We start from the raw sequence: 55,101 nt of genomic DNA on the forward strand, positions 1-55,101 counted from the left end.
GAAGGCGACGCGGCTGGCGACACTGACCGGCTCCGTCATGAAGGTCGAGGTGGTGTGCGCGATGTGATGGTTCAGGATCGCCGCCAGCGCAGGGGCGTCGCGTTCGGCGCCGGGGCGGATCAGGAAGCTGGGCAGGGCAGGGCGCATGGCATGGTGGGAACGAGTCAGGGGCGATGATGGGCCCGCCCGGCGTGACAGTGTGTGCCGCAGCCGCATCAAGCCGCCCGTCAGGCTGGGCCCGCAGCCTGTGTCCGAGGCCTGTTCTGCGGGTAAACCACATGTGGAATATCGCTTGCTAACTGGCTCCACGATGCCAAGCAGTCTCCCCAACCATCCAGACCTCATGACCGGCGTGCGCACCGTCGAGGTGGAAGCGCCTGCGCGCCTGCACCTGGGCTTCCTCGATCCTGCCGGCACGCTCGGTCGGCCCTTCGGCAGCCTGGGCCTGACGGTCGATGCGCCGCAGACGCGGCTGAGCCTGCGGGCCTCCAGCCGTGCTGATGCGGGCCCTGTCAGTGCCGACCCGGGCGTGCCCGCCGCCGAGGTCGAGAGGGCCGCGCGTCACCTGTTGACGATGCAGCAGCGCACCGGCCTGGCCGACAAGGCCCTGCACCTGAGGCTGCACGAGACCTTGCCGGCGCACGCCGGGCTGGGCTCGGGCACCCAGCTGGCGCTGGCGGTGGGCCGGGCCTTTTGTGGCTGGCATGGCCTGGACCTGCCCACGGCGACGCTGGCGGCCTGGCTGGGCCGCGGTCTGCGGTCGGGCGTCGGCATCGCCGGCTTCGATGCCGGCGGGCTGCTGCTGGACGGTGGACCGCTGGCCCATGGCGCGCCCGCGCCGCTGCTGGCGCGCATCGAGGTGCCGGCCGACTGGCGTGTGCTGGTCGTGACCGATCCGGCCACACGCGGCCTGTCGGGCGATGCCGAAAGGGCCGCGCTGGCGCAGTTGCCGCCGCTGTCGCGCGAGCAGGCCGCCGCGATCTGCCACGAGACCCTGATGCGCCTGTTGCCGGGCTGTGCCGGCGCCGGCTTCGCGGTCGCCGCCGCCGGCTTGAGCGCCATCCAGGACGTGCTGGGCCAGCATTTCGCGCCGGCCCAGGACGGCGAGCCCTACACCAGCCCGGCGGTTGGCCGCCTGATGCGCTGGCTGCGGCAGGCCGCTGCCACCGGCGCCGGTCCGGACGAGCAGGGTGCGGGCATCGGCCAGAGCTCCTGGGGCCCGACCGGCTTTGCCTTGCTGCCATCGGCCGCGCGGGCCCAGGCGCTGATGGGCGCCGCGCAGGCCGCCGGTGTCGTCGCACCCGGCCTTCAGTGGCGCGTCGCGACGCCCTTGAACCGGGGCGCCCGGCTGAGCGATCGCATCGCTGCTGCGCAACCCGGTGATGCGGCGCGCTGCCTGGCCTGAACCTTCTTCCCACGACTTCCGAGCAGGCACCGCCATGGAACGCCCCTACGTCCTCCACATGTTCACGCCGGGCTCGCAGATGAGCCCCTTCGACATCAACATGGCCGCCGACGCCGGCTGGCAGGTCATCACGCCTTATTGCGGCGTGGCGCTGGCGGGCATCCGGGGGCTGACGCAGGACGCCATCTTTTCGCGCAGCCCCAAGGGCCTGGCGCGCACCGGCATCTTCATTGGCGGGCGCGACGCCCTGCTGGCCGCCGACATGCTGGACGCGGCGCGGGCCGCGCTGGTCGGCCCGTTCGCGGTCTCGCTCATGGCCGACCCCAGCGGCGCCTACACAACCGCCGCCGCGATGGTGGCGTGTGTCGAGCAGGGCCTGCAGCGCCAAGGCCTGGTCGACGGCTTGGCCGGCCGGCGCGTGGTGGTGCTGGGCGGCACCGGGCCAGTCGGGCGCATCGCCGGCGTGCTTGCGGCCACGGCAGGGGCTTCGGTGGCGCTGTCCAGCCGCAACGGCATCGACGCGGCCGACGAGGCCGCACAGGACACCGCCAAGCGCTTTGGCGTGACGCTTGAAGGCATCAGCGGTGGCGACCGGGCCGCCGTGCGGTCCTCGATCGCCGACGCCGACGTGATCCTGGCCTGCGCCGCCGCTGGCGTGCAGGTGGTGTCGGCCGAGGACCTGGCGCTGGCCCGTGCGCTGCGCGTGGCCGCCGACGTCAACGCGGTGCCGCCGGCCGGTGTCGCCGGGGTCGACGTGATGGCCAGCCACGCGCCGATCGCCGGCCATGTGGCCACCGGCATCGGCGCGCTCGCGATCGGCAACGTCAAGTACCAGACCCAGCAGCAACTGATGCGGCGCATGCACGAGGCCGGCAGCCCGCAGGTGCTGGGCCATGCCCAGGCCTTCGAGACGGCGCGGGCCCATCTCGCGTCCGTCCAGGGATGACGGCCCCCGCGTCCGGCCTGCTGGTGGTCGCCGGCCTGTCGGTGCGTGCGCTGGCGCAGGCGGCCCGGCGCGACGGCTACGACGTCATCGGCCTGGACCTGTTCGGCGATGCCGACACCCGCAGCGCCTGCCGCCACTGGTTGCCGCTGGCGCTGGCCGAGGGCACGGCGCCGGGCGTCTGGCAGGTTGACGCAGCCAGCCTGCGCGCGGCCTGGCAACAGGCCTGTCGCTGGGCCGCCGCACAAGGTCTCGGCGCGCCGCTGGGCCTGTGGCTGGCCAGCGGCTTTGCCCGCGAAGGTGCCGAGCTGGGCGACCTGCCGCTGCTGGGCACCGCCGCGTCCGACATCGCGGTGCTGCGCGACCCGGCCCGCTTCTTCGGCGCCCTGAAGGCGCTGGGCGTTGAACACCCGCCGGTCTCGTTGCGGCCGGTGACGGCGCCCGGCTGGCTGCGCAAGGACCTGGCGGCCTGCGGCGGCGCGCATGTGATGCCGGCCGAACAGGCGGGTGTCGACGCCAAACCGGCCGCTGCCTCGGTCTACTGGCAGCAGCGGCTGCTGGGCGAGTCGATGTCCTTGACGCTGATCGGCTGCGCGAGCGACCACGCCGAGGACGGCGGCCACGCGGCCCTGCTCGGACTCAACCGCCTGCTGACCCATGCCGACGCGGTCGACCGCCGCAGCGGCGCTGCCCATGCCCACGGCCACGGCGGCGTGATCGGCCCGCTGCCCTGGGTCGGCGGCCAACAGGCCCCGTTGCAGGCGCTGGCTGACCGGCTGGTGCGACGGTTCCGGTTGCGCGGCCTGGTCGGGATCGACCTGCTGCTGGTGGCCGGCCGCTGGCAGGTGCTCGAGGTCAACCCACGTCCGACCGCCAGCCTGGTGCTCTACGGCGCACTGCAGGCCGACCTGGCCGGCGGCACCTGGGACGGACCGGGCGCCGGCCTGGTCCGGGCGCACCTGCAGGCCGTGCGCGACGACCGCTCGCCCGACGCCCGCATGCTGGCCGACTGGCGCGGCAGCAACAGCCTTCGCCTGCGTGGCTGCGAGCTGGTGCGTAGCCCGCGCAGCGGCACCTTGAGCGCCGCTGGCGTCGCCCGCCTGCAGGCCCAGGCCGCGACACTCGGCCTACATGACCTGCCCGCCTTGCCGCAAGATCTGCAGGCCGGTGCGCCTGTCTGCAGCGTGCAGGTCGTGGCAGCCTCGGCCCAGGCCGACGTGGCGCTGGTGCGGCGTCTGCTCGAACGCCGCGTCGCCGCCGCGCAGGCCCTGCTGTTTGACGCGCCCGAGCCGACCCGCCCATCCGAATCCCCCGAATCCTCGACCGAGATCGCCGCATGACGAGCCCCGCCACCCCTCCGAACGCCAGCCCGCTGGCCGGCTCGCCGCTGTCGGTCAACCGGCTGGCCGCGCCCATCGTGCGTGAGCTGATCGAGCGGGCCGACGCGTTGGGCGTCGCCGTCAGCCGCAGCGCCGATGGGGTCTGCCTGGTCGACGCCGGCATCGCGGTGCCCGGCAGCGTCGAGGCCGGCTTGCGCATCGCCGAGATCTGCCTGGGCGGGCTCGGCCGAGTCACGCAACGCCTCGCGCCGCAGGCCGGCTGGCCGCACTGGCTGGACGTCGCCAGCGCCCAGCCGGTGCTGGCCTGCCTGGGCAGCCAGTACGCCGGCTGGAGCCTGGCCGCGAGCGCCGAGGAAACCGGCGCGAAGAAGTTCTTCGCGCTCGGCTCCGGCCCGGCCCGGGCGCTCGCGCGGCGGGAGCCGCTGTACGCCGAGCTGGGCTATGTCGATGGCGGTGACCTGGGCGTGATCGTGCTGGAGGTCGACCGCGTGCCGCCGCCGGTGGTGCTGGCCAAGGTACTGCGCGACTGCCACCTGCCGCCCGAGGGCCTGACGGTGATCCTGACGCCCACGCGCAGCCTCGCCGGACTGACCCAGGTGGTGGCCCGGGTGCTGGAGGTGGCGCTGCACAAGGCCCATGCGCTGCACTTTGAGCTGGCCCACATCGTCGACGGCAGTGCCAGCGCGCCACTGCCCGCGCCGGTCACCGACGGCGTCGCCGCGATGGGGCGCAGCAACGACGCCATCCTCTATGGCGGTCAGGTGCGCCTGGCCGTGCGGGGTTCGGTCGACGCCGCCTGCGCGCTGGCCCGCCAGCTGCCCGCGCTCAACTCGCCCGACCATGGCAAGCCCTTTGCCGAGCTGTTCAAGGCCGCCGGCCACGACTTCTACAAGATCGATCCGATGCTGTTTGCGCCGGCCGAGGTCTGGGTCAGCCACCTCGACAGCGGCCTGACCTTCCACGCCGGCCGCACCGACCTGTCGCTGCTGCTGCCGGACTGGTTGCAAGAGGCGACCTCTGGCGCTGCGGTCGTGCCGGCCTGAGGGGCTCACGCGATGAGCCTGCCCGAGCCGCGTCGCCTGCGCGTCGCGATCATGAGCGACGAGATCGGCTGGCACACGCGCCAGCTGCAACGCGCCTTGCGCGCACGCGGGGGGATCGGCCGCTGCATCGACCTGGCCGACTGCGAGGTCGACACCTCGACCGGCCCGCATGGCCTGTTGCTGCCAGGTTTCGGCCGGACCCTGCCCGACGCGGTGATCGTGCGCGGCATCGCCGCCGGCAGCTTCGAGCAGGTCACCCAGCGACTGGGCGTGCTGCATGCGCTGCAGGCGTTGGGCGTGCCGGTCTGGAACGAGGCGCGTGCGATCGAACGCAGCGTCGACAAGGGCATGACCAGCCTGCTGCTGCACGCCGCTGGCATCGCCACGCCGCCGACCTGGGCCACCGAGTCGATGGCGCGGGCCCGCCGCGTGCTCGTGCGCGAGGCGGCGTCCGGCCATGCGGTCGTGCGCAAGCCGCTGTTCGGCTCGCAGGGCAAGGGCCTGATGCTGGTTGGCGCGACGCCCGATGGCTGGGTCGACCTGCCCGAGGCGCCGAACGGCCACCACTACCTGCAGCGCTTCCTGCCGCCGCTGGCCCAGCCGGGTCATGACTGGCGGGTGCTGGTGATCGGCGGGCGCGCCGTGGCCGCGATGCGGCGCGTCAGCGCGCACTGGGTCCACAACGTCGCCCAGGGCGCACGCTGCGAGGCCGCCGCGCTGACGCCCGAACTGGGCTGCATTGCCGAGGCCGCCAGCGCCGCGCTGGGCCTGGACTACGCGGGCGTGGACGTCATGCCCAGCGCCGGTCCGCAGCCGCTGCAGGTGCTGGAGGTCAATGGCGTCGCCGCCTGGCGCGGCCTGCAGCAGGTCACGTCCTTCAACATCGCCCAGGCGCTGGTCGATGACCTGGTCGACCGCAAGATGGCCGGCCTGGCGCCCTGGCGGCCGAGCGAACGCGAAGCCGCTCACCTGCAGGTCGTGCCGACCCGGCGGGCCTGAGGGCGTGCACCCCCAAACGCCCAAGGACACACCCGAGGACACGCCCGTGGATGCCGCCGTGCCCGACCCCACCCCCGGCCGCGCCTTCCTGCGCGCCTGCGCCTGGGACGTTGCCGTCCGCAAGCCCGGCAACGTCAGCCGGGCCTCGGACGGCCATGGCATGCAGGCGCAGACCTTTCTGGACAGCGCGGCCGCGTCGGTCGACGGACTCTGCATGCCCGGCGCGCGGGTGGGGGCGCGCATCGAGTCGGCCACAGCCGCGAGCTGGGCCCGGGTGGGCTGCAACACCAACCTCGGGATCGTGCTGCTGTGTGCGCCGATCGCCGCAGCGGCCGAACGGGTCGATGCGCCCAGCGACTGGCGAGGGGCCGTTGTCGAGGTGATCAGGCACCTCGACGTGGCCGACGCAGAGGCGGCCTTTCGCGCCATCGTGCAGGCCAATCCGGGCGGTCTCGGTGATGCGGCTGAGCAGGACGTGCGCAGCGCGCCGAGCCTGAGCTTGCGGGCCGCCATGACGCTGGCCGCCGACCGCGACCGCATCGCCCGCCAGTACCGCGATGGCCTGGCCGAGCTGTTCGACCGGGGCCTGCCCGCGCTGGCCGGTGCGATCGGCCCGCTGGCCCCGGGCGATGAGGCCTGGGCGGTGCCCGAGGATGCCGTGTCCACCGCGGCGGTCCAGCGGCTCTACCTGGGCTGGTTGGCCAGCGATCTCGATTCACACATTGTTCGCAAGCACGGCGAGGCGGTGGCACACAGTGTCCTCAACGACGGCAGGGTCTGGCTGCGTCGCGCCGAGGCCGGCGAGCCGCTCGATGCCGATCCGGCCTGGGCTGCTTGGGACCACACGCTGAAGTCGCGCCGGATCAACCCCGGCACCAGCGCCGACCTCACCGTGGCCACGCTGATGTTGGCCTTGCTGGGCGCCTGATCGCCCTTGCCGCGTCCGGCATCGGGACCGTCCCCAGGTGACACCCGATGTGGCACGGAACGTGATTAGGTAGAGGCTGGGGACGCCGTCCAGGGGGCGGGCCGTCACACCACAGAACCTTCAATTGGAGACGGAAACATCATGGCAAAGATCGATCGCATGCTGGTGGGTGAGTCGCTCGTCGGCGACGGCAACGAGGTGGCCCACATCGACCTCATCATCGGCCCGCGCGGCAGTGCCGCTGAGACTGCCTTCGCGAACTGCCTGACCAACAACAAGGACGGCTTCACCTCGCTGCTGGCGGTGGTGGCGCCCAACCTGCTGTGCAAGCCCGCGACCGTGATGTTCAACAAGGTCACCATCAAGGGTGCCAAGCAGGCCGTGCAGATGTTCGGCCCGGCCCAGCGCGGCGTGGCCATGGCCGTGGCCGACTCGGTCGAGGACGGCACCATCCCGGCCGATGAAGCCGACAACGTCTTCATCTCGGTGGGCGTGTTCATCCACTGGGCCGCTGAAGACGACCGCAAGATCCAGGACTACAACTACGCCGCGACCAAGGAAGCCCTGGCACGCGCCGTGGCCAACTCGCCGACCGCTGCGGAAGTTGTCGCTCGCAAGGGCAGCGCCTCGCACCCGTTCGCCGCCCATTGAGGTGGCGACAGAGGCGGCCCGTGTGGCTGCCTCTGGCCTGGGCATCGGCTGGCTCAAAGGCTGAGCCAGCGACAGAACCCTTCGACGAATCGGGCCGGCCAGACCGGCCCGAAGTCGTTTGTTCAGCGGCGTTTTTAGCGGCGCTTCAGGGAGGTCGATCTCAGCGGGCCGCCCCGCTGTCGGGTGAGTGGCCCGCTGTCGTGTCAGTGACGGTCAGTGACCTTGTGGCACCGTGCCCGCGCCGATCCAGCGCAGCACCTGGGCGCCCGTCTGCGTGCCGGCGCTGGCCGTGCCCTGTGGACGGCTGGTGTGGCGGCGCCGCTCGATCATCACGCCCACCGCCTGCACGTTGTCGAACTTGCGCGGCTTGACCACCTTGACGCGCACCCAGGCCGCGCCGAAGTCGACCAGCAGCATCTGCGCGATGCGTTCGGCCAGCGCTTCGAGCAGGGTCACGCCGTGGTCCAGCATCAAGGCATCGAGGCGGTCGCGGACCACGCCGTAGTCGATGGTGTCGACGATCTGGTCGCTGTCGCAGGCATCGGCATGAGGCACGCCGGCATGCACGTCGATCACCAGCGGCTGGGTGCGGTGGAACTCCGAGGGATGGATGCCGATGACGGTCTCGCCGGTGTAGCCCTCGATGAAGATCAGGTCGAGCGCATCGGTGCCGGTGTCGGCGGTCGGTGAAGGGTGGGTCGTCATGGACGGGGCGGCTTGCAGCAAGGGAAGGTCTCCTCGGGATCGCGGTCGGCGTGTGTTCGATGTGTCACCAGGGCGCGGCCATGCAGCAACCATGCCCGCGAACGCTGCGGTCAAGGTGTCGTGCCGGTTTCGTCAGGCTCGGGACAAACACCGCTTCCTTTCCCGGGGTGACGGGAAAAAATCCCGATCCTGTCTTGATGGCGGTTCGATCCGGACCGCCTGGGAAGACCCTGCATCAACGCGGCCATCCAGGGCCGCAGGAGTCCCCGATGGCCATCACCGTTCTCAACACTGGCCGACACGCCGAGCGTGTCTTTGACGTCGTTCGCAGCGGCTTCGGCGAGGAGAACAACGACGTCGTCGCACGGTCCTGGCGGCGTTGCCTTGACGAGTACCTGCTGCATCCGGACCGCCCGCGCGAGCTGCGGGCGCTGGAAGCCCCGGCGCTGCACGAGCGGCTCGGTCGCATGGCCACCCTGGTCGACTGCGCCCGCCACGAAATGGCCACGCTGTTCCAGCAGCTCGCGGACCAGGAGGCGGCAGTCGTGTTGACCGACACCGACGGCGTCATCCTGCACATGGTCGCCTCGCCGGAGTTCGCCGAAGAGGTCGCGCCGCTGGGCCTGCGCCCGGGCGTGTTCTGGAGCGAGACCGAGGCCGGCACCAATGGCATGGGCACCTGCCTGGCGGCGGCCGCGCCGGTCGCGGTGCGACGCGAGGACCACTTCTACACCCAGTACACCGGCCTGACCTGCTCGGCCGTGCCGGTCTACAACCCCGCTGGCGAAATGGCCGCGGTGCTCGACGTCTCCAGCCGCTCCTCGCTGATGCAGCAGCACCTGCTGGTGCTGCTGGGCATGACGGCCCGCATGATCGAGAACCGCCTGATCGACCAGTGCTTCCGCCATGCCCACCCGGTCCACTTCCACAGCCGGCCGGAGTTCGTCTACACGCTGCATGAAGGCCGGCTGGCGGTCTCCGATGACGGCCACATCCTGGCGGCCAACCGCAGCGCGCTGTTCCAGCTCGGCCTGCAGTCGGTGGCCGACATCCGCTCGCGCCGCATCGAGGACATCTTCCAGACCTCGCAGGAAGACCTGCTGCATCGCAGCACGCTGTCGTCCTTCCACCCGGTCGTGACCTACCGTGCCCACGCCTCGCACCGCTTCTTTGCGGTCATGCGGCGCCCGGCGGTGGAGGCCAGTGCGCTGCAGGTCGGCGCGCTCGCCGGCCAGGCCGCCATGCCCGGCCGTGTCTTGACGCCCACCCGCACGCCGCTGCCGCGTCCGCTGACCCAGCCGGCCGCGCCGGTCGGGCCGACCCTGACCGATCCGACGCTGGCCCGTCAGCTCGACGTCGCCCGGCGCGTCATCGCCCGCCAGACGCCGGTGCTGCTGTGCGGCGAGACGGGTTCGGGCAAGGAGGTCTTTGCCCGTGCCGTGCACGAGGGCAGCCCGCGCAGCAGCGGGGCCTTTGTGGCCGTCAACTGCGCCAGCCTGCCCGAGAGCCTGATCGAGTCCGAGCTGTTCGGCTATCGGGCCGGCGCCTTCACCGGCGCACAGCGCAATGGCCGGCGCGGCAAGATCCTGCAGGCCGACGGCGGCACGCTCTTCCTCGACGAGATCGGCGACATGCCGCTCGAACTGCAGGCCCGGCTGCTGCGCGTGCTGGAAGAGCGGCAGGTCACGCCGCTGGGCTCCGAGGAGACCGTCTCGGTCGACTTCCAGCTGCTCAGTGCCAGCCACCGCAACCTGATGGAGCTGGTCGAGGCCGGCCGCTTCCGCGAAGACCTGTACTACCGCCTCGCCGGTGTCGAAGTGCGCCTGCCCGCCTTGCGCGAGCGCAGCGACCGCGCCGAGCTGATCCGCAGCCTGCTGCAGGCCGAAGGCGGCGGCGATGCCCGCCTGTCCAGCGAGGCCGATCACCTGTTGATGGCCTATGCCTGGCCCGGCAACGTGCGCCAGCTGCGCCACGCGCTGCGCTCGGCCTGCGCGCTGGCCGACGGCGCGCCGGTGCGCCTGGAGCACCTGCCGCTGGCGCTGCAACGCGCCTCGATCGAGGCGGGCAGTCCGATGGTCACCTTGCCGATGGCCGACGCGCCACGCGACCTGCCCGTCGATGAGCCGGCATCGAACTTGCCTGTCTCGCCCATCGACGAGGCCGCCGACGACGAGGCGGTCCAGAAGCTCAACCCGATCCAAGCCAACGAGCGGCAAATGCTGCTCAAGATGCTCGAACAGCACCGCTGGAACGTCAGCAGCGTGGCCAAGGCCTTCGATGTCAGCCGCAACACCCTGTACCGACGACTGCACAAGTTGCACATCCGGCTCTCCCACCCCGAGTGAGCCCACGCCCGTCTCGCCCCCTGCAGCCCGCCTGCCGGGCGATGACGACGACGGGTCCACGCTGGGCCCGGTCCGGTCCCGTTTCGCCTGGTGCCTGACCGGCTCGGGCCACGGCCTGCATGAATCGCTCGAACTCGCGGCCCGCCTGCCGCAGGTCGACCTGTTCCTGTCGGCCGCTGGCGAGGAGGTGCTGGGCATCTACGAGATCACCCTCGAATCGCTGCGCCAGCGCTTTCGCGTGCTGCGTGACAAGACCGCCAGTTCGGTGCCGGTCGGGCGGCTCTACACCGACGTGTATCACACGGTGATCGTCGCGCCGGCCACCAGCAACACGGTGGCCAAGTGCGCCTACGGCTTCAGCGACACGCTGCCGACCAACATGTTTGCGCAGGCCGGCAAGCTGGGCATCCCGGGCATCGTGTTCGCGTGCGACACCGAGCCGGTGGTCGTCACGCAGGCACCGCATGGCTGGGTGACGCTGCGACCGCGCCGCATCGAGCTGGACAACGTCGAGCGTCTGCGCGCCATCGACCACGCCCGCGTCGTCGCCTCGGTCGACGAGCTGGAACAGGCGCTGACGCTGCGCCTGCATGAACTGTCGCTGTCGTGGATCACCTCGTCTTCCTGACCGGCCGTCTGGCCGAACCGGCGCTGCGGCGCGTGCTCGGCGACATGGCCGAGGGCGGCGCGCTGCCCTTCAGCTGGGAGGTCCGCGAGATCGGCGTGCAGGTCGCTGCGCTGATGACGCCCACGCTGATCCAGCGACGTGTGCCGCGCCCGCTGGCTGCCACCAAGCTCATCGTGCCGGGCCGTTGCCGGGGCGACCTGAGCGAACTGAGCGCCCACTACGGCCTGCCGGTCGAGCGCGGCCCGGAGGAGCTCAAGGACCTGCCGCAGCACTTCAAGCTGGCCGCCCGTGCGGTCGACCTGAGCCGCTGGCGCACCCGCATCTTTGCGGAGATCGTCGACGCGCCGCAGCTGACCGTCGAGGCCACGCTCGCACGCGCTGCCGCCTTGCGGGCCGAGGGCGCCGACGTCATCGACCTGGGCTGCCTGCCGGGCACGGCCTACCCGCAGCTCGACGACAGCGTGCGCGCCTTGAAGGACGCCGGTTTCCAGGTCAGCGTGGACTCGCTCCAGCCCGAAGAACTGCTACGCGGCGGCCGGGCCGGCGCCGACTACCTGCTGAGCCTGCCGCCGTCCCTGCTGTGGATCGCCGACGAGGTGCCGTCCACCCCGGTGCTGATCGGCCGCGAGCCGGCCGACGAGGAAGGCCTGGCCAGCAGCATCGAGGCCTTGCAGCGCCGCGGCCGGGCCTTCCTGGCCGACGCCATCCTCGACCCGATTCCCTTCGGCCTGACCCGCTCCATCGTGCGCTACCAGCGCCTGCGCGACCGCTTTCCCGAGGCGCCCATCCTGATGGGCGTGGGCAACCTGACCGAGCTGACCGAGGCCGACACCAGCGGCATCCACGCGCTGCTGCTGGGCATCTGCGCCGAGCTGGATGTGGCCGCCATCCTGACCACGCAAGTCAGCGCCCACGCCCGCCGCGCCGTGCGCGAGGCCGACGTCGCCCGGCGTGTCATGCATGTGGCTCAGACCCTGCGCACCTTGCCCAAGGGCCTGGGCGATGCGCTGCTGACGACCCATTCCAAGCAGCCCTGGCCCGACACGCCCGACGAGATCGCCGCCACCGCCGTCCAGGTGCGCGATCCGAACTTCCGCATCCAGGTCTCCGAACGCGGCCTGCACGTCTACAACCGCGACGGCCTGCGCCTGGCTCAGGACCCGTACACGCTGTGGCCGCAGCTGGGCCTGCAGGGCGATGCCGGCCATGCGTTCTACATGGGCGTCGAACTGGCCCGCGCGCAGATCGCCTGGCAGCTCGGCAAGCGCTATGTGCAGGACCAGCCGCTGCGCTGGGGCGTGGCGGCCGACACGCCTGACGATGTTTCCGGGCTGACCCAGGACAACGCCGCCGCCTGCGGACCCGCTCAGGCCGTGTCTGCCGCTGCGGCGACCGGCTCGCCCGCATCGACACCCTCAAGACCCGCGACATCGCCATGAGCCCCAGCCCCGCCAACGACGTCATCTACGAGGTCGTGCTGACCACCCGCTCGGCGCTGGGTGCGCTGCACATCGCGCCGATGGGCGTGCGCTACCGCCGCGAGGCGGGCGTCGACCAGGTCGTCGTCATGCCCTTCAAGCCCTCGACCACGCTGGACAACATCCGCGCCCGACGTGGCGCGGTGCTCAACGTCGTCACCGACACGCGGGTCTTCGCCGGCTGCGTCACCGGCCGGCGCGACTGGGCTTGCGAGCCTGTGCCCGCCAACGACGGCCTGCGCCTGGCCTGCGGTCTGCGCCATCTGGCGCTCGAACTGGTCGATGACCATGACGACGTTCAGCGACCGGTGCTGACGCTGCGCGTGACCGAGCAGGTCGAGCACGCGCCCTTCCTCGGCTTCAACCGCGCCCAGGCGGCCGTCATCGAAGGGGCGGTGCTGATCAGCCGGCTGAAGCTGCTGCCGCTCGCGCGCATCGAGCGGGAACTGGCGCCGCTGCAGGTCGCCATCGACAAGACCGCCAGCGCCTGTGAACACGAGGCCTGGGGCTGGTTGCTGGAGGCCGTCGAGCGCCATCGGCAGACCTTGACGCCGACCGAGGCTGCTGCGCCGGAGGGCCGATGAACACGGGGCTTGCGGCCATCGACCCGCTGCCGCTGGCCACCCGCCTGCATGCGCTGGTCAGCGTGCGCGACGTCGCCGAGGCCCTGCAGGCGGCGGCGGCCGGCGTCGACACCATCGACCTGAAGGACCCGTCCGACGGCGCCCTCGGCGGCTTGCCGCTGCCGGTGATCGCGGCCATCGTCGCGGCCTTGCGGGGCTGGGCGGGCGACATGTCTGTCAATGCCATCTCCATCAGCGCGACGGTCGGCGACTGGCCGGCAGCGGCCCGCGCGGCGATCCTGCGCCGGGTTGACCGTGTCGCGGCCTGCGGCGTCGACCAGGTCAAGGTCGGCACATCGATGCACGACGTCGATGCCGCCGTCGCGCTGATCGACGCGCTGGCCGCGCATGCGAGGTCCACCGGCATCGCGATCGTTCCGGTCCTGATCGCCGACGACGGCATCGCATCGGCCTGCATCGCGGCGGTGCGGCGCGGCGGCTTTGCGGCCGTGATGCTCGACACCGCCGACAAGCGCGGTGGCTCGTTGCTGCAGCGCCGCCCGGCGGCCGAACTGGCGGCGTGGGTCGAGGCCTTGCGCGGCCCCGGCATGCGGGTCGGCCTGGCCGGCGCGCTGATGCCGGCCGACATCCCCGCCTTGCGTGCCCTGTCGCCCGACTACGCCGGCTTCCGCTCGGCGGTCTGTGCCGGCGATCGGCGGCTGGGGCTGGATGCGGGCAGGCTGGCGGCCTTGCTGGTCGCGCTGGGGTGAAGGAGACCGGCGTTCAGCCGTGATCCGCGCCCGCCGTGCGCTGCCCGAACAGCAGCAGTTCGCGCAGGCCTTCGCCCTGGTCGCGGCTGAGGATGTCGATGGGCAGGCCGGCCTGGCGGGCCAGAGGGCCGAAGCCGTCGTCGAGCACGGCGGCCTGGACCAGCTGGTCGACATCGAGGCTGGCGTCGATGGTGCAGCTCTTGACCAGCACCAGGCGTTCGGCGTTCAGGCGCCGCGCCAGGGCCAGCGCGATGCTGTCGGAGGTGTGCCGCCAGTTGGTCAGCGGATCGGGCTGGTGGCGCAGCAGCTCCAGCGGCTGCCACAGGGCGACGCCGCCACGGCGCAAGGTCGGGGTGATGTCGGCCTCGCGGCTGACCAGGCGCAGGGCCGGGTTCAGGCTGTTGAGCAGGTAGGCGTTCTGGACCATGGTCAGCACCGCCATGTTGTGGGCGCTGAGGTCGTCGGTGTCCCAGCGTTCCTGCAGCTGGCGGACCTCATCGGCCAGCGTGCCACCGCCGCAGACCAGCGCGATGCGGCCACCGCCGAGCTGGCCCAGCAGCGTCAACCAGGCGGGCAGCAGCGGGTCGCCGCACAGGCTGCCCCCGATCTTGACCACCCACATCAGCGGCCTCCCACGCAGGTGCGCTGGTCCCACAGCGCAGCCACCGCGACGCAGGGCGCGCAGACCCGCGCCCAGGCCGCATGGGCGTCGTGCGCGCGCGGTGCGGCGGTGATGTCGATCAGCCCGTGGCTGCCTTCCGGATCGGCCGGGCAGGCGATGTCGCGGCCGTAGTCGAGCAGGCGTGGCGGGGCGCCCGGACGCTGCGCCAGATCACGCAGACGCGTCAGCACGTCGGGCAAGAGGAAGGCGCCACAACCGGCGGCCACCACGACCATGGCCGCCAGGTCCAGGTTGTGCGCACGACCGACCCGCAGGGCCTGGCCGGCGATCTCGCGCACCTGGGCCTCGCGCCAGGCCAGGGCGAGGTCCAGCCAGTCGGCGTCGCTGCCGTCGCGCACGTCGCAGCCGATCATGCGGGCCAGGCGGGCGCGGCTGGCCGGCACCGTCTTGGCGGCGCCGTCGGCGCTGGGCTGCTGGTCGTGCGCAGGGTCGAGTTCGCCGGTCAGCCGGTAGACGTCGGCGGTGGTGGCGAAGAACTCGTGCATCACGTTGAGGGTCTGGCCCTGGAAGGTGATGCGCGGGGCCAGCGCGCACAGCGGCGTGCGGACGACACCGTGGTAGACCAGCTCACCGGTCGCCAGCCGGTCGCGGTCGCTCAGGCTGCGGCCCTGGGGCCGGCCATCGGCCAGCGCGATGAGGTCGGTGGTGGTGCTGCCGATGTCGACCAGCAGGCCTTCGGCCTCGCGGCCCCAGCCGCGTCGCAAGGCCTGAGCCGCATGCCAGGCCGTGGCGCGCCAGTTGGCCGAGGCGATGCGCGGCCAGTGCAAGGCGGCCTCGTGCGCGGCGACCCAGTGCGCACCGTCGCCCCCGTCGTCCCCGTCATCCCCGTTGTCCCAGCCCCGCGCGTACAGCGCCACCGGGCCGGGCAGGGCGGCCGCCAGACGGGCGGCGATGCGCTGCACGCCGTCGGCCCGGTCGGCATAGAGGTCGACCATCTCGCCGGTCATCGTCACGGCATGGTGCGCGGCCAGGCCGTCGCCCCAGCGTTGGATGGCCAGGTCCAGCACGCGGTCGAGGTGGTGTTCGCCCTGCCAGAGCGGGCAGGGCCACTGGGCGACGTCCTCCAGCGCGCCATCGGACCAGCGGCAGGCCTTGACGTGGGCGCCGCCAATGTCCCAGCCGAAGACGTGACGCCGATCAACCATGGGTGTTCTCCGTTGACTGACCCATCCTCAGACCCAGAACCTCGTCCGCCAGCGAGCGCCCCAGCCAGTGCGACAGGCCGATGTAGGCGCAGGAGGTGCGCGCGTTCAGCTCGATCGCCACCGGACCGGCCTGCGGGTGCCAGACCAGGTCCAGCCCGACCAGTCCGCGCAGCCCTGGCGCGGCCCTGTGCAACTGCTCGACCAGGGCCAGCAAGGCGGGCCAGCGCGCATCGCCGTCGCCCGGCCGGGCGACGGCCGTGACGCCGTCGAAGCGCACCTCGCCGGCGTCATCGACCACGATGTGCTGGCGGTTCAGGCTGAGCGCTTCCAGTTGCTCGGCATGGCCCAGCAGCGTCAGGCTCAGCGGCTCGCCGTCGATCCACGGTTGCAGCGTGACCGGACCGCTGCGCCCGGCGGCATCGGCCTGCGCGGCCACCAGGTCCTTGTGGCGGCGGGTGTCGGTCGCGCCAGCGCCGTCGTCCGGCTTGACGACCCAGTGGCTCACCGAGCGAGCCAGTGCCGGATCGAAGGGCGTGCGGGCACCGGCTTCGGCCAGGGCGGCGAGCGTGCGGGTCTTGCTGGCGCTCAAGCGCAGCGTGCGGGCGTCGCTGCCCAGCCAGCGGGCCGGGCCGACCCGTTCGAGGCAGGCCTGCATCAGGCCGTCGGTCTCGGGCGCGATCGCCCAGACGTGGTCGTGCGATCTGGCCAGCCGCGCCAGGGCGTCCAGCGCCGATTCGCCGGCTCGCGGCCGCACGGTCTGGCGGCGCGCCGGTCCGTCCGGCTCGGTGGCGTCTGCCCGCGCGTCGATCACGGTGACGGCGGCCACCCGATCGGCCGGCAGGGCCAGCAGGTCGGCGGCGACAGCCTCGCGCATCGCCGCGCCCATGGGCCACAACTCGGCCTCGGTGGCGGCCGGCGCCCAGCCGTGCAGGCCACCGGCGGTGACGTGTTCGTGAACCAGAATCCGGGCGGCGCGACGGCTCATCCTTCGCCCCCCCGAACCTGCCGAGGACCCGACCGATGCGCTGTGAGCTGATCCCTGTTCTGGACCTGCTGGGCGGCCAGGTTGTGCATGCCGTGCGGGGCGAGCGGGCGAACTACCGGCCGATCCGCACGCCGCTGTGCGAGGGCGCCGCGCCCGAGCAGGTCGGTCCGGCCTTGCTGCGGGCGGCAGACAGCAACGTGCTCTACGTCGCCGACCTCGATGCCCTGATGGGCGGCACGGTCCAGGTCGATGCGCTGGCAGGCCTGCTGCGCGCGCTGCGCCGCGAGCGCCCGAACGCCAGGCTGTGGCTGGACGGCGGTTGGTGCGATGTCGGGGCGATGCGCGCCACGCTCGCCGCGCTGGGCCCTGAGCTGGCCGTGGCGGTCGACCCGGTGCTGGCCAGCGAGGCCTTGCGGCCACATGCGCTGGATGGCCTGGGCGACCAGGGTGTGCTGAGCGACCAGGTCGGCCCGGGCGGGGACACGATCGGCGCGCGCACCCTGCTGTCGCTGGACCGCCGCGACGGCCGGCGGCTCGATCCGGCCGGCTGCTGGGACCGCCCGGCGCAGTGGCCGGCGCGGGTCATCGTGATGACGCTGGAGCGGGTCGGCGCCGATGCCGGGCCGGACCTCGACACGCTGGCCGAGGTGGCGGCCCGGGCGGCGGCCGGCACCGTGTTGATCGGGGCTGGCGGCGTGCGCAATGACGCCGATCTGCAGGCGGCGGGCCGGGCCGGTGCGTCCGGCTGGCTGGTGGCCAGCGCCCTGCACGCGGGTCGCCTGCGCAGCGCGGCCGCGTCGGCGTCGACGGGTGACGGGCAGGTCAGCGCAGGTTGACATCAGCATGAGGACGCGACAAACAGGAACCGTGCCACCCGCCGGCGGGTGGTTCTGCCGGCCTTGGCTGCTGCGGCGACGGCACACAGTGTTGCGTGGCGCCGGGCTGGCGGGGCTGTCGCTGGGGACAGCCTGTCTCCGTAGGGACGCAAAGGGTGCACGAAGGGTGCGCGAAGGGGGCGACAAACACGCGTCTGGACGACCTGTGCGTGGTGGCATGGGCTTTGCCTCCCGACCCGGGGTTCCGGTGGGCGACGCCTGAAAGCCCGTAGATGAGCCAGCACATGAGTCAAATTCTGCCGAGCGACGGTTTCGTCGACGCATCAGTTTCAACCTGGACCTGTCCCTTCTGTCCGCTGCTGTGCGACGACGGCCCGACCTGCGCGGTGTCGCGCCAGCGGCTGGCGCTGCTCGATGCGGTGGCCGACCGGCCCGAGGCCGCCACGCCACGCGTCGCCGGCCAGCCGGTGACGCTGGCCGAGGCGCTGGCGGCCGCGACCACGCTGTTGCGCGACGCAGGCCAGCCGCTGATCGCCGGCTGGGGCACCGACGTGGCCGGCGCCCGCGCGCTCTACCGGCTGGCCTGTGCGAGCGGCGCCATCAGCGATGCCGGCCCGGACGCCGCCGCCAGCGATGCCCAGAGCGAGGCCCTGCGAGCGCTTCAGGACCGTGGCGGCTACACCACCACGCTGGCCGAGCTGCGCGAGCGCGCCGAGCTGATCGTCTTCATCGGCAGCTGGGCACCCGATCGTGCGCCGCGCCTGCTCGAACGTGCCTTGCAAGGCCGCGCCGACCGGCCGCCCCGGCTGGTCCACCTGGGACTGGCGGGTGGCGACGACGCGGTGCCCGCTGAGGTCGCGGGCGACGGCTTTTGTGTGCCGGTCGAACGGCGGGTCTTTGCCGTGCCAGACGCCCAGCCAGCCCATCCCGCCAATCTGGCCGATCTGGCCGATCTGGCCGATCTGGCCCTGTCGCTCAAGCTCGCCATCGACCGCCGCCCCGGTGCCGATCCGATGCTGGCGACGCTGGCCGGCGAGCTGCTGGCCTCGCCCTATGCGGTGCTGGTCTGGGAGCCCGGCCGGCTCGGGCCCCATGCGGCGCTGGTGATCGAGCGCCTGCAGCAGGTCATCGCCCGCCTGAACGCGACGACCCGCGCCGCCGCGCTGCCGATCGGCGGGGCGCAGGGCATGTTGACGGCGCAACAGGTCCACGCCTGGCTCAGCGGCCTTCCGCTGCGCAGCCGGGTCGGGCCGCGTGGCCTTGAACATGACCCGCTGCGCTACGGGCTGGGTCGCTTGCTGGACGACGGCAGCGTCGATGCGCTGGTCTGGACCGGTGCCTTCCCGGCCATGCCCGCGCCAGACACAGTCTTGCCGCGCCTGCTGCTGGTCTCGGCCGACGTCGCCGCGACGCCCGGTGCCTGCGGTGATGAAGCGGCCGCCATCGTCATCCCGGTGGCCAGCCCGGGCGTCCAGCACGGCGGCCACCTGTTCCGCACCGACACCGTCGTGCTGATGCCCTTGCACCCGTCACCGACCGCGCCGATCGGGCTCGCCGGCCTGCCGTCGGTGGCGCGGGTCGTCGGCGACCTGCTGGCCTTGCTGGAGCACGCCCGATGAACGGCGCCACGACACCGCTGCAGACCCTGATCCGCAACGTCCGCGTGCACGACCCGGTGCATGGGCTGGACGGCGAGGTGCGCGACCTCGCCATCCGCGACGGCCGCTGCGTGACCCCTCAGCCCGGTGAGCCGGCCGGCGAGACGATCGACGCCAGCGGCTGCATCGCCATGGCCGGCGGCATCGACCTGCACACCCACATCGGCGGCGGCAAGGTCAACCTGGCGCGGCTGCTGCTGCCCGAGGACCACCGAGACGCGCGTGGTCAACCCTGCGCGCGCAGCGACAACCCGCTGGAGCTGGACGCGTGCGGCCATGTCACGCCGGGCACGCTGGCCACCGGCTACCGCTACGTCCAGATGGGCTACACGGCGGCCTTCGAGCCGGCCATGGTGGCGGCCAATGCGCGCCACGCCCACATGGAGATGGGCGACACACCCATCCTCGACCACGGCGCCTACGTGATGCTGGGCAATGACGAGCTGTTCCTGCAGCGGCTCGCCGAAGGCGCCCACCCGGACGAGCTGCGCGACCTGATCGGCTGGACCCTGCACGCCACCAAGGCCATGGGCGTGAAGGTCGTCAACCCGGCGGGCATCTCGGCCTTCAAGTTCAACCAGCGCAAGCTCGATGTCGACGAGGGCCACACCCACTGGGGCGTCACCCCGCGCCAGGTCGTGCATGCGCTGGCGCAGGGCCTGCACACGCTGGGGGTGCCGCACCCGCTGCACATCCATGGCAGCAACCTGGGCGTGGCCGGCAACATCGGCTCGACGCTGGCCATCATCGACGCGCTCGAAGGCCTGCCGGCGCACCTGACCCATGTCCAGTTCCATGCCTACGGCAACGAAGGTCCGCGCAAGTTCTCGTCGGCCGCGCTGCAACTGGCCGAGGCGGTCAACGCCCACCCGGAAATCAGCATCGACGTCGGCCAGATCATGTTCGGCCAGACCGTCACCGCATCGGGCGACACCATGCGCCAGCACGCCAACGCCGGTCTGGCCAGCCCACGCAAATGGATCGGCTCGGACATCGAATGCGACGCCGGCTGCGGCGTCGTGCCCTTCCGCTACCGCGAGCAGAGCTATGTCAACGCGCTGCAGTGGGCCATCGGGCTGGAGCTGTTCCTGCTGGTGCGCAACCCCTGGCAGGTGGTGCTGACGACCGACCATCCCAACGGCGGCCCCTTCACCAGCTACCCGCACCTGATCCGCTTGCTGATGGACCGGTCCTTCCGCCTCGAACAGCTCGCCAAGCTGCATCCGGACGTGGCCGCGCAGAGCGCGCTCAAGGACATCACGCGCGAGCTGACGCTGCAGGAGATCGCCGTCATGACCCGCGCCGCGCCCGCCCGCCTGCTGGGGCTGCACGACCGCGGCCAGCTGGGCGTGGGTGCGGCGGCCGACCTGGCGATCTACCGCGAGCACGCCGACCGCGAGCGCATGTTCACCACCCCCGAGCGGGTCTACAAGGACGGCCGCCTGGTGGCCCGCGAGGGCCGCATCACGGCCGTGCCGGTGGGCGGCACGCACTTCGTCGAGCCCGACTACGACCGCAGCTTCGACCGCGTCATGCGCGAGCGCCTGCGCCGCCACGGCAGCGTCCACCCCGACCATGCCGTGATCGGCCGCGACGAGCTGTGCAGCTGCTGCAACGGCGGCACGCTGCTGCCGACGGCCTGCCTGGCGGGAGCCCGCGCATGAGTCCCAGCCTGACCCCGTTGAACGAAGCCACGCTGGTCGACGGCGCGCTCCACGGCGTGCGCATCGATGCCTCGTTCGCCGAAGCCTTCCCGATGCGGGCGACCCGCCTGATCGTGACCGCCCACAACCTCACCTGGGCCCGCCACGCGGCGGTGGCGGCGACCGGCTTTGCGACCTCGGTGATCGCCTGCGGCTGCGAGGCCGGCATCGAACGCGAGCTGAGCCCCGACGAGACCCCGGACGGCCGGCCCGGTCTCGCCCTGCTGCTGTTTGCGATGAGCAGCAAGGAGCTGGGCAAGCAGATCGAGCGCCGCGTTGGCCAGTGCGTGCTGACCTGCCCGACCACCGCCATCTACGCCGGCCTGCCGCCCGAAGCCACGCCCGAGCGTGTCGCGCTGGGCCGCAACCTGCGCTTCTTCGGCGACGGCTGGCAGAGCGGCAAGGTGATCGCCGGCGAGCGCTACTGGCGCGTGCCGGTGATGGACGGCGAGTTCGTCGCGCAGGAGTCGACGCCGATGCTCAAGGCCGTTGGCGGCGGCAACCTGCTGCTGCTGGCACGCGACACCGACAGCGCGCTGGCGGCGGCCGAAAGCGCCGTCGCCGCGATGCGTGCGGTGCCCGGCGTCGTCATGCCCTTCCCGGGCGGCGTGGTGCGCTCGGGCTCCAAGGTGGGCAGCAAATACCCGGCGCTGGGGGCCTCGACCAACGACGCCTTCTGCCCGACCCTGGTCGGCCTGGTGCGCCACACCGAACTCGATGCCGGCGTGCGCTGCGTGATGGAGATCGTCATCGACGGCCTGACCGAGTCGGCCGTCGGCGAGGCCATGCGCGTGGGCATGCTCGCGGCCAGCACGCCCGGCATCGGGCCAGGTCTGGCGGGTGGCCTGCTGCGCATCTCGGCGGGCAACTACGGCGGCAAGCTCGGGCCCTTCCATTTCCACCTGCGCCGGCTGCTCGGCGAACCTGCGGAAGCTCGGTCATGAAGGGTCATCGTCTGGACTTGAAGGCCGTGCCGGCCCTGCGGCTGGACCTGCGCGGCGTGCTGCCGATGGCGCTCGCGGCCTTGTCGCCCGATGAGATCGCCCACCTGCCCGTCGGTCATGGCCGCAGCTTGCAAGCCCTGGGCGACTGGTTCCGCATCGAGCCCTTCGAAGCCGACGCGCCGACCTTGCACCTGCACGGCGACGCCGCCGCGCTGGCCCGCTGTGACCACATCGGCGAGGGCATGGGCGGCGGTCTGCTGATGGTGCATGGCGATGCCGGCGACCATGTCGGCAGCGGCATGGGCGGCGGTGAACTGCGTGTGCTCGGCAGTGCCCGCGACCTGGCCGGCTGCGAGCTGGCCGGCGGCCTGTTGCGCATCGACGGCGACGTCGGCGCGGCCTGTGGCTCGCCACGGCCCGGCCAGCTCGACGGCATGCGCGGCGGCCTGCTGCTGGTCGGCGGCTCGGCGGGCGAGCGGCTGGCCGACCGGATGCGGCGCGGCACGCTGATCGTCGCCGGCGATGTCGGTGAACACGCCGCCTCGCGCCTGGTGGCCGGCACGCTGGTGATCGGCGGCGCGCTGCGCGGCCGTCATGCCGGCTGGGGCCAGCGGCGGGGCAGCGTGATCTGGCTCGATGCCGATCAGGCCGGGCGCTGGCAGGACTCACCGCCCACCGGCTATGTCGCCGCGCAGGCCGATGCGCCGGTGGCCTGGGCGCTGCTGGCGCGTGACCTGCGCCGCCTCGGCGCCGAGGTGGCCGCATCGGCCGATGTCGCGCCTGGCTGGTCCACCCTCGCCGCCCGGCTGGCGGCCTTGCCGTCCTTGCCCGCGCCGCCCCGTCTGCTGGGCGACATCGGCGTCGACGGCCGGGGTGAATGGCTGCTGCCATCGGGCTGAGCGCGCCCTGTCTTTTTCTTTCCCCAACCCCTGGAACCTTGGAGATTTCCCGATGAGCACTGCCGTGCCGCCCTACACCTTCCACGCCGGCGAGGCGACCGTGCTGGCCGCCGAGGGCCAAGCCACCGACGCGATGCCCGAGATCCTGATCGGGCGCGTCGACGGCCCGGTCGGCCAGGCCTTCGCCAACATGCTGGCGCAGAGCAAGGGCCACACCGCGATGTTCGCGATCCGCGCCTGCAACCAGATGGTCCGCCCGGCCACCATCACCGTGCCCAAGGTGACGCTCAAGGACAGCGCCAACATCGACCTGTTCGGCGGCGTGGTCCAGAGCGCCACGGCCGACGCGGTGCTGGACTGCGTCATCGAGGGTGTCATCCCCAAGGACCTGGTCGACCAGCTCTGCATCATCAGCCTGGTCTGGATCGACCCGCGCTGCGCCAAGGACCCGAACCTCGACAAGAAGGACATGTACCGCACCAACTACGAGGCCACCAAGCTGGCGATCCGCCGTGCGCTGCGCAACGAGCCGTCGATCGACGAGCTGATTGCCAACCGCAGCACGATCCGGCACGACATGGACGACTGGAGCTGAGCGCGCGCCCGGGCCGGGCCGCTAAGCTCGCCGCACCTGCTGTAGAGCGCGCCCGGCGCGGTCCGACATGAGCCTGCATCCACCTGCACAGGGCCCTGTGCTTGCCCTGTTCGACCTTGACCACACGCTGATCCCCTTCGACAGCGGCATGGCCTGGACCCGCTTCCTGATCGGACGTGGCCTGCTGCCGGCCGAGGCCGAGCGGCGCTACCTGGGCTACGCCGGCCAGTACGTCGCCGGCACGCTGGACATCCACGAGATGCACGCCAGCAACCTGGCCCCGCTGCTGCACCACCCACTGGCCGAATTGCGGCGCTGGCAGGGCGCCTTCGAGGTCGACATGGCCAGCCGCATCCCGCCGGCCATGCGCGCCCTGGTGCGCAGCCACATCGCGGCCGGCCACCACTGCGCCATCGTCACCGCGACCACCCGGCTGATCGCCGAACCGCTGGCCCGCCTGTTCGGCGTGCGCCACCTGCTCTGCACCGAAGCCGGCCAGCGCACCGACGCCGACGGCACCGACTGGATCGAACCCCAGATCATTGGCGAGCCCTGCTACCGCGAACACAAGATCACCCACGTCGAACGCTGGCTGACCCAGATCGGCGCGCCGTCGCTGGCCGAGGCCGGCCACAGCGTCTTCTACTCCGACTCGGTCAGCGATCTGCCGCTGCTCGAAGCCGTGCGCGAACCGGTGGCCGTGCGGCCCGATGCGCGCCTGCAGGAGATCGCGCTGGCACGCGGCTGGCGGATCGTGGTGGCGTAGCCGGGGCGGTGCGCCTCTAGGGCAGAGCCCATTCCTCCACCGCCAGGCCGGGCACTCGGTGGAATTCGCGGGCGTTGTTGGTGATCAGCACGCTGTCTTCGGCCAGGGCATGCGCCGCGATCATCAGGTCCATGCCCCCAATCGGCCGACCGGCTTGCTCCAGGGCCGTGCGAACGCTGGCGCAGTGGTGGGTGGCCTCCAACGGCCAGGGATGCAGTTCGAAGCCTGACAGCCACGCGCCCATGTCCTGCTCCGGTGGCACCTGTGGCTGCAGCCAAAGCGCCGTGCCGATCTGTTCGACCCGCACCTCCTTGGCCTGTAGCCGCAACTTGGCCGGCAGGCGCAGGGCCTGGCTGCGCCCGCTCATGAAGATCCTCGCAGTGATGCTCATGTGGCGACCTTGGTGTGACATGACGACGTCATATGACTCGGCTCCCGGCTGAACACCAACACCGACCGCCCACGCCCCTTCAGTTCTCCAACCTCAGGATTTCCAGCTGCTCCGGCACCGTCTCGAAGGTGCCCGCTCCGGCGGGCATCTGCATCAGGGGCTGGCCGTCGGGGTCGAGCAGCCAGACGCTGGGGTAGACCAGCAGGCGGGCGCGCTGGTCGCCGATGGCGCGCTGGAAGTCGGCGTAGGGCAGGCGGTGGCGGTCGCTGCGCAGGATCATGCGCGGGGCCGTGACGTCCAGCGCGCTGCGCAGGTCGACCAGGAGGTATTTCTCGCGGAAATGCGGCAGCAGCGCGTTGGTGTTGGTGGCCAGGAAGGCCTCGTAGCGGCGGCAGTAGGGGCAGTCGCTGGCGCCCAGGTAAACGTAGAGCGACTTGCGTTGGGCGCGCGCCTGGGCGAGTGCCGGGCGCAGGTCGAATTCGAGCTTGTTGCCGTCTTGCTGGACCGGCTGGACGACGATGGCGTCATAGGCCGCCGGCAAGGCGGCGTGCGCTGGCAGGCCGATGGCCACGAGCATGGCGGCCAAGGTGCTGACGAGGATGGCGCGCAGGCTGCGCTGCGGTCGGGCGCGCATCACGCCACCCCGGCGCGGTCGAGGTCAAGCTCGCCGCGGGTGCGCAGCTCCTTGCTGTCCTCGACCTCGGCGCTCAGCAGGCCGACCTGTCCTTGGGCTGGCACGGCCAGCTGGAAGCGCCAGGTCGGGTTCTCGCTGACCGAGAAGTCCATGTCGGCGTCAAACACCGGCCGCTCGCCCAGCCGGACCCGGATGCTGCGCACGAAGTGTGGCGGGATGAACATCACCGTCACCTGGTTGAGCTCGAAGCCGGTGTCGTTGGGGTGCAGCACGGTCACGTCGACGGCGGTGTTGCCAGCCTCGCGTGTCAGGCCGTCCGGCAGGCGCAGCAAGGTCTTGCCGATCAGGTGCGGCGACTCGCGGTTGGGCGGTGCGCTGCAGCCGCCGGAGACCTTCACGTAGCGCGAGTCCATGTGCAGCGAGCCGTCGTCGAGCTGCTGGATGACGCGGATGTGGCTGTATTCGTCGACCCGCAGCCGGGTCTCGAAGTGCGCCGGACCGAGCGCCTCGCCCAGCGTCAGCGTGGCGGCCACCGGCGACGGGTTCTTGTCGACCAGCAGCGTCATCCGGCGCACACGCCGGCCGTCGCTGTTGGCCAGCTTGGAGACGATGCGCACCGGCACCGAGGCGCCGTAGGCCGCCCGCAGCGGCACGATCAGCTGGACCTGGCTGGCCGCGCCGGAAGCGATCGTCTGGGTGCCGAACAGGCGCTCGCGCAGCGTTTCCCACTGCGGCGAGCTGTCGGCATGGCCCACGTTGGTGGGCAGACCGCCGATGGCGCCCAGCGCCGGGCCGGCGACGCTGGCCACGCCGAGCGCCAGGCCTTGCGCCAGCCGACGGCGGCGGGCGGGATCGGCGGGAGTCGTTGTCGTCAGTGGCTCGAACGGGCGGTGTGCGGTCATGGTGTGTCCTTCGGGCCGACTCATCGACCGAGCATGAGCTGTCGCTCCTGCCGCAGGTAGACGATGGAGGCGTTGCGCCGGTGGGTGGTGTCGTGGCGTGACCAGCCGGCGAACTCGCTCAGGGTGCTGGCCTCGGCGACGTCGCTGAGCGCCGTGCCCTTGCGCAGCAGGTCGGCGGTGCGGGCTTCGAGCTGGTCGAGGTAGCGGCGCTCCTGGGCGATCACGTCCAGCGCGTCGCCGGCCGGGCCGTGGCCGGGCAGGGCACGGTGTGGACCCAGCTGGACCAGCGCCGCCAGGGCGCGCCGCCAGCCGGCCAGGTCGGCGTCCTGGACGTCGGGGATGGTCTGCGCGTCCAGCAGCGCGCCGGTCACCAGGCTGGCGCTGCGGGCGTCCCACAGGGCGGTGTCGCCGGGGCTGGCGGCCAGGTCGCCGCTGATCGGGGCGAGCAGGCGCAGTGGCCGGCCGATGTCGGGCAGCGGGGCCAGGCTGGCGTCGGCATCGCGGGCGTCAAACAGGTGATCCGGGAGCGGCACGCGGGTGCCGGTCATCTCGTCCTCGCCGAGCTGGCGCTGAAGCGACTTCAGGCAGGTCCCGCAGCGCGCGCCCATCAGGCGGGCGGCGTCGCGGTGCATCCAGACCGGCACGTCGGCGTCCTGGAAGGCGGTCGCGCCAAAGATGAATTCCTGCATCGCGTGGGTCAGCAGCAGGCCACGCACCGGCCGGTCGGTGAGCTGGCGCACGCTCGCCAGCAAGGCCTCGCCATCGCGCCGGGACACGCCCGCGTTGACCACCAGCGCGCCCCGGTCGCCGACCAGCAGCGCGGCATTGCCGATGCGGCCGCGGTTGACGGGCTCGACATCCCCGGCATGGCCGCGCAGCAGCCAGACGCCGTCGGCGACGGCCTGCGGTGGCGGGCGTTCGGCGGGCGAGACCGCCAGCGGAGCGCCCTCGTCCAGCGCCGCACACGCGGCCAGCCAGGGCAGCCCGAGCAGGGCCAGCAGCTGGCGACGGCGTGTCGGCGCGTCGGCCACTCAGCGGCCCTCGGCCAGGGTCTTGAGCTGCTTCAGGCCGGCCTGGTAGACGGCGGTGATGGCAGCCACGGCGGCCTCGTCGTTCTGGTCCGGCGGCGGGTCGTTGTTGGGGTAGCCACGGTAGAAGGCCCCGCGCCACTCGACGCTGGACTTGCCGCCACCCGCATCGCTGACCTGGATCTGCGAGGTGTAGTTGGTGACCGGCAGCGCGCCGCCGTCCTTGGCGCGGTAGGCGTAGCGCATCTGGCCGTCGTCGTAGCGCTCCAGCGTCTCGATCAGGCCGCCGCCGCCCTTGAGCGTCAGCGTGCGCACCGAGCCGACCGTGTTGCCCTGGTCGGCCGGACTGCTGGCGACGGCCGGGTGCCAGTCCTTGAGCGCGTCGAAGTTGCGGATCAGGCCCCAGACCTTGGCCGCTGGCGCGTCGATCTCGACCTTCTCGGTCACCTTCTGGCGGGTCGGGCCGTGGGCCATCGCGGTGCCGGACCATGCCAGGCTGGCGGCCAGCAGGCCAGCCAGCATCAGCGGGCGACGCTTCAGGCGACGGGGTGGGCACGGACGTGCGGGCATGTCGGGGTCTCCTTCGGGGGTGGGCAATCTTGGGTGGTGTTCAGTCCGGCAACTGGCCGATGAAGCGCCCGAAACCGCGGCTGTTCGAGCCGGTCGGCACGGTCGACAGCACGCGGCCGCTGCTGGCATCGAGCACGACCAGGTTGTCGTCCATCCAGTTGACGACGTGGACCTGATCACCGTGCGCGGCGATGCCTTCGGGGTAGGCGAAACCATCGAGCGTGCGCAGCGGTGCGAGCGTCTCGGCGTCGATCACGCTGACGCTGTCGGCGCGCTGGTTGGTGACGTAGATCAGCCGGCCGTCACGGGTCAGCGCCGCGCCGTAGGGTGCCTTGCCCACGGCCACACGCGCCAGCGGCTGGCTGGTCTTGAGGTCGAACACGCTCAGGTCGTCGCTGTAGACGTTCAGCACGAACAGCCGCTCGCGGGCCGCGTCCAGCATCAGCGCGAAGGGATGGGCGCCGGTCGGCCAGCGGGCGATGACCTCGCCGCGATCGAGGTCCAGCACCGCGACGGTGTCGTCGTCGCGTTCGGCGACGAAGACCCGGCGGGCGTCCGGATGGGCCAGCACGCCGGCCGGGTAGCGACCGGTCGGGATGCTGCGCAGCGGCGCGGCATCGGGCCGGTCGATGGCCTCGGGGTCAAGCACCAGCAGGCGGTTGCGCGACCAGTCGGCGGCCAGCACGCGCCGGCCATCGGGCGTGACGTCCAGCCCCATCGGCCCGCCACCTGCGGTGCCGGCGGCGAGCCGGCCCAGCACCCGCTGGCTGCGCATGTCGATGACCGAGACCGTGCCCGCTTCCGGATGACCGACATAGGCCCGGGCGGTCGCGCTGGCGGCCACCACGCCGGCCGGTGACTTGTCGACCTTCAGCGTGGCGATGACACGCCGGCTGGCGAGGTCGACCACGCTGACATCGTGGCTGCCCTGGTTGGTGATGTAGGCAAACGGCGCGGCGACGGCCGGCAGGCCCATCGACGCCGCCCCGGCCAGCGAGGCCGCCAGCAACACGGCACGGACGCTGCATGTGCGCGCCCGGCGCGTTCCGCGTGTCACAGAGTGCGCCATCCTGGTCCCGTCACGAGCCGAAAGAACACCATGTCCGACAAACGACCCCTCAGGCTCCGCCTGGCCACGCTGGTCCTGCTGGCCGGCTTGAACGCGGGTGTGGCAGCGGCCGAAGCCACCGCTGTCGTCACGCCAGCCGCACCTGCCACGCTCGCCTTCATCGGCTTCGAAGTCATCGACGAACAGCCCGATGCCAGCCGCTGGCCGGCCTTGCGCGGGCGGGCCGAACGCATCGGCCTGCAGATGGCCGAGGGGCTGCAGGCCCGTGGGCTCTACGAGGTGCGTGACCTGGCGCCGGCGGAGGACGCGCTGCAGCGCACCCGCGATGCGAACGAGTTCCTGCACCGCTGCAACGCCTGCCTGAGCGAGATCGGCGCGGCGGCCGGTGCCCGGCTGGTGGGGGTGGGCTGGGTGCAGCGGGTCAGCAACCTGATCCTCAACATCAACCTGGGGATCTGGGACGTCAGTGATCCGAACGCAGACCGCATGGTGCTGACCAAGTCGGTCGACATCCGCGGCGACAACGACGAGTCCTGGCGGCGGGGCGTCGGCTTCATGCTGCGCGACATGGTCGAGCGGCGCGAGCGCCAACCCCGCTACGGCCTGTGAAGCCGACCGTGCAGGCGCCCGCTGCGGCAGCGGCGGCGTGACAGGGTGTGGCATCGCGCGCCTGCGGTGCCACTCAGCGCGGCGTGGCCAGCGCGGCCAGCGGGGTCGAGCCCTGCCAGCTCAGGCCCTGGGTGTCGCTGACCTCGGCACGCAGCGGTGCCGTGCCGCGTGGCACGAAGACCAGCCGCAGCGTCGGGTTCTCGCTGATCGCGAAGTCCAGGTCGGCGGTGAGCAGCAAGCGGTCGCCTTGCCAGAGCCGCGCGCTGCGCAGGTAGTGCGCGGGGGTGAAGTGGCGCGTCAGCTGGTCCATCGCCATGCCCGAGTGGTTGGGGTGGCTGACCATCCACTGCAGCGCCAGCGGCTGGCCGTCGACGGCCGGCTCGGACGCGCGGAACTGCATGCGGCCCATGGCCGCGCGCATCGCCGCCTCGTCGCCACCGGGCGGGGCCGAACAGCCGCCGGATGACTTGACGTGCCGCAGCGCCATGCGCAGCGTGCCATCGGCCGATTCGGCGATGACGCGCACGAAGCTGTAGTCGTCGACCCGCACGCGGGTCTCGATCTGCGGCAGCACGCCATCGGCCGGCAGGTCGAACACCGCCGCGATCGGCGAGGGGTTGTTGTCGATCACCAGCGTGATGCGGCGGATGCCCGGTGCACCGGCGCTGGCCAGGGCGCTGCGCCAGGCCACTGGCACGAAGGCCGGGTCGTCGGCGCGGCGCGGCGCGCTCACGCTCAGCTCAGAGGCGCCGCCCGCTGCGGCCGGCTCGATGGTGCGGATCGGCCGGTCACCCCACAGCGAGGCCCGCACCTGCCGCCAGCGCGGGCTGGCCTCGGGGTTGTCGGCGTCGCGGTAGATGCCGCTGGCGGGTTCGGCGGCCCTGAGCGGTCCGGCTGCAGCCAGCGCAAGGCCACCCAGTCCGCCGAGCAGGAGGTGACGTCGGTCGGTGGCTGATGGCAAGGAAGGCAAGGACGGCATGGCTGCAGCTTGGGCTGGGGCGGGTGTTGGGTCGCTCAGCGGCTCGGCAGGCTGCCGGGTCGTTCAGCGAATCACGTAGCAAGCCTTCTTGGACTTGGTCAGGAGCGCCCGGTAGCGCCGGATCTCGTCTTGCAGCTTCTCGACGTCGCGGATGTAGCTGCCGCGTTCACCGCCGATGGAGTTGGCGTTCAGCGCCGTGGACATCTCGATGTAGTCCTCGAACTTCAGCTCGGTGGCCATCTGGTCGAAGGCGCAGGCGCACTTGTTGACCATCTCGTAGTGACCGCCCGGGTGGTCGCGCAAGCAGGCCTGGACCCAGTTGAACCGTTCGGACGTCGGGTATTCGGACAGCTCGGCCGACACGGGTGCGGCGAACAGCGCCGCCAGGGTCATGGCCGCGACCGGCAGCCAGGTCGACGGCCGGGGCGAGCGCTGGGGGAGGGCAATGCGCATGGGGTGGGAGGGCATGGTGGGTGAGGTCGTCGTGGTCGTCGTGGTCGTGGCAGGCGATGGTCAACCCGGCGCCGGCCAGGCGGGCGAGCGGGCGCCGTCGATCAGCAGTTCCTCGTCCAGCACGGCGGGTGCGCCATCGGCGCCGGCCACGCCGCTGCGGATCGAGACGATGGTGCCGGGCACAGCGTCTGACAGCACAAAGACGTACTGCTTGGCCGCGAGCTGGCTGAAGCGGTCCTTGTTGGGATCGTCCGCATAGGGGCGGATCACGATCTGCCGGGCCGCCACCATCTTGCCCCGGTAGCTGACCTGCAGGTCACTGACCGTCGCAGCCTCGTAGAGCGCCATGCGCAGGCGCTTGCGGAAGTAGCTGGCCGAGCCCTTGGTGCGGCGGTTCATCTCGCGGATGTCGCGCTCCAGGAAGAACAGCGTCACCGGGTTGCCCTCGACCTGCTCGACCTCGGGCAGGGCCAGCCGGCGCGCGCCGGTCAGGAACTCGCCACTGGCCTTGCAGCAGCGGCCCTTGGCCAGCGGGCTCAGCGTCAGCGTCACGCGGTCGTCGAAGGCGATCTCGTCCTTGAGCGTGCTGGTGAGGTGGAACTGGTAGCCGATCTTCATCGGCGGCTTGATGCCGGCGAATTGCGGCGACATCAGCAGCAGGCGCTCGGCCTGCGAGAAGTCCTGCGCGTTGCCCGAAGCCGCGACGGGCGCCTGTGACCAGGCCAGACCCGCCAGCGCGAACGAGGTCGACAGCAGCGCAAACAGGCGGAACATCGTCGTGCGGGTCATGGCAGCAGCGTGCCTCCTTCGGCGACCAGCGGCACGCGGAAGTCGCGCAGGATGGCGGTGATCTCGGCGCGCTGCGTCTCGATCACCTTCTCGACCTGCTGCTTCCATTCGCGCTCGCCGTGGCGCACGCCCATCGCCATCTCGAAGTCGAAGCGCACGCCGGGTTCGGACTGCATCGGCAGCACCGTCAGCCGGGGCTCTGCGACCCGCTTGGCGAAGAAGCCCGCGATCGGTCCCCAGACGATCGCCACATCGACCTTGCCGGCGCTCAGTTCCTTCTCCAGCAGCTCGCCGGGGTACTGGGCCGGGTCGGGGCTCATCATCTGGTAGGGCACGCCTTGGTCGACCAGGCCGTGCTTGTTGAGCCAGGCGGCCGCCGGGGTGCGGTCGTACAGGCCGATGCGGACCTTCTGGCGGCGCTCGGGCGGCAGGGCCAGGAAGTCCTGCACCGACTTCACGTCGTCCAGCCCGCGTCCTTGTGCATAGACCATGGCGTAGGTCGAGCGGTAGTAGGGCTTGGTGACGGAGACCTGGTCGAAGCCGACCGGCACGCCCATCACGATGTCGCAGCGGAAGTCCTCGCCGGGCAGCTTGTAGCGCAGCGTGTTGCGGATGAAGGCCAGCCGGGCGGGGAAGGAGTAGTACTGCACCGGCAGGCCCATGGCCTTGCCGAACAGGTCGGCCAGCCGGTTCTCGATGCCCTCGGCGGCGACGTTGGAGAAGGGCAGGTTGTTCGGGTCCTGACAGACCTTCAGGGCCTTGCGCTCGGGCTCGTCCTGGGCTTGCGCGAGGGCGGGCAGGGCGACGGCGGCCAGGGCGACCAGCCCGGCGGCCAGGCGGCTCAGGGACGCGGTGCGGGCCGGGCGGGTGTCGTTCATTTGGCTTCTTCCACCTTGGAACGGGTGATGGCGCCGTCAGAGCGGCCCTTGAGGTAGGCGTAGAGCTGGTCGATGTTGTCCATCACCACCTTGCTGGTGCCGAAGCTCTGCATGCCCTTCTCGAGCCGGCCGTCGCGCACGGTCTTGATGAACTCTTCCTTGGTGAGCACCTTCAGGCTGGCGAGCAGCGAGGGGCCCACCATGCCTTCCTGGTTGGCGCCGTGGCAGCGGTCACAGGCAGCCTGACGCCAGGCGCGGAAGCCCTTCATCGTGTTGGCATCGACCTTGTAGCCGTCAACGACGGTGTAGAGCGGCGTCTCGACCTTGTCCTGCGCCGATGCGGCCGGGCTGGTGACGAGGGTGGCCAGCGCGGTCAGTGCGAGGGCAAGGAGGGGAGCGGCTTTTCCAGTTCTCATGACATCTCGGGATCAGGTGTTCATCGGGACAGAAGGCCGGCGCGCCCGGGAGGCGCGCCGACCTTCTCTTTCAGCACATGGCCAGATCAGTTGGGCAGCGCGAACACGGTCAGCGAGCCGCCGAGTTCGGTGTACTGATTCAGCTCACGGTAGCCACCCACGGCACCCAGGCCGTCGGTGTCCTTCTCGAGACCTGCGGCCATGCCGATGCCGGCCCAGCCACCGATGCCAGAGAACACGCCCAGGTACTGCTTGCCCTTGTGCTCATAGGTGAACACGTTGCCGATGATCCCGGAGGGCGTCTTGAACTTGAACAACTCCTTGTTGATGTCGTTCTTGTCGACGCACTTCAGGTAGCCCTCGAGCGTGCCGTAGCAGGACAGACCGCCAGCGGTGTTGAGCGAGCCGGACCAGACCGAGAACTTCTCGGCCTTGGACTGCACGATCTTGCCGGTGCCGGCATCCCAGGTGATGTAGTTGCCCATGCCACCGTGGCTGCCCGGGGCCGGGAACATCGACAGCGTCGCGCCGACGTACGGCTGGCCGGCGGTGTACTCGACCTTGAACGGCTCGTAGTCCATGCAGACGTGGTTGGTCGGCACGTAGAACAGCTTGGTCTCGGGGTCGTAGGACGCCGGTTGCTGGTCCTTGGAACCCAGCGCCGCCGGGCAGATGCCCTTGGTGTTGACGTCAGGTCCGTTCTGCGCGGTCGAGTACTTGGAGACGACCTGCGGACGGCCGCTCTTCATGTCGACGTGCGTGGCCCAGTTCACCTTCGGGTCGTACTTCTCGGCCACCAGCAGCGCACCGCTGACGCGGTCCAGGGTGTAGGCAAAGCCGTTGCGGTCGAAGTGCACCAGTGCCTTGGTCAGCTTGCCCTTGACGTTGATGTCCGCCAGGATCATCTCGTTGATGCCGTCGAAGTCCCACTCGTCGTACGGGGTCATCTGGTAGACCCAGTTGACCTTGCCCGAGTCGACGTCACGCGACCAGATCGACATCGTCCACTTGTTGTCGCCCGGGCGTTGCGCCGGGTTCCAGGTCGACGGGTTGCCGGTGCCGTAGTAGACCGCGTTGGTCGCCTTGTCGTAGCTGTACCAGCCCCAGGTGGTGCCGCCGCCGATCTTCCACTGGTCGCCTTGCCAGGTCTTCAGCGACGAGTCGCGGCCGACCGGCGTGACCTTGCCGTCCGCCCACGTCGTCGTCTTGTCCGGGTCCATCAGCATCTCGCTGTCGGGGCCGACCGAATAGCCCTTCCAGACCTGCTTGCCGGTCTTGATGTCGTAGGCGGCCAGGAAGCCGCGCACGCCCCACTCACCGCCGGAGATGCCGGTGATGACCTTGTCCTTGAAGACGTGCGGTGCGTTGGTGTTGACCGCGCCCAGCTTCGGATCGCCGTTCTTGACGGTCCAGACCAGCTTGCCGGACTTGGCGTCCAGGGCGATCAGGTTGGAGTCGGCCTGCTGCAGGAAGACCTTGCCTTCGGCATACGCCAGGCCGCGGTTGACGGTGTCGCAGCACATCTGCGGAATCACCGCCGGGTCTTGCTTCGGCTCGTACTTCCAGAGGATCTTCTGGGTGTCGAGGTCGATCGCGAAGACCTTGTTCGGGAACGGCGAGTGCAGGTACATCGTGCCGTCAACAACCAGCGGCGAGCCTTCATGGCCGCGCAGCACGCCGGTCGAGAAGGTCCAGGCGACCTGCATCTTGCCGACGTTGCTCTTGTTGATCTGCTTGAGCTGGCTGTAGCGCTGGTTGTACATGTCGCCCGCCTGCATCGCCCAGTTCTTGGGGTTGGCGATGTGCTTCTCGACGTCGGCGTTGGCCATCGTCAGGGCCGGCATGCCCAGCAGGGCGACGCAGGCCCCGCGGATCAGCCATTGGCCAGTCTTGCCGGCAGTGTTGCCAGTTGAAGTCATGGATCTGTCTCCTTGCTCTTTCGGTGGTGGACGGACGGGGGGGTAGGACGGGCTCGCCGGAAACCACCTGTGTCCGGGGCGAGCGGAACTGCCCCCTCACTTCCGCAACTCCCGTGCCCGTGATGCACGCCACACATCGCGTGTTCTTCGCGGTGCGGTGCAACATGCGACGCGGTCCGCCATCACCTTTCGCGTTAACCCTTGAAACCAGGCCGGGCATCCCCGCGTCGACGGCCTTCAAAGCATGCGGATGGGCTGGATGGCCGTGTTCAAGGGCCTTCGCGGCGATCAGGGTTCAGGGAAAGTCCTGATCCGGTGGTCCGGCCCGACCACCGTTCAGGTCGCCCGGAAGACCGTCGCCGCACGGCAACCTGTCGCGCCGAAGGCTGTGGCGTCATCACTTTCGGGACACTGTGTTGCAGGTCCTGCGCAAGGGCTGCGGCTGGCTGGTCCGGTCAGTCCAGCGGCGGCAGACCGTGGCGCGCGCGGGCCCGGTTGCAGGCCTCGTCGCCACGCCCGAGCGGCGCGAGCATGCCGAACTCGCGGCAGGGCCCCGGCCGCCATTCATGGATGCCGCAGCAGGCCTTCTCGCCCACCGTGCCGACCAGGGCCGCGCAACGTGGCCGGGCGTGGTCGGTGCCGCGCATGCGGGCGCTGTGAGCGGTGATCTCGACCGCCAGGCCATCGGGCACGCAGCCGCCATGCGACTGCAGTTCATCGACCGCGAAGTCGACCCGGAAGCTGGCGCAGCAGGCACCGCAGCGCAGGCAGGGGTTGTCGTGGGCGGGAACGTTTGCGGTGGGCGCTGGGGTCATGGGTGTGGTCACGGCGGGCCGAAAGGCGGGGTCGATTCTCGTGTCCGTTGCGTGTGTCCCATGCATGTGGCCCATGCGTGTGTCCGGTGGGCCCCGGCGACTCACCGTGCCAGGGTCACTTCGCGCTGCCGCTCGACATGGTTCAGCCCGACCGCGCGGCTCGCATCCGGACAGCCGGCGCTGCTGTTGCAGGCCGTCGCCTGGATGCGCCAGACCGTCAGCACACGCGGCACGCCGGGGCTGGTCTCGCCCTCGTGGTAGGTGCTGCGGCTGCAACTCACGCTGACCCACGTGCCGGTGTCGGCGCTCAGGTCCAGGGTCTGGCGCGCGCCGTCCGCGCAGCTGGTCCAGCTGCCCTTCAGGGCCTCGTGCAGGCCCCACTCGATGCCGGCACGTGCCGCCAGACCGGCCCGCGCGGCCAGCAGGCTCTGGCTGGCCGTGATCTGCTGACCGACGCCCAGCCGGACCAGTGCGGCGGCCAGACCGGCCAGCACCACCAGCACGGCGATGGCGGCGATGGCGCCAAAGCCGGTCTGAGCGGAACGGGGCAATGCGGGTCTCATGGCACGTTGGGTACATGCGCGCCCATGCTGAGGTGGGCGCTCTCGCCGTGGCGGGTGATCTCGAACTCGATCCAGACGAAGCCGCTCTGCTGGGTGGCGCCCTGGTTGGGGTCGTGCACGAAGTTGCAGGCGCGCACGCCGCTGGCAACCACCACGCCGCCGCTGACCGGGCAGGTCGTGGGCGCGGCAGCGTCGTAGCCATAGCCGGACAGGCGCAGCAACTGGCCCCGGCCATTGCCCTGCGCATCGAGCGTGCCGTCCGCGCCGACGCAGCTGTAGAACACCGCCTGCTGGTCCTGCGGGACGATGCTGTAGCGGCCGCCGTCGTAGCCGGGCGAGACCTGCAGCGGCTCGATCGTCAGCCGCACCACGCCGTAGACGGCGGCGGGTGTCTCGACGGCGGTGATGCGGCTGCGGTTCAGGCCTTCGTAGACATCGTTGCCGTTCTGGTTGTTGATGACGACGGTGTCGCCCACGGCCGCTGGTGTGCCGCTGGCGCTGAGCACGTCGAAGGTGGTCGTGGTGGTGCCGGTGTCGACCCAGGCGCTGCAGTTGGCGCCCGGTGTGCAGCCCACGCCGCTGTCGTTGACGGTGTCCGGCCCGCTGCGGTAGCGCCCGCCGCCGCTGGCGGGCAGCAGCTCGACGCACTGGTTGCCGGGCGTGCGGATCGAGTTGGGCACGGCGCGCCGGACCTCGCGCACCATCGTCGCCAGGCTGTTCTCGGCCTCGACCTGCAAGGCCGCACGTTCGCGCGTGACGAGGTAGCCGTCGATGGCCGGGCGCAGGAAGACCGTCAGCGTCGCGGCCAGCACGCCGGCCACCACCATCACGACGATCATCTCGACCAGGGTGAAGCCCGGCATCGGCCGACGTGGTGTGTGCAGCAGGCTCATGACGCGTAGTCCGTGCGCCAGGTGCGCAGCGTCAGGTCGGCGCTGCCGCTGCGGCTGACGGTGACGCTGATGCGCCGGGCTGCGGAGATGCCACCCAGCGCGACCGGCTCGATCGCCACCCGCACCGAATAGCCCGCCAGCGCCGCGATCGGCACGCCGTCGATGCCGCAGATGCGGCCGGTCGTGGCGTAGCCGGCGTAGTCGCCGATGTCGTTCCAGGTGTCGCGCGCGCAGTCGGTCGTCGGGGCGTCGTTCGCGCTGGCGGCATAGGGCTTGAGGGCGATCTCCTCGATCAGCTCCTCGGCGATCGCCTGCATCTGGCGCTGCACGAGCGGGTCGGCCGAGCCGCGCCCCACGGTCGAATAGGCCAGCATCACGCCGGCCAGGCCGACACCGATGACGACCATGGCCAGCACCAGCTCGACCAGCGTCAGGCCTTGCCGGGCGCGCCGGCCGGCGGACCGTCCGTTGCGGCTACTGGACGCGGCCATGCAGGCCCTCCACCGTGATCGTGGCGACGTCGCCCGCGTCGAAGGTGTAGCGGCTCGTGGTGGTCGCCGTGGCGCTCTCGCCGACGCCGCCCGAGGGCAGGAAGTAGAGCGTGCGGGACGGGCTCGCCGTGACCGTCCAGCCGCGCGGCGCGACCAGCGCGATGGGCTGGCCGTCCGGCCCGATCAGGTCGGCGCTGCAGTCGCTCGCACCGAAGGCGCTGGCGATGCGCAGGCGCAGCACCGGCGGGCTGGCGTTGTCGAAGCTGGCGCACACCACACGCCGATGCCCACGGGCCAGCGCATGGCCTTGTCGCAGCGTGGCGACGACACCATCACGCCAGGCCTGACCCTGCACCTGCGTGGTCGACGACCAGCGCGGCAGTGCCACGACGGCCATCACGCCGACCATCACCAACACGGCGATCAGCTCGACCAGCGTGTAGCCACGCCCGCCCGGGTGGGCGTGGTGCGGATGCGTGGGCGCGGGTCGTGACAAGGCCATGGTCACGCCGATCGTGCCGCAGGGGGCGGCCGGGCAAGGGCGGAAAAGAGGGGGCCGCACCGGCTTGTCGCCACCGCCTCCCGGCGCGGCGGCCGTCCTCTAGCGGGGACGATGATCAACCGGCGCGTGCCCGATCAACCGGAGAACGGTGTTCATCGCACCGATTCACATCACCCGCATGCGTCAACCCGCATGCCATCGGTAGGTCGGACACCCCGCACGCCAACCGGTAGGTGGGACACCCCGTGTCCGACGTCCTGTTGCCCGCAGCCACCGATCCAGAACGTTGACCACCGCGCCAACACCGGCCGTGTCGGGCGCGCCCAGCGCGTTGAACGCGGTTGCAGGTTGGAGGCCCATCGGCACCAGCCCGTCGGACACAGGGTGTCCGACCTACCGGGGCGGTGCCCGATCGGCCGGCATTTGCCAATGGACCGGCGATGACCCGATCGACCGGCGCATGCCCGATCAACCGGGGAACGGTGTTCACCGCACCGATTCACGTCACCCGCACGCGTCACCCACCCGCGACACCCCGCACGCCAACCGGTAGGTCGGACACCCCGTGTCCGACGGGCTGTTGCCCGCAGCCACCGATCCAGAACGGTGACCACCGCGCCAACACCGGCCGTGTTGAACGCACGATAGGGACGTGTGTTCCGGTCAATCCACCTCCCGCACCTGCGTCGTCAGCCGCGATTCCGGGCTGTAGACGCCGAAGCTGGCGCGGGCGGAGGGGTCGCGGTCGAAGCCGGAGCTGCAGGAGCCGGTGCGTGAGCGCAGCCAGGGCAGGCCGGCGCCAGTGCTGCTGGCGATGGCGCCGAAACTGCCGCCGGGGCTGGCCACGCAGCTTGCGTCGCTGGTGCTGTGGCCGAGGTTGATCGCGATGTCGACCGTGCCGGTGCCCCGGGGACTGGGCGGTGCCAGGCGCAGCTTGCCTTGTCCGCCGCTCAGGCTGATCGATTGCACCGCAGCGGTCCAGTTGGCGCTGCCGCCGCGGTGGCTGCGCGGTGTGCTGCGGGCGATGGCTGCCGTGGGCATGACCGTGCAGTGATCGTCGCTGGAGGGCACCCAGCTGCGGCCGCTCCAGTGGTCGACCTGGAGGGTCAGTTCCAGCGGCTGGCGGTCGCTGCCGTAGGCGTTGCTGATGCGCAGCCGGCCGCTGCGCAGCGCCATCACCGGATCGCTGCCGACACCGCCGACCGGTGCGCTGCTGACGCCGTCGGCGTCGCTGCCCCGCAGCACCACGCTGCGCGGGGCGGTGAGCTTGTCGGTGTAGGCATAGGCCGGGGCCGCGCTGCCGCTGACCGTGGCGATGCCGGCGCGGAAGCTGCTCGCGGCAATGCTGCCGTTGACGAGGTGGCCGCCCCCGAGTCCGCCGACTTCGGACAGGCTCACCCGCTGAGCCAGGTTCGGCGTGGTCAGGCTGCTGCCGTCGTAGTTGCGGGTCAGCGCACCGGCGGCGTTGAGGGCCTGCACCGTCACCGCGAAGGGCTGGCCGGCATAGCTCCAGGCACCGCAGGACGGCGTGGCGCTCAGCGCCAGGCGCTGGGGGACGAAGCGCCCGATCGTGCCGGCCGTGCCGGTGCTGCCCAGCACATCCAGGCCGCTGCCGAGGTAGTTGTCCAGCGCGACGTTCAGGTCGATGCGGCCGACCTCGCTCCAGCTCAGGTTGCTCGCGCTGGCGATGCCGCCGCTGAAGGCGCCCAGGCTGCCGCTGAAGACGCCGTCGACCGCGCCGCTGCCAGTCGGCGCAGCCCGCACCGCCGACAGGGCGACCGACGGGGCTGGCGCTTCGCGGCCGAAGTTGGGCATCACCGCTCCGGCCGCATTGAGCGCCCGCACGCGCGCCGGGAAGGCCGCACCGGCGACGATCGGGCCGCTGGGCAGGTTGTCGATCGCCAGCACCGACGGCGCGGCGATCACGTTTGCCGAGCCGCTCAGGCCAGCGGCGGCCAGTGCGTCGCCCGCCGCGCCGGTCAGACCGAACAGCAGCTCGATCTGGCCGGCATCGGGGTAGCTCAGTCTGGCCGTCGCGACACCCTGGGCATCGAAGCGCAGGTTCAGCAACTGGCCGTTGCCATCGCAGGCCGCGCTGGCGTTGCCGCTGGCGTTCAAGGGCTGGTCGTTGACGCGGGCGGCCAGCGTGCCGCTGGGCGGGTTGACGTAGCGGCAGCGGGTGGTCAGCGAGCGCACCGTGTTGGCCAGCGCAGCCACGCAGACGCTGGCGTTGTCGGCGCGGCGCACCGCCCGCAGCGTGACGGGTGCATCGACGCCGGCCACATGGTTCGTGAGGCTCACTTGCAGGCCGACATCGGCGGCGCTGTAGGCACAGGTGGGACTGCCGAAGTTGCAGGTTGCCGCGCTTTGCGCCTCGGGCAGGCTGGACGCCATGCCCAGCGTCGTGGTGCCTGCGACCGGCAACTGCATCGCCACGCGGGTGCTGCTGGCACCCGGCGCGATCGAGAAGCTGGCGCCATCGGACCAGACCGTCGCCACATGGCTGGACGAGAGCGTGCCGATCAGCCCGGCCGTGTAGGGCCGCGCGCAGGCGGCGTCCTCGCAGGCGACCACCTCGATCGAGTCGGCCGCGCAGGTCAGGCCAGTGCCGCTGGCATGGCGCAGTTCCAGGTGGTGCAGCGGCGGCGTGCAGAGGTGGGTCTGGACCAGGTCCAGCGCGATCTCGGCCACGCCGAGTTCGTAGTTGGACACGCGCAGCTCGTCGATCTGGCCGTTGGCCGAGTTGGCCGTGGCACCGGAGGGCGTGACGGCGCTGCGGTTGTCGCCGACGTAGAGCGAGGCCAGGCTCGGGTCGAGCTGGCCATTGGTCTTGTTGGAGGCCACCGCCGCCTGCAGGCCGTTGAGGTAGATGCGGGTGGTGCTCTGGGTGTTGTTGGTGCCCGACAGCAGGGACCAGGTCACCGCGACATGGGTCCAGGCGCCTGCAAGCACGACCTGGGCAGACGTGGTCGCCTGCAGCTGCGTGCCGTTGCTGTCGCTGACCACGAACTGCAGCGCTCCGGTGGCTGTGCGTTGCAGGTGGAAGGGCCGGCCGGCGAGCGTTGTCGCGCTCATCAACATGCCAGCCGTGCCGCTGGCCCAGACCGTGTTGGCGCGGTACCAGAACGACAGCGTGCCGCTGCTGCCGATGGCCGTGTCGACATCCAGCGAGGTGTCGACCGCCGAGATGGCCGTCGTCGTGTTGAGCGGGATGTTGGCGCGCCGGCAGACCCGGCCGCTGTCCTGCACGCTGGCCGAGCCCACGCGCAGGCCGTGGTTGCGGTTGCCGGACGAATCGCGCACCTCGCCGATCGTGCCGCTCCAGGCGCTGGTCTCGTCGAAGCGGTATTCGGCCACCCGGTCGGGCGTGTCGCTGGGCACATACCAGCGGATCGCCGTGCCGTTGGCGTTGTAGCCGCTGTTGTAGGAGTACTGGGTGTAGTCGCTCGTGTCGACCTGCACGCCGATGGTCGCGTTCGAGCCCGAGGCGTTGGCGTTGCCGTACTGGAACTTGAACTCGCCGTTCTCGAACAGGATGATCTGGAAGGTGTAGGGCGTGCTGGTGTTGTACTGGAAGACGTTGTTCCAGCTCACCACCACATAGCGCTGGGGCGCCGTGCCCTTCTGTTCCCAGGTCACGCCCCCACTGCCGCTGCGGCCCGGGTCCAGGTCGGCCCAGTAGGCCATCAGGACGCGGGTCGTGTCGGTCGCGGGACAGCCACCACCCGCCGAGCCGGGCTTGCCGATCGGGAAGGCGGTGTTCGAGTAGCTGCGGAAGAAGCCGGTGTCGGCACCGAACTGCAGGCCGCCGTTGCTCAGCACCCGCACCGAGCCGTAGGCGGTGCCGGCGAAGGGGAAGGTGAAGCCGCCGGTGAAGGTGATCGTGGACTGGTCATCGTCACCCGCGTAGCTGGTGCAACCACCCGTCCATCTGACCGCCTGCGTGGCGGTCTCCCACACAAAGCTGTCGCTGCGGTAGCTGTAGGTGGCCGCATGGGCCGCCCCGGCCAGGCCGAGCCCGGCCAGCAGCAGCCCCTGCGCGAGACGGCCGAACAGGCGGATCAGCCAGGCCGTCATCACCGGTCCGATCAGTTGCCGGCGGCCACGCCGATGAAGGTCTGGCTGTAGGTCGTCGTGCCGACGGTCTTGCTGATCGAGCAGGACGCCGTGTCGCCGTTGGTGGCGCCGATGTCGGCCGCGACGGCGGAGGCGGCATAGGACGCCGGCAGGCCGCCCTGCATCAGGGTGCCGACATCGGCACAGGCGTCGACCGTCGAGCACTTGCCGGTGGTGGCGACGTTGCCGGTCAGCGCGCAGCCGCTGTAGTTCAGGTTCATGGCCGCGCCAGCTGCACCGGCGACGCTGTCGACGGCGGCCTGCTCGGCATCGCCGCGCATGTCGATGAACTTGGGCAGGGCGGTGGCGGCCAGCACGCCGAGGATGACGATGACGACGATCAGCTCGATCATCGTGAAGCCTTGTTGACGCAGTTTCATGGGGTGCACTCCGAAGGTCGGGAACGGGGTTGGATCGGTCCGGACGGGCGGAACTGCCGGGCCGGCTGGAACTGAGGAATCGGATCGTTCATTTGTGTTTTCGGCCTTCTGTCGACGGGCTTGAGCGCTTCGATGCGGGCATGTGTCACGCCCCCGTCAATGCTTCATCGCCGTGCTGCCGAGGTCCCACACGGGCAGGAAGACGCCCAGTGCCAGCATCAGCACCAGCACGCCCAGCATCACGATCAGGATGGGCTCGATCTGCTGGCTGAGGGTCTTGAGCTCGTACTCGACCTCGCTGGCGTAGAAGCCGGCAACCTCGTCCATCAGCTCGTCGACCGCGCCGGTCTCTTCGCCGACGGCGACCATCTGCAGCACGACCGGCGTGAAGACCGCCGCCGCCGCCGCTGCCCGCAGGATCGAGTCGCCGCGTTCGACCGCGCCGCGCATGCCGTCCAGGCGCCGGGCGATGTGCTGGTTGTCGACCGTCTGTGCGACCACGCTGAGGGCCTGCTCGATCGGCACACCGCTGCGCAGCGCCAGCGCGAAGCTGCGGGCGAAGCGGGCCAGCATGGCCTTGCGCACGATCTTGCCGGCGACCGGCATGTGCAGCAGCGCCGCGTCGATGCGCAGCCGGCCCTGCGGCGTGCGGCGCCAGGCCCGCAGGCCGAACCAGCCGGCGACCGAGGCCAGGCCCATGGCCCAGCCCCAGTCGATGGTGAATTGCGAGGTGGCCATCAGGATGCGCGTGGGCAGCGGCAGGCTGGCCCCGGCGGCGGCGAAGACGCTGGCGAAGGCCGGGATCACCATCAGGTTGATGACGCCCAGCGCCACCACCATGGCCGCGACCACGAAGGTCGGGTAGCGCATGGCGGACTTGACCTGCTGGCGCAGCGTGTTCTCGAACTCGAGGTGGTGGAACAGCCGCAGGAAGACCTCGTCGAGCCGGCCGGTCATCTCGCCCACCCGCACCAGCGCGACGAAGATCGGGTCGAAGACCCGGTCATGCCGGGCCAGCGCCATTGACAGCGCGATGCCGGATTCAAGGCTCTTGCGGACCTCCAGCAACACGTCCTTGACGGCCGGGTTGACGGCGGACTCCTGCAGCCCGGCGAGCGCGCGCAGGATGGGCACGCCCGATCGCAGCAGGGTGTGCAACTGGCGGGCGAACAGCATCAGGTCGACCGGCCGGACCTTGGGCGCAAACAGGCCGCTGCGCTTGTCCGACTCGGCCGGGCGTTGCGGTCCTGCACGCAGGCGGGTCAGCCAGCCGAGCGGCGTGCCGGCGACCAAGCCGTTGCCCTGGGGCCGGATCGTCAGCGGCGTGATGCCACGCCCGCGCAGCAGGTCGGCCGCAGCGGTCGGGCTGGCGGCCTCGATCACGCCGGCCGTGGCGCCGCTGCTGGCGTGGCCGGTCCAGGCATAGCGGGGCGTGGCGTTGGACATGCGCCGAGCCTCATTCGCCCTGCAGGTGGCTCACCCGCATGGCCTCGGTCAGCGTGGTGCGACCGGCCAGCACCAGTTCGGCGGCGGCGCGGCCCAGCGTGTGGCCGGCCATCTGGCGACGACCGGCGGCGCTGAAGGCGGCCGGATCGCCGTGGTTGATCGCCTCGACCAGCTCGGGCGTCATCTCGATGAACTCGTGCACGCCGGTGCGGCCGCTGTAGCCGGTGTGGCTGCACTCGTTGCAGCCGCGGCCCTGACGCACCTGGGCGTTGTCCAGGCGCTGGCCGGCGCTCAGGTGCGAGGCCAGCCAGGCGGCTTCCTGCGCGTCCGGCGCATGCGGCTCGGCGCAGTGCGGGCAGACGGTGCGCACCAGGCGTTGCGCCAGCACCATCTGCAGCGACAGCGCGACCATGTAGCGCGGCACGCCCATGTCGATCAGTCGCAGCGGCGTGGACAGCGCGTCGTTGGTGTGCAGCGTGGACAGCACCAGGTGGCCAGTCAGTGCGGCGCGCATGCCGATCTCGGCGGTGGTCTGGTCACGCATCTCGCCGACCAGGATCACGTCCGGGTCTTGCCGCAGCGCGGCGCGCAGCACACGGTCGAAGCCCAGCTCGATCTTGTCGTGCACCTGCACCTGATTGAGGCCGGGCAGGCGGTATTCGACCGGGTCCTCGACGGTGATGATCTTGCGTTCGCTGCTGTTGAGCGCGTTGAGCGCCGCGTACAGCGTGGTGGTCTTGCCGCTGCCGGTCGGGCCGGTCACCAGCAGCATGCCGTGTGGCCGGGCGATCGAGCGGCGCAGCGCCTTGACCACCCGTTCGGGCATGCCCATCGATTCCATCGACAACAGGCCGTTGGACGGGTTGAGCAGCCGCATCACGACCGACTCGCCATGCTGGGTCGGCATGGTGGAGATGCGCACATCCAGCGCGCCACCGCGCAGCGTGACGGCGAAGCGGCCGTCTTGCGGCAGGCGCTTCTCGGAGATGTCCAGGCCCGACATCAGCTTCAGGCGCAGCGCCACCGCACCGGCGATGCGGGCATCGGCCTCGGTCTGCACATGCAGCACGCCGTCGATGCGGAAGCGGATGCGCAGCGCACCGGCCTGCGGCTCGATGTGGATGTCCGAGGCCCGCACCCGCAGGGCCTCGTCAAAGACCGAATACAGAAGGCGCACGACCGGCGCGTCCTCGGTGCTGGCGGTGCCCAGGCCGAGCAGCTCGCCGAGGTTGCCCGCCAGGCCGTTCTCGACGCTGTCCAGCTCGGTGGTCAGCTCGCGCGCCAGGCCGGCAATCGCCTCGGTGTTGCGGTAGCTGCGCTCGACGGCGGCGATGAGCTGCCCTTCGGCGACGACGACCAGCTCGAAGTCCCGGTTGGCGGACAGCTTCAGCAGCCGCGCCACCTCGTCATAGGCAGCCATGTCGGTCGGATCGGCCATGGCCACCCGCAGCGCGCCTGCGTTTTCCTCGATCACCAGGGCGCGCAGCCGGCGGGCTTGCACCTCGGGCAGCAGCCGGGCGACTTCCGGCCGGATCGAGCGCTGGCCCAGGTCGACAAAGGGCACACGCAACTGGCCGGCCAGGGCGCGGGCGATCTGGCCTTCGTTGACCCAGCCGTTGTCGATGAAGACACGGCCGAGCTTGCGCCCGGTGGATTTCTGCGCGGCCAGCGCCAGGTCGAGCTGGCCGGGCGTGATCAGGCCCTGCTGGACCAGCAGGTCACCCAGGCGGATGCGTTCGGGACGGGCCATGGTGCGGGCGACCTCAGCGTGCCGTGCCGTCGATCACCAGCGCGGCGCGGCTCGGCGCGGGCGGGGTGGCGGCTTGGGTGTCGACCGCCGCAGCGGGGCTCGCGTCCGGCCAGGGCTGCAGCTGCGAGGTCGGCTGGCGCGTGTCGGCCTCCGGCCAGGGACTGCCGTCGCGCACGATGGTGGGCTTGAGCAAGATGACCAGCTCGCGCTTGCGCATCGAGGTCGACTTCTGGCGGAACAGGCCACCGACCACGGGCAGCTCGCCCAGGCCGGGGATGGCGGTGCTGTCCTCGCGGCGCTCCTGACTCATCAGGCCGCCGATGGCCGCGATCTCGCCGTCGCGCAGCCGCACGATGCTGTCGGTCTCGTTGATCGCGCTGCTGGCCAGCGGCAGCTGGTAGCTGCCCAGCGAGCCGAGGTTGATGGCCTTCTGCTTCTCGGTCACCGTGCTGATGGCCGGGTGCACATGCAGCATCACCTGACCGTCCTCGCCGATCTGCGGCGTGACGTCCAGCGAGATGCCCGAGAAGAAGGGCTGCAGCACGACCGACGGCGTCGACGTGCTGGTGCTGCCGCTGCTGGTCGTGGTCGACGAGACGCCGGTGACGTAGAGCTCGTCGCTGCCGACCTTGAGCACGGCCTTCTGGTTGTTCAGCGTGGCGATGCGCGGACTCGACAGCACCTGCACCTTGCCCTGACCTTCCAGGAAGCTCAGCAGCGCGGCGAAATGGGTCGACTGGAAGGCCAGTCCGTAGAACGGCGCGGTGGCACTGCCCGAGGCCAGGTTGTTGCCCGGCGTGATGGCGGTGCCGTTGAGGTTGAGCGCACCGCTGGCGGCGAGTGCCACGCCCGGTTGCGCCAGCCCGACGCTGACCGCACCGCCCAGCGCACGGCCGAAGGCGGACCAGTTGATGCCGGTCTGGCTGCTCTCGCCGAGTTCGACCTCCAGGATCTTGGCTTCGAGCATGACCTGCCGCTCGATGCTGACCTGCACCGCCTGCAGGTAGGACGCGACCTGACGCAGCTCGGTCGGCGTCGCCCGCACCACCACCACGCCGGCCGCCGGGTTGAGCACCAGGCTGCGGCGCAGCGCGGGCGTGCCCGGTGTGCCCGGCGTGGCGGGCATGGCCGCGCCGCCAGAGGTGTCGGCGCCGCTCTCGTCCAGCCCCAGCAGGGCTTGCAGCGAGGCCTTCACGTCGCGCCAGAAGTCGGCGTCCGAGCTGGTGCGCACATAGGCGCTGTCGTCGTTGCGGGTCGACAGGCCGCCCTGACCGCCCGGGTTGTTCTGGCTGCCCTGACCGTTCTGGCTGTTCGAGCCGGAACCGCCGCCGCTCTGGCCCGATCCGGTGCCGCTGATCGACGCCGAGCTGACCCGCAGATCGCTGGTGCCCTGACGCCGGCCGGGCAGGTAGTTGATGCGGAACAAGCGGGTCTGCACGCTGTTGGGCAGCACATGCACACGCTTGCCGCTGATGCGGACCTCGTAGCCGTACAGCTCGCGCAAGGTCTCCAGCGCCTCCGGCACGGTGGTGGCGCGCAGGTTGAGGGTGATGCTGCCGGCGACGTCCGGGCTGACCATCATTTGCCAGTCACTGCCCAGGCCCAGCTGCATGAAGACCTGCGCGGCCGGCGCCTGGTTCAGCGCCAGGTCGAAGCGGGGCTCGGCGGCCCGCGACGGCAGGGCCGCGAGCAAGGGCAGCAGGGCCATCGCAAGGGCCACCAGCGGCGTGGTCACGCGTGAGGTCGGGGATGTCGGTCGGTGCATCACGGTTCCTTGTGCAGGCGCGGATCGGCCAGCAAGGGCAGCCACAGCGTGGCGGTGTCGGGGGCCGTTGCAGCGGCGCTGAGGCGGCGCAGCAGCACGCCGTCGTCGCCGATGCGTTCGAGCCGCCAGTCGCCGCCCAGCGTCTGGCCGGCACGCAGCAGCTGGCCGTCCAGCAGGGCGCTGCGCGGGCCGTCCTGCGGCGTCATCAGGGCCTGCAGACGCGGCGTGGGGACGCTGCGCACGGCGGGGGCGGCCGGGCGTGCGGCGCTGGCCGCTGCGGCCGCAGGGCGGGCGGCGGCGGGCGCTGTCGGCGTGCCGGGCCGGGCGACGGCCGTTGCGCCCAGCGGCCGGGTCGGGTCGGGCAAGTGTTGGGGCTGGAGCTGGGACTGGGGCTGGGCCGAGGCCAGGCCTGCCAGCGCGAGCGGGAGCAGGACGATGACGCGCTTCACAGCTGCACCCATCCGGCTTGCGGGCTCAGCGTGTAGACGCGCAGTGTCAGCACGGCCCGGGGGTGTTGTTCGACCTGCAGCTGCAGGCTGCCCCACAGTAGCTTCTGCGGCAGGGACTCCAGCGCCTGCAGGTAGGCCAGCAGCTCGGGGTAGCTGCCTTCGACACGCACCTCGACGCCGTGGCGGTAGAGCGTCGTGGGCGGGCTGGCCAGCGTGGCGGACGAGGTGGACGAGGCGCTGGCCGCCGCCTTGCCGGCGGGCGGCTCGTTGGCGCCGACCGGTGTCTGGCCCAGCGACTGCAGCGCGCGGATGCGCAGGCCGTGGCGGCGCCCGATCAGCTCGCCCAGCAGCGTGGGCATCTGTTCGGCGCTGACGAGGTCGTGGCTGGCGCCGTCGGACGGCCGGGACAGGCGCTGCTCCAGCGCGGCAACCTCGGCCTGCATGCGCTGGACGTCGGCGGCATGGCGGTCGACCAGCGCGGCCTGGTCCGCCTTCAGGCGCTGCAGACCGGTCTCCAGGCCTTGCCGCTGTTGGCGCAGCGTCTGCCAGGACTGCCAGCCGTCCTGCAGCCACATCACGTCGGCCAGGCCGACCAGCAGCACGGTGGCGCTGGCGATCAGCAGCAGGCGTTCGCGCGGCGCGCGGGCGTCGAAGGCGCGGGCGACGTGTCGCCACAAGGCCGCCAGCTTGGGGGATGGGGTGGTAGCCGTCATGGCGTCGCTCGGGTGGCCGGTGGCGCCACGCCGGCACTGCCGGTGGCGATGGGCAGCAAGCTGCTGCGCAGCACAAATTCGGTCAGACCGGCGGCCTCCGGCTCGCTCCCGTCGGCGCCGAGCCGGCGCAGCTGCAACTGGGCGAAGGTGCGGCCTTGCAGCAGCGGCTCGCGGCGCAGCCGTTCCAGGTAGCCTGGCATCGCGGCCGGATCGGCCATGCGGCCGGTCAGTTCCAGCGAGCGGCCGTCCGGGCCCACGGTCACGCCGGTCAGCCAGACGGCGGGGTCGGCCTGCCGGGCCAGCGCGAGCAACAACGCGGCATGGCCGTCGGTGCGGCCGGCACTGCCGCCGTCCAGGATCTGGCGGACCTGCACCCGTGAGGCCGCCTGCTGGCGCAGGGCCTGCCAGCGACGGGTCAGTGCGTCATGGGCGTCGGCGCTGTCGGGCGGCACGGCGGCCAGGCGTTGCTGGATCTGCTCGCGCTGCTGCGCCAGCTCGGTCTGCAGGCGTGCCATCTCGGCGCGTTCATGGCGGCCGGCCAGCTTCAGCGCTGGCACCGCAGCCAGGCACAACACGGCGATCGCGCCCAGCAGGACGACGCCCTGCTGCAGCGTCGCCCAGGGGCGCTGGCGGCGCAGGTCAGCGCTGAGGAGGTTGAGGTGCTGGGTGCTCATGCTCGGACGCCCGAACGCTCAGTCGGGACGCAGCGCCGCGCCGATGGCGCACAGGTAGCGCGCCTGCTCGGCCGGTTCGGCCAGGGCCGGCACGGCGGCGATGTCGACCTGAGCGGCCAGGTCGTAGGGCAGCACCGGCAGGTCGACCAGGCCGCCGAGGTGGGCGATGAAGCCGGCCGCATGGCCCGGGCAGACCTGCAGCCGGCCGATGCCGACGCGGTTGAAGAGACGTTCGCAATGGTCCAGGGTGCGCAGGATCTCCAGCGCGGCACGGTCCCAGGCGGCGGTGGCCTCGGGCGTGTGGGCCAGGCCAGGTTCGCTCGACGCGGTGCGGTCGGGCTCGACCTGGGCCAGCGTCAGCTCGATCGGACGCGCCACCAGCAGCTCGCCCATCGCGGTGATGACCAGCGAGCCGTGGCGTTCGCCCAGCCACAACAAGGCGACGCCGCGCTGGCCTTCCTCGCTCAGCGTGCAGAGGTTGCGCAAGGCGGTGTCGGGCAGGTCGATCGCCTGCCAGGGCATGCGGGCCTCGTCGCCACACTGCACCAGCGCCTCCAGGGCGCGGCGCGGCGCGACGGCCACCAGCAGGCTGGCGCGGCCACGCTGGCTGGCGTCGGCGGGGATCTCCAGCAGGTCGATGCCGGCGTCCTCGACCGGGAAATCGACCATGTCCTTGAGCCGCCAGCGCATGGCATCGCGCCAGGACTCGCGCGGCACGTCCGGCGCGTCCAGCGGCAGCAGCTGGTAGTGCTCACGCTGCAGCAGCGCGACGCTGCGCAGCCCGCGCAGCTCCGGCGCCTTGCGCAGCTGGCTCAAGCCAGCGGCCGGCTCCTGCCAGGCGGCACTGCCGGCCCAGCGCAGCTGCGGCCGCAGCTCCCCGGTCGGCCACACCACATGCGCTGCACGCGCCGCCTCACCCGCTGGCGCAACGGCCAGCCAACCTGGCTGCTGGCGCCTGACGGATCGACGGAACATGACGAACTCCCAGTGATGACAGGAGGCATGTTGCGTTCAGGTCCGGCGTGGCCAAGCTGAAAAAAACGAGTGAAAACAAGGGTGTCTTCGCAGAGGGGGAAGACTTGCAAGGGAAGGGTTCAGACCATCAGGACGAGGTCGGAATAGGGCAGCAGGGCGCTGTCCGCCGTCAACAGGCCTGGCGCCGATGGGCCGCCGAACCCCAGCCTGGCGGGTGGCACCGACGAAAAAAAGGACGCCCTAACTTGGACGTCCTTCCTGTGCGAGCGCGGGGGATGCTCAGCGGTTCACCGCATGCCGGTACTGCACCAGCAGCTCGTCTGGCCGGATCATGCCGTGCTCCAGACGGGCGCGTTCCTCGATGGTCTCGAGGCCGTCGCGCAGGTCGGCGACCTCGGCCGAGAGGCGCTCGTTGCGCAGGCGGGCGTCGGTGTTGCGGTCATGCTGTTCGGCCACCAGGCGACCCAGTTCGCGCACGCGCGGCATGCCGCTGCGGCCGAACCAGAGTTCCAGGTGGACGAGTCCCAGCAGGACCACCAGCACCAGCGTGACGCCCCGCATGCCGAGCCGCTCCGGACGGGTCATGGCCGCCTCGACCTCAGCGCAGGTTGTAGAAGGCCGCGCGGCCCGGGTAGACGGCCACGTCGCCCAGGTCTTCCTCGATGCGCAGCAGCTGGTTGTACTTGGCCATGCGGTCGCTGCGGCTCATCGAGCCGGTCTTGATCTGGCCGGCATTGGTCGCCACGGCGATGTCGGAGATCGTGCTGTCCTCGGTCTCGCCCGAGCGGTGGCTGATGACGGCGGTGTAGCCCGCGCGCTTGGCCATTTCGATGGCGGCGAAGGTCTCGCTGAGCGTGCCGATCTGGTTGATCTTGATGAGGATCGAGTTGGCGATGCCCTTGTCGATGCCTTCCTTCAGGATCTTGGTGTTGGTGACGAACAGGTCGTCGCCAACGATCTGGACGTTCTTGCCCAGGCGGTCGGTCAGCAGCTTCCAGCCGTCCCAGTCACCCTCGGCCATGCCGTCCTCGATCGAGATGATCGGGTACTTGTCGACCCAGGTCGCCAGCATGTCGGTCCATTCCTGGGCCGTCAGCGACATGCCTTCGCCTTCCAGGTGGTACTTGCCGTCCTTGTAGAACTCGCTGGCGGCGCAGTCCAGGCCCAGCGCGATCTGCTCGCCGGCGCGGTAGCCGGCCTTGTCGATGGCTTCGAGGATCAGCTGGATCGCGGCCTCGTGGCTGGCCACGCTCGGGGCGAAGCCGCCCTCGTCGCCCACGGCGGTGCTGATGCCCTTGTCGTGCAGGATCTTCTTGAGCGCGTGGAAGACCTCGGCGCCCCAGCGCACGGCTTCGCGGAAGCTCGGCGCGCCCACCGGGATGATCATCATCTCCTGCAGGTCCAGCGTGTTGTTGGCGTGCGCGCCACCGTTGATGACGTTCATCATCGGCACGGGCAGTTGCACCGCCGCCATGCCGCCGAAGTAGCGGTAGAGCGGCAGGCCGGATTCTTCGGCGGCGGCGCGCGCCACGGCCATCGAGACGGCCAGCATCGCGTTGGCGCCCAGGCGGCCCTTGTTGTCGGTGCCGTCGAGGTCGATCAGGGTCTTGTCGAGGAAGCTCTGCTCGGCAGCGTCCAGGCCCAGCACGGCTTCGCTGATCTCGGTGTTGATGTTCTGGACTGCCTTGAGCACGCCCTTGCCGAGGTAGCGGCTCTTGTCGCCGTCGCGCAGCTCGATGGCTTCGCGGCTGCCGGTCGAGGCGCCGCTCGGGACGGCAGCGCGGCCCATCACGCCGCTTTCCAGCAGAACGTCGCATTCGACGGTGGGGTTGCCGCGGCTGTCGAGAATCTCGCGGCCGACGATGTCGACGATGGCACTCATGGGTTTTCTCCGTGAATCAGGGGTGGGTCGGGACGTTCGGGATGCGCGCGCAGCATGCCGCAATCCGGTTTCGCGGGGGTCTCAAGCTGCGGGTGCGCGCGGCAGATGTCTCAGCAGCTGAAGTCGTTCTCGAGCAGCGGTTGCGCCTTGACCACGCGGTCGAGCGCGACGAGCTGTTCCAGCAGCGCCTTCATGTGCTTGAGCGGCACGGCATTCGGGCCGTCGCTGAAGGCCTTGGCGGGATCCGGGTGGGTCTCCATGAAGAGGCCCGCGACGCCCACACCGACGCCAGCGCGGGCCAGCACCGGCACCATCTCGCGGGCGCCACCGCTGACGTTGCCCAGGCCGCCGGGCTTTTGCACCGAGTGGGTGACGTCGAAGACCACCGGCGCGCCGGAGTTGCGCATCTCGGCCAGGCTGGTCATGTCGGCCACGAGGTTGTTGTAGCCAAAGCTCACGCCACGCTCGCAGGCCAGGAAGCGGTCCTCGGACAGGCCGGCGTCGCGTGCGGCGGCGCGGGCCTTGTCGATCACGTTCTTCATGTCCCAGGGCGCGAGGAACTGGCCCTTCTTGATGTTCACCGGCTTGCCGCACTGGGCGACGGCGCGGATGAAGTCGGTCTGGCGGCACAGGAAAGCCGGCGTCTGCAGCACGTCGACGACGCTGGCGACCTCGGCGACCTGAGCCTCGTCGTGCACGTCGGTCAGCACCGGCAGGCCGGTCTGGCGGCGCACCTCGTCGAGGATCTTCAAGCCCGCGTCCATGCCCACCCCGCGCAGGCTGGTGCCCGACGAGCGGTTGGCCTTGTCGAAGGAGCCCTTGTAGATCAACGGGATGCCCAGGGGCGCGCAGGCCTCCTGCAGCAGGCCGGCGACGTCCAGCGACATCTGCAGGCCCTCGATCGAGCAGGTGCCGGCGATCAGGAAGAAGGGCTGGTCCAGGCCGGCCTCGAAACCGCAGAGCTTCATGCCGTGGTCTCCTTGTGCTGCTGCTGGCGCTGGACGTGGTGCGTCAGCGCGGCTTCGATGTAGCTGATGAACAGCGGGTGGCCGTCCCAGGGCGTCGACTTGAACTCGGGGTGGAACTGCACGCCGACATACCAGGGGTGGACGCTGCGCGGTAGCTCGACCATCTCGGTGAGCTTTTCGCGCTGGGTGATGGCCGAGATCACCAGGCCGGCGTCCTGCAGGCGCTGCAGGTACTTCTCGTTGGCCTCGTAGCGGTGGCGGTGGCGCTCGGTCACGACCGGGCCGTAGATCTCGTGGGCCAGCGTGCCGGGCTTGACGTCCGAACTCTGCGAGCCCAGACGCATCGTGCCGCCGAGGTCGGAGTTGGCGTCGCGCCTCTGGATCGAGCCATCGGCGTCCTGCCACTCGTCGATCAGGGCGATCACCGGGTGCGGGCCCTCGGGCTCGAACTCGGTCGAGTTGGCGCCGGTCAGGCCGGCCTTGTGGCGGGCGTATTCGATCGTCGCCACCTGCATGCCCAGGCAGATGCCCAGGTAGGGGATGCCGTGCTCGCGGGCATAGCGGGCGGCCTCGATCTTGCCTTCGATGCCACGCTTGCCGAAGCCGCCGGGCACCAGGATGGCGTCGAAGCGGGCCAGGTCACCGACCGTGTCGGGCGTCAGGGTCTCGGAGTCGACGTACTCGATGTTGACCTTGGCGTGGTGGTGGATGCCGGCGTGGCGCAGCGCCTCGTTGAGCGACTTGTAGGAGTCCGACAGCTCGGTGTACTTGCCGGCCATCGCGATCGTGACCTCGGTCTTCGGGTGCTCGACCTCGTGGACCAGGCGGTCCCAGCGGGTCAGGTTGGCCGGGCGGGTGAACAGCTGCAGCTTCATGCAGATCAGCTCGTCCAGGCCCTGCTCGTGCAGCATGCGCGGCACCTTGTAGATCGTGTCGGCGTCCCACACCGAGATCACGCCATGGCGCGCCACGTTGGTGAACAGCGAGATCTTGTCGCGCTCATCGTCGGGAATGGGCCGATCGGCGCGGCACAGCAGCGCGTCGGGCTGGATGCCGATCTCGCGCATCTTCTGCACCGTGTGCTGGGTCGGCTTGGTCTTGAGCTCACCGGCTGCCGCGATCCACGGCACATAGGTCAGGTGCACGAAGGCGGCGTTGTTCGGGCCGGCCTTCAGGCTGAGCTGGCGCACGGCTTCAAGGAAGGGCAGCGACTCGATGTCGCCGACCGTGCCGCCAATCTCGACGATGGCCACGTCGACCGCGTCGTCGCTGCCGATGCCGGCACCGCGCTTAAGGAAGTCCTGGATCTCGTTGGTGACGTGCGGAATGACCTGCACCGTCTTGCCGAGGTAGTCGCCACGGCGTTCCTTCTCGAGCACGGACTTGTAGATCTGCCCGGTCGTGAAGTTGTTCGACTTCTTCATCCGCGTGGTGATGAAGCGTTCGTAGTGGCCGAGGTCGAGGTCGGTTTCGGCGCCGTCGTCGGTGACGAACACCTCGCCATGCTGGAACGGGCTCATCGTGCCCGGGTCGACGTTGAGGTAGGGATCGAGCTTGATGAGGGTGACCTTCAAGCCGCGGCTTTCGAGGATCGCGGCCAGCGAAGCTGCCGCGATGCCCTTGCCGAGCGAAGACACCACACCGCCGGTGACGAAGACAAACTTGGTCATGTGGAGCGGCCCTCCCTTGGCGCTCGCGCACCACCCGGAAAGCGGGTGGCGGGGCGGACAGGAGGGCCGTGGTGGTAAAGCGAGATTATAGGTGGGACGACCTGCGTGGGCCGTTCCGAAGCGGCCTGTCGGCCGAGGGACTGCGTCGGCTGCGGGGCGTCAGCCTTCGACGTTGTCGATCAGTCGGGTCGCCCCCAAACGCGCCGCGCCCAGGGCCACCAGCGGGATGCCGGCAGCCCGTTCGGCGGCGTCCGGCGCCTGCAGGTCGGTGCGGCGGCGCACGGTGAGGTAGTCGGGCGCCCAGCCCTGCACGGCCAGCGCGGCGTGGGCTTCGGCCTCGATCACCGCGAGGTCGGCCGCCGCGCCGTCGCGCCGCACCCGTTCGAGCAGGCCACGCAGCG

General features: G+C 71.0%; 56 protein-coding genes (2 of these 56 running past the window's edge). 20 read left to right on the plus strand and 36 right to left on the minus strand.

The window, feature by feature from the left end; translation table 11 throughout:
- Positions 1–147, minus strand: the start of a protein-coding gene (locus EV685_RS16760; RefSeq protein WP_165396835.1) for a GNAT family N-acetyltransferase. It extends 369 nt beyond the left edge of the window; 147 of the gene's 516 nt are visible here — the first part of the coding sequence; it begins with the start codon at positions 145–147; its stop codon lies off the left edge, out of view.
- 163 nt (positions 148–310) lie between these two features.
- Between EV685_RS16760 and EV685_RS16765 the strand changes: the two genes are divergently transcribed.
- The 7 genes from EV685_RS16765 (at position 311) to fae (EV685_RS16795) (ending at position 7,309) form a co-directional block, all read left to right on the plus strand.
- Positions 311–1,405: a beta-ribofuranosylaminobenzene 5'-phosphate synthase family protein gene (locus EV685_RS16765; protein ID WP_130483180.1), complete on the plus strand. Its 1,095-nt coding sequence runs from the start codon at positions 311–313 to the stop codon at positions 1,403–1,405.
- 34 nt (positions 1,406–1,439) lie between these two features.
- The gene (locus tag EV685_RS16770) at positions 1,440–2,351 is read left to right on the plus strand and encodes an NAD(P)-dependent methylenetetrahydromethanopterin dehydrogenase (protein WP_130483181.1); all 912 of its coding nucleotides are present in this window, start codon (positions 1,440–1,442) and stop codon (positions 2,349–2,351) included.
- Positions 2,348–3,688, plus strand: a complete 1,341-nt coding sequence (locus EV685_RS16775) for an ATP-grasp domain-containing protein (protein ID WP_130483182.1) — start codon at positions 2,348–2,350, stop codon at positions 3,686–3,688. The genes EV685_RS16770 and EV685_RS16775 overlap by 4 nt, the downstream gene beginning before the upstream one ends.
- A complete protein-coding gene (mch, locus tag EV685_RS16780; RefSeq protein WP_130483183.1) occupies positions 3,685–4,731 on the plus strand; it encodes a methenyltetrahydromethanopterin cyclohydrolase in 1,047 nt (348 codons plus the stop codon). Before EV685_RS16775 ends, mch begins: the two co-directional genes overlap by 4 nt.
- A 12-nt stretch (positions 4,732–4,743) precedes the next feature.
- Entirely contained in the window at positions 4,744–5,730 is a 987-nt protein-coding gene (locus EV685_RS16785) for an ATP-grasp domain-containing protein (RefSeq protein ID WP_130483184.1), read from the plus strand.
- 58 nt (positions 5,731–5,788) lie between these two features.
- Positions 5,789–6,658 carry a triphosphoribosyl-dephospho-CoA synthase gene (locus EV685_RS16790; RefSeq protein WP_242615634.1) on the plus strand — a complete coding sequence of 290 codons (870 nt, stop codon included), beginning with the start codon at positions 5,789–5,791 and terminating at the stop codon, positions 6,656–6,658.
- A gap of 141 nt (positions 6,659–6,799) precedes the next feature.
- Positions 6,800–7,309, plus strand: a complete 510-nt coding sequence (fae, locus tag EV685_RS16795) for a formaldehyde-activating enzyme (RefSeq protein ID WP_130483186.1) — start codon at positions 6,800–6,802, stop codon at positions 7,307–7,309.
- Positions 7,310–7,522: 213 nt separating this feature from the next.
- On the opposite strand, the gene EV685_RS16800 is transcribed toward fae (EV685_RS16795), so the two are convergent.
- Positions 7,523–8,014, minus strand: a complete 492-nt coding sequence (locus EV685_RS16800) for a dihydroneopterin aldolase (protein ID WP_130483187.1) — start codon at positions 8,012–8,014, stop codon at positions 7,523–7,525.
- A gap of 269 nt (positions 8,015–8,283) precedes the next feature.
- Here EV685_RS16800 and EV685_RS16805 point away from each other — a divergent pair, with 269 nt between their 5' ends.
- From EV685_RS16805 to EV685_RS16825, 5 genes are read left to right on the plus strand one after another with little or no spacing between them, the layout of a single operon-like run.
- Entirely contained in the window at positions 8,284–10,359 is a 2,076-nt protein-coding gene (locus EV685_RS16805; RefSeq protein ID WP_130483188.1) for a sigma-54-dependent Fis family transcriptional regulator, read from the plus strand.
- On the plus strand, positions 10,292–10,987 hold the full coding sequence (locus tag EV685_RS16810) for a flavoprotein (protein WP_130483189.1): 696 nt from the start codon (positions 10,292–10,294) through the stop codon (positions 10,985–10,987). Before EV685_RS16805 ends, EV685_RS16810 begins: the two co-directional genes overlap by 68 nt.
- Positions 10,966–12,426 (plus strand): DUF6513 domain-containing protein, encoded by a 1,461-nt coding sequence (locus EV685_RS16815; protein ID WP_130483190.1) that lies wholly within the window; start codon positions 10,966–10,968, stop codon positions 12,424–12,426. The genes EV685_RS16810 and EV685_RS16815 overlap by 22 nt, the downstream gene beginning before the upstream one ends.
- Positions 12,423–13,049 carry a DUF447 domain-containing protein gene (locus tag EV685_RS16820; protein ID WP_130483191.1) on the plus strand — a complete coding sequence of 209 codons (627 nt, stop codon included), beginning with the start codon at positions 12,423–12,425 and terminating at the stop codon, positions 13,047–13,049. The genes EV685_RS16815 and EV685_RS16820 overlap by 4 nt, the downstream gene beginning before the upstream one ends.
- On the plus strand, positions 13,046–13,798 hold the full coding sequence (locus EV685_RS16825) for a (5-formylfuran-3-yl)methyl phosphate synthase (protein ID WP_130483192.1): 753 nt from the start codon (positions 13,046–13,048) through the stop codon (positions 13,796–13,798). Before EV685_RS16820 ends, EV685_RS16825 begins: the two co-directional genes overlap by 4 nt.
- 13 nt (positions 13,799–13,811) lie before the next feature.
- Here the strand turns inward: EV685_RS16825 and EV685_RS16830 are convergent, their stop codons facing one another.
- Genes EV685_RS16830 through EV685_RS16840 form a run of 3 tightly spaced genes read right to left on the minus strand, consistent with a single transcriptional unit; the run spans position 13,812 to position 16,610 of the window.
- The gene (locus EV685_RS16830; RefSeq protein WP_130483193.1) at positions 13,812–14,420 is read right to left on the minus strand and encodes an amino acid kinase family protein; all 609 of its coding nucleotides are present in this window, start codon (positions 14,418–14,420) and stop codon (positions 13,812–13,814) included.
- The gene (locus EV685_RS16835) at positions 14,420–15,625 is read right to left on the minus strand and encodes a hydantoinase/oxoprolinase family protein (protein WP_130483194.1); all 1,206 of its coding nucleotides are present in this window, start codon (positions 15,623–15,625) and stop codon (positions 14,420–14,422) included. Before EV685_RS16835 ends, EV685_RS16830 begins: the two co-directional genes overlap by 1 nt.
- The gene (locus EV685_RS16840; RefSeq protein ID WP_130483195.1) at positions 15,618–16,610 is read right to left on the minus strand and encodes an ATP-grasp domain-containing protein; all 993 of its coding nucleotides are present in this window, start codon (positions 16,608–16,610) and stop codon (positions 15,618–15,620) included. The genes EV685_RS16835 and EV685_RS16840 overlap by 8 nt, the downstream gene beginning before the upstream one ends.
- 35 nt (positions 16,611–16,645) lie before the next feature.
- Here EV685_RS16840 and EV685_RS16845 point away from each other — a divergent pair, with 35 nt between their 5' ends.
- From EV685_RS16845 to EV685_RS16875, 7 genes are all read left to right on the plus strand, one after another.
- Positions 16,646–17,446 (plus strand): HisA/HisF-related TIM barrel protein, encoded by an 801-nt coding sequence (locus EV685_RS16845; RefSeq protein ID WP_130483196.1) that lies wholly within the window; start codon positions 16,646–16,648, stop codon positions 17,444–17,446.
- A gap of 284 nt (positions 17,447–17,730) precedes the next feature.
- Positions 17,731–19,065 (plus strand): molybdopterin-binding domain-containing protein, encoded by a 1,335-nt coding sequence (locus tag EV685_RS16850; RefSeq protein WP_130483197.1) that lies wholly within the window; start codon positions 17,731–17,733, stop codon positions 19,063–19,065.
- On the plus strand, positions 19,062–20,768 hold the full coding sequence (locus tag EV685_RS16855; protein WP_207224854.1) for a formylmethanofuran dehydrogenase subunit A: 1,707 nt from the start codon (positions 19,062–19,064) through the stop codon (positions 20,766–20,768). Before EV685_RS16850 ends, EV685_RS16855 begins: the two co-directional genes overlap by 4 nt.
- Entirely contained in the window at positions 20,765–21,751 is a 987-nt protein-coding gene (fhcD, locus tag EV685_RS16860) for a formylmethanofuran--tetrahydromethanopterin N-formyltransferase (protein WP_130483198.1), read from the plus strand. Before EV685_RS16855 ends, fhcD begins: the two co-directional genes overlap by 4 nt.
- The gene (locus EV685_RS16865) at positions 21,748–22,650 is read left to right on the plus strand and encodes a formylmethanofuran dehydrogenase subunit C (protein WP_130483199.1); all 903 of its coding nucleotides are present in this window, start codon (positions 21,748–21,750) and stop codon (positions 22,648–22,650) included. Before fhcD ends, EV685_RS16865 begins: the two co-directional genes overlap by 4 nt.
- Positions 22,651–22,702: 52 nt before the next feature.
- On the plus strand, positions 22,703–23,245 hold the full coding sequence (gene fae, locus EV685_RS16870; protein ID WP_130483200.1) for a formaldehyde-activating enzyme: 543 nt from the start codon (positions 22,703–22,705) through the stop codon (positions 23,243–23,245).
- A 67-nt stretch (positions 23,246–23,312) separates the two neighbouring features.
- Positions 23,313–24,011: an HAD family hydrolase gene (locus tag EV685_RS16875; protein WP_130483201.1), complete on the plus strand. Its 699-nt coding sequence runs from the start codon at positions 23,313–23,315 to the stop codon at positions 24,009–24,011.
- A 16-nt stretch (positions 24,012–24,027) separates the two neighbouring features.
- On the opposite strand, the gene EV685_RS16880 is transcribed toward EV685_RS16875, so the two are convergent.
- The 6 genes from EV685_RS16880 to EV685_RS16905 all read right to left on the minus strand — a co-directional run bounded on the left by EV685_RS16880 (position 24,028) and on the right by EV685_RS16905 (position 28,548).
- Complete coding sequence (locus EV685_RS16880) at positions 24,028–24,402, minus strand: PIN domain-containing protein (protein WP_130483202.1); 375 nt, start codon at positions 24,400–24,402, stop codon at positions 24,028–24,030.
- 79 nt (positions 24,403–24,481) lie between these two features.
- Positions 24,482–25,036, minus strand: coding sequence for a thioredoxin family protein (locus tag EV685_RS16885; protein ID WP_130483203.1), 555 nt, complete (start codon positions 25,034–25,036; stop codon positions 24,482–24,484).
- The gene (locus EV685_RS16890) at positions 25,036–25,938 is read right to left on the minus strand and encodes a quinoprotein dehydrogenase-associated SoxYZ-like carrier (protein WP_130483204.1); all 903 of its coding nucleotides are present in this window, start codon (positions 25,936–25,938) and stop codon (positions 25,036–25,038) included. The genes EV685_RS16885 and EV685_RS16890 overlap by 1 nt, the downstream gene beginning before the upstream one ends.
- Before the next feature lie 20 nt (positions 25,939–25,958).
- Positions 25,959–26,969 carry an MBL fold metallo-hydrolase gene (locus EV685_RS16895; protein ID WP_130483205.1) on the minus strand — a complete coding sequence of 337 codons (1,011 nt, stop codon included), beginning with the start codon at positions 26,967–26,969 and terminating at the stop codon, positions 25,959–25,961.
- Positions 26,970–27,536, minus strand: coding sequence for an SRPBCC family protein (locus tag EV685_RS16900; RefSeq protein WP_130483206.1), 567 nt, complete (start codon positions 27,534–27,536; stop codon positions 26,970–26,972).
- A 40-nt stretch (positions 27,537–27,576) separates the two neighbouring features.
- The gene (locus EV685_RS16905) at positions 27,577–28,548 is read right to left on the minus strand and encodes a YncE family protein (protein ID WP_242615635.1); all 972 of its coding nucleotides are present in this window, start codon (positions 28,546–28,548) and stop codon (positions 27,577–27,579) included.
- 87 nt (positions 28,549–28,635) lie between these two features.
- Here EV685_RS16905 and EV685_RS16910 point away from each other — a divergent pair, with 87 nt between their 5' ends.
- A complete protein-coding gene (locus EV685_RS16910) occupies positions 28,636–29,214 on the plus strand; it encodes a DUF3280 domain-containing protein (RefSeq protein ID WP_130483207.1) in 579 nt (192 codons plus the stop codon).
- 73 nt (positions 29,215–29,287) lie between these two features.
- Here EV685_RS16910 and EV685_RS16915 read toward each other — a convergent pair whose 3' ends face one another.
- The 25 genes from EV685_RS16915 to panC all read right to left on the minus strand — a co-directional run.
- Positions 29,288–30,193, minus strand: coding sequence for a quinoprotein dehydrogenase-associated SoxYZ-like carrier (locus EV685_RS16915; protein ID WP_130483208.1), 906 nt, complete (start codon positions 30,191–30,193; stop codon positions 29,288–29,290).
- A gap of 63 nt (positions 30,194–30,256) precedes the next feature.
- On the minus strand, positions 30,257–30,646 hold the full coding sequence (locus EV685_RS16920; RefSeq protein ID WP_242615636.1) for a hypothetical protein: 390 nt from the start codon (positions 30,644–30,646) through the stop codon (positions 30,257–30,259).
- A gap of 60 nt (positions 30,647–30,706) precedes the next feature.
- Positions 30,707–31,435, minus strand: a complete 729-nt coding sequence (locus EV685_RS16925; protein WP_130483209.1) for a hypothetical protein — start codon at positions 31,433–31,435, stop codon at positions 30,707–30,709.
- The gene (locus tag EV685_RS16930) at positions 31,432–32,313 is read right to left on the minus strand and encodes a quinoprotein dehydrogenase-associated putative ABC transporter substrate-binding protein (protein WP_130483210.1); all 882 of its coding nucleotides are present in this window, start codon (positions 32,311–32,313) and stop codon (positions 31,432–31,434) included. The genes EV685_RS16925 and EV685_RS16930 overlap by 4 nt, the downstream gene beginning before the upstream one ends.
- Positions 32,310–32,729 carry a c-type cytochrome gene (locus EV685_RS16935; RefSeq protein WP_130483211.1) on the minus strand — a complete coding sequence of 140 codons (420 nt, stop codon included), beginning with the start codon at positions 32,727–32,729 and terminating at the stop codon, positions 32,310–32,312. Before EV685_RS16935 ends, EV685_RS16930 begins: the two co-directional genes overlap by 4 nt.
- A gap of 86 nt (positions 32,730–32,815) precedes the next feature.
- On the minus strand, positions 32,816–34,573 hold the full coding sequence (gene xoxF / locus EV685_RS16940) for a PQQ-dependent ethylene glycol dehydrogenase XoxF (protein WP_207224866.1): 1,758 nt from the start codon (positions 34,571–34,573) through the stop codon (positions 32,816–32,818).
- 530 nt (positions 34,574–35,103) lie between these two features.
- Positions 35,104–35,463 carry a YkgJ family cysteine cluster protein gene (locus EV685_RS16945; RefSeq protein ID WP_130483212.1) on the minus strand — a complete coding sequence of 120 codons (360 nt, stop codon included), beginning with the start codon at positions 35,461–35,463 and terminating at the stop codon, positions 35,104–35,106.
- 101 nt (positions 35,464–35,564) lie between these two features.
- A complete protein-coding gene (locus EV685_RS16950; protein WP_242615637.1) occupies positions 35,565–36,014 on the minus strand; it encodes an MSHA biogenesis protein MshP in 450 nt (149 codons plus the stop codon).
- 8 nt (positions 36,015–36,022) lie between these two features.
- Positions 36,023–36,919, minus strand: a complete 897-nt coding sequence (locus EV685_RS16955) for a PulJ/GspJ family protein (protein ID WP_207224855.1) — start codon at positions 36,917–36,919, stop codon at positions 36,023–36,025.
- Positions 36,916–37,410: a type IV pilus modification PilV family protein gene (locus tag EV685_RS16960; protein WP_130483214.1), complete on the minus strand. Its 495-nt coding sequence runs from the start codon at positions 37,408–37,410 to the stop codon at positions 36,916–36,918. The genes EV685_RS16955 and EV685_RS16960 overlap by 4 nt, the downstream gene beginning before the upstream one ends.
- A complete protein-coding gene (locus tag EV685_RS16965; RefSeq protein WP_130483215.1) occupies positions 37,394–37,912 on the minus strand; it encodes a prepilin-type N-terminal cleavage/methylation domain-containing protein in 519 nt (172 codons plus the stop codon). The genes EV685_RS16960 and EV685_RS16965 overlap by 17 nt, the downstream gene beginning before the upstream one ends.
- 663 nt (positions 37,913–38,575) lie before the next feature.
- Positions 38,576–41,989, minus strand: coding sequence for a LamG domain-containing protein (locus EV685_RS16970; protein WP_130483216.1), 3,414 nt, complete (start codon positions 41,987–41,989; stop codon positions 38,576–38,578).
- 11 nt (positions 41,990–42,000) lie between these two features.
- Positions 42,001–42,408: a type II secretion system protein gene (locus tag EV685_RS16975; protein ID WP_130483217.1), complete on the minus strand. Its 408-nt coding sequence runs from the start codon at positions 42,406–42,408 to the stop codon at positions 42,001–42,003.
- 156 nt (positions 42,409–42,564) lie between these two features.
- Complete coding sequence (locus EV685_RS16980; RefSeq protein ID WP_130483218.1) at positions 42,565–43,854, minus strand: type II secretion system F family protein; 1,290 nt, start codon at positions 43,852–43,854, stop codon at positions 42,565–42,567.
- Between the two features lie 10 nt (positions 43,855–43,864).
- Positions 43,865–45,604 (minus strand): GspE/PulE family protein, encoded by a 1,740-nt coding sequence (locus EV685_RS16985; protein WP_130483219.1) that lies wholly within the window; start codon positions 45,602–45,604, stop codon positions 43,865–43,867.
- Between the two features lie 13 nt (positions 45,605–45,617).
- A complete protein-coding gene (gene mshL, locus EV685_RS16990) occupies positions 45,618–47,369 on the minus strand; it encodes a pilus (MSHA type) biogenesis protein MshL (RefSeq protein WP_130483220.1) in 1,752 nt (583 codons plus the stop codon).
- Positions 47,369–47,734: a hypothetical protein gene (locus tag EV685_RS16995; protein ID WP_207224856.1), complete on the minus strand. Its 366-nt coding sequence runs from the start codon at positions 47,732–47,734 to the stop codon at positions 47,369–47,371. The genes mshL and EV685_RS16995 overlap by 1 nt, the downstream gene beginning before the upstream one ends.
- Before the next feature lie 80 nt (positions 47,735–47,814).
- Entirely contained in the window at positions 47,815–48,531 is a 717-nt protein-coding gene (locus EV685_RS17000; protein WP_130483222.1) for a hypothetical protein, read from the minus strand.
- On the minus strand, positions 48,528–49,205 hold the full coding sequence (locus EV685_RS17005) for a PilN domain-containing protein (protein ID WP_130483223.1): 678 nt from the start codon (positions 49,203–49,205) through the stop codon (positions 48,528–48,530). The genes EV685_RS17000 and EV685_RS17005 overlap by 4 nt, the downstream gene beginning before the upstream one ends.
- Positions 49,206–49,223: 18 nt before the next feature.
- Positions 49,224–50,180: a hypothetical protein gene (locus EV685_RS17010; RefSeq protein ID WP_130483224.1), complete on the minus strand. Its 957-nt coding sequence runs from the start codon at positions 50,178–50,180 to the stop codon at positions 49,224–49,226.
- A gap of 279 nt (positions 50,181–50,459) precedes the next feature.
- The gene (gene ftsB, locus EV685_RS17015; RefSeq protein WP_242615638.1) at positions 50,460–50,765 is read right to left on the minus strand and encodes a cell division protein FtsB; all 306 of its coding nucleotides are present in this window, start codon (positions 50,763–50,765) and stop codon (positions 50,460–50,462) included.
- A 13-nt stretch (positions 50,766–50,778) separates the two neighbouring features.
- Positions 50,779–52,062, minus strand: coding sequence for a phosphopyruvate hydratase (gene eno / locus EV685_RS17020; protein ID WP_130483225.1), 1,284 nt, complete (start codon positions 52,060–52,062; stop codon positions 50,779–50,781).
- 110 nt (positions 52,063–52,172) lie between these two features.
- Positions 52,173–53,030 (minus strand): 3-deoxy-8-phosphooctulonate synthase, encoded by an 858-nt coding sequence (kdsA, locus tag EV685_RS17025; RefSeq protein ID WP_130483226.1) that lies wholly within the window; start codon positions 53,028–53,030, stop codon positions 52,173–52,175.
- Positions 53,027–54,700, minus strand: coding sequence for a CTP synthase (locus EV685_RS17030; protein ID WP_130483227.1), 1,674 nt, complete (start codon positions 54,698–54,700; stop codon positions 53,027–53,029). The genes kdsA and EV685_RS17030 overlap by 4 nt, the downstream gene beginning before the upstream one ends.
- A gap of 159 nt (positions 54,701–54,859) precedes the next feature.
- A protein-coding gene (gene panC / locus EV685_RS17035; protein WP_130483228.1) for a pantoate--beta-alanine ligase crosses the window boundary here: on the minus strand, positions 54,860–55,101 show its 3' end. Its footprint extends 622 nt past the window's final position; only the last 242 of its 864 coding nucleotides appear in the window; its start codon lies off the right edge, out of view — the gene reads right to left on this strand; its stop codon occupies positions 54,860–54,862.

The sequence above is a fragment of the Sphaerotilus mobilis genome (genome assembly GCF_004216565.1).
Taxonomy (GTDB): Bacteria; Pseudomonadota; Gammaproteobacteria; order Burkholderiales; family Burkholderiaceae_C; genus Sphaerotilus; species Sphaerotilus mobilis.

Bases quoted from the DNA above. Each gene is read 5' to 3' on its own strand.
- EV685_RS16765 (WP_130483180.1), top strand. From the start codon at position 311: ATGCCAAGCAGTCTCCCCAACCATCCAGACCTCATGACCGGCGTGCGC.
- EV685_RS16770 (WP_130483181.1), top strand. From the start codon at position 1,440: ATGGAACGCCCCTACGTCCTCCACATGTTCACGCCGGGCTCGCAGATG.
- EV685_RS16775 (WP_130483182.1), top strand. From the start codon at position 2,348: ATGACGGCCCCCGCGTCCGGCCTGCTGGTGGTCGCCGGCCTGTCGGTG.
- mch (WP_130483183.1), top strand. From the start codon at position 3,685: ATGACGAGCCCCGCCACCCCTCCGAACGCCAGCCCGCTGGCCGGCTCG.
- EV685_RS16785 (WP_130483184.1), top strand. From the start codon at position 4,744: ATGAGCCTGCCCGAGCCGCGTCGCCTGCGCGTCGCGATCATGAGCGAC.
- fae (WP_130483186.1), top strand. From the start codon at position 6,800: ATGGCAAAGATCGATCGCATGCTGGTGGGTGAGTCGCTCGTCGGCGAC.
- EV685_RS16800 (WP_130483187.1), bottom strand. From the start codon at position 8,014: ATGACGACCCACCCTTCACCGACCGCCGACACCGGCACCGATGCGCTC.
- EV685_RS16805 (WP_130483188.1), top strand. From the start codon at position 8,284: ATGGCCATCACCGTTCTCAACACTGGCCGACACGCCGAGCGTGTCTTT.
- EV685_RS16810 (WP_130483189.1), top strand. From the start codon at position 10,292: ATGTCAGCCGCAACACCCTGTACCGACGACTGCACAAGTTGCACATCC.
- EV685_RS16820 (WP_130483191.1), top strand. From the start codon at position 12,423: ATGAGCCCCAGCCCCGCCAACGACGTCATCTACGAGGTCGTGCTGACC.
- EV685_RS16825 (WP_130483192.1), top strand. From the start codon at position 13,046: ATGAACACGGGGCTTGCGGCCATCGACCCGCTGCCGCTGGCCACCCGC.
- EV685_RS16830 (WP_130483193.1), bottom strand. From the start codon at position 14,420: ATGTGGGTGGTCAAGATCGGGGGCAGCCTGTGCGGCGACCCGCTGCTG.
- EV685_RS16835 (WP_130483194.1), bottom strand. From the start codon at position 15,625: ATGGTTGATCGGCGTCACGTCTTCGGCTGGGACATTGGCGGCGCCCAC.
- EV685_RS16840 (WP_130483195.1), bottom strand. From the start codon at position 16,610: ATGAGCCGTCGCGCCGCCCGGATTCTGGTTCACGAACACGTCACCGCC.
- EV685_RS16845 (WP_130483196.1), top strand. From the start codon at position 16,646: ATGCGCTGTGAGCTGATCCCTGTTCTGGACCTGCTGGGCGGCCAGGTT.
- EV685_RS16850 (WP_130483197.1), top strand. From the start codon at position 17,731: ATGAGTCAAATTCTGCCGAGCGACGGTTTCGTCGACGCATCAGTTTCA.
- EV685_RS16855 (WP_207224854.1), top strand. From the start codon at position 19,062: ATGAACGGCGCCACGACACCGCTGCAGACCCTGATCCGCAACGTCCGC.
- fhcD (WP_130483198.1), top strand. From the start codon at position 20,765: ATGAGTCCCAGCCTGACCCCGTTGAACGAAGCCACGCTGGTCGACGGC.
- EV685_RS16865 (WP_130483199.1), top strand. From the start codon at position 21,748: ATGAAGGGTCATCGTCTGGACTTGAAGGCCGTGCCGGCCCTGCGGCTG.
- fae (WP_130483200.1), top strand. From the start codon at position 22,703: ATGAGCACTGCCGTGCCGCCCTACACCTTCCACGCCGGCGAGGCGACC.
- EV685_RS16875 (WP_130483201.1), top strand. From the start codon at position 23,313: ATGAGCCTGCATCCACCTGCACAGGGCCCTGTGCTTGCCCTGTTCGAC.
- EV685_RS16880 (WP_130483202.1), bottom strand. From the start codon at position 24,402: ATGAGCATCACTGCGAGGATCTTCATGAGCGGGCGCAGCCAGGCCCTG.
- EV685_RS16885 (WP_130483203.1), bottom strand. From the start codon at position 25,036: ATGCGCGCCCGACCGCAGCGCAGCCTGCGCGCCATCCTCGTCAGCACC.
- EV685_RS16890 (WP_130483204.1), bottom strand. From the start codon at position 25,938: ATGACCGCACACCGCCCGTTCGAGCCACTGACGACAACGACTCCCGCC.
- EV685_RS16900 (WP_130483206.1), bottom strand. From the start codon at position 27,536: ATGCCCGCACGTCCGTGCCCACCCCGTCGCCTGAAGCGTCGCCCGCTG.
- EV685_RS16910 (WP_130483207.1), top strand. From the start codon at position 28,636: ATGTCCGACAAACGACCCCTCAGGCTCCGCCTGGCCACGCTGGTCCTG.
- EV685_RS16915 (WP_130483208.1), bottom strand. From the start codon at position 30,193: ATGCCGTCCTTGCCTTCCTTGCCATCAGCCACCGACCGACGTCACCTC.
- EV685_RS16920 (WP_242615636.1), bottom strand. From the start codon at position 30,646: ATGCGCATTGCCCTCCCCCAGCGCTCGCCCCGGCCGTCGACCTGGCTG.
- EV685_RS16925 (WP_130483209.1), bottom strand. From the start codon at position 31,435: ATGACCCGCACGACGATGTTCCGCCTGTTTGCGCTGCTGTCGACCTCG.
- EV685_RS16930 (WP_130483210.1), bottom strand. From the start codon at position 32,313: ATGAACGACACCCGCCCGGCCCGCACCGCGTCCCTGAGCCGCCTGGCC.
- EV685_RS16935 (WP_130483211.1), bottom strand. From the start codon at position 32,729: ATGAGAACTGGAAAAGCCGCTCCCCTCCTTGCCCTCGCACTGACCGCG.
- xoxF (WP_207224866.1), bottom strand. From the start codon at position 34,573: ATGCCGGCCCTGACGATGGCCAACGCCGACGTCGAGAAGCACATCGCC.
- EV685_RS16945 (WP_130483212.1), bottom strand. From the start codon at position 35,463: ATGACCCCAGCGCCCACCGCAAACGTTCCCGCCCACGACAACCCCTGC.
- EV685_RS16955 (WP_207224855.1), bottom strand. From the start codon at position 36,919: ATGAGCCTGCTGCACACACCACGTCGGCCGATGCCGGGCTTCACCCTG.
- EV685_RS16960 (WP_130483214.1), bottom strand. From the start codon at position 37,410: ATGGCCGCGTCCAGTAGCCGCAACGGACGGTCCGCCGGCCGGCGCGCC.
- EV685_RS16965 (WP_130483215.1), bottom strand. From the start codon at position 37,912: ATGGCCTTGTCACGACCCGCGCCCACGCATCCGCACCACGCCCACCCG.
- EV685_RS16970 (WP_130483216.1), bottom strand. From the start codon at position 41,989: ATGACGGCCTGGCTGATCCGCCTGTTCGGCCGTCTCGCGCAGGGGCTG.
- EV685_RS16975 (WP_130483217.1), bottom strand. From the start codon at position 42,408: ATGAAACTGCGTCAACAAGGCTTCACGATGATCGAGCTGATCGTCGTC.
- EV685_RS16980 (WP_130483218.1), bottom strand. From the start codon at position 43,854: ATGTCCAACGCCACGCCCCGCTATGCCTGGACCGGCCACGCCAGCAGC.
- EV685_RS16985 (WP_130483219.1), bottom strand. From the start codon at position 45,604: ATGGCCCGTCCCGAACGCATCCGCCTGGGTGACCTGCTGGTCCAGCAG.
- mshL (WP_130483220.1), bottom strand. From the start codon at position 47,369: ATGCACCGACCGACATCCCCGACCTCACGCGTGACCACGCCGCTGGTG.
- EV685_RS17000 (WP_130483222.1), bottom strand. From the start codon at position 48,531: ATGACGGCTACCACCCCATCCCCCAAGCTGGCGGCCTTGTGGCGACAC.
- EV685_RS17005 (WP_130483223.1), bottom strand. From the start codon at position 49,205: ATGAGCACCCAGCACCTCAACCTCCTCAGCGCTGACCTGCGCCGCCAG.
- EV685_RS17010 (WP_130483224.1), bottom strand. From the start codon at position 50,180: ATGTTCCGTCGATCCGTCAGGCGCCAGCAGCCAGGTTGGCTGGCCGTT.
- ftsB (WP_242615638.1), bottom strand. From the start codon at position 50,765: ATGACCCGTCCGGAGCGGCTCGGCATGCGGGGCGTCACGCTGGTGCTG.
- eno (WP_130483225.1), bottom strand. From the start codon at position 52,062: ATGAGTGCCATCGTCGACATCGTCGGCCGCGAGATTCTCGACAGCCGC.
- kdsA (WP_130483226.1), bottom strand. From the start codon at position 53,030: ATGAAGCTCTGCGGTTTCGAGGCCGGCCTGGACCAGCCCTTCTTCCTG.
- EV685_RS17030 (WP_130483227.1), bottom strand. From the start codon at position 54,700: ATGACCAAGTTTGTCTTCGTCACCGGCGGTGTGGTGTCTTCGCTCGGC.